Origin of the sequence: Pseudonocardia charpentierae (assembly GCF_031845345.1) — a bacterium.
GTDB classification, from domain to species: Bacteria; Actinomycetota; Actinomycetes; order Mycobacteriales; family Pseudonocardiaceae; genus Pseudonocardia; species Pseudonocardia charpentierae.
Genome location: NZ_JAVREJ010000016.1, coordinates 114,411 through 170,646 on the forward strand (window position 1 = coordinate 114,411; position 56,236 = coordinate 170,646).

Annotated in this window: 55 protein-coding genes and 1 pseudogene (2 of these 56 only partly in view); 30 read left to right on the forward strand and 26 right to left on the reverse strand. The window is 72.7% G+C overall.

Annotated elements, in window-relative coordinates; all coding sequences use genetic code 11:
* On the forward strand, positions 1-696 hold the 3' portion of the coding sequence (locus tag RM445_RS21450; RefSeq protein WP_311558603.1) for an ATP-dependent 6-phosphofructokinase. Its footprint begins 684 nt before the window's first position; only the last 696 of its 1,380 coding nucleotides appear in the window; the start codon falls outside the window, past its left edge; its stop codon occupies positions 694-696.
* Between the two features lie 108 nt (positions 697-804).
* Here RM445_RS21450 and RM445_RS21455 read toward each other — a convergent pair whose 3' ends face one another.
* Positions 805-2,307, reverse strand: a complete 1,503-nt coding sequence (locus tag RM445_RS21455) for a S1C family serine protease (RefSeq protein WP_311558604.1) — start codon at positions 2,305-2,307, stop codon at positions 805-807.
* A gap of 296 nt (positions 2,308-2,603) precedes the next feature.
* On the opposite strand from RM445_RS21455, the gene RM445_RS21460 reads away from it, so the two are divergent.
* Positions 2,604-3,866 (forward strand): TMEM165/GDT1 family protein, encoded by a 1,263-nt coding sequence (locus RM445_RS21460; protein ID WP_311558605.1) that lies wholly within the window; start codon positions 2,604-2,606, stop codon positions 3,864-3,866.
* Positions 3,867-3,876: 10 nt separating this feature from the next.
* Here RM445_RS21460 and RM445_RS21465 read toward each other — a convergent pair whose 3' ends face one another.
* From RM445_RS21465 to RM445_RS21475, 3 genes are all read right to left on the reverse strand, one after another.
* Entirely contained in the window at positions 3,877-4,089 is a 213-nt protein-coding gene (locus RM445_RS21465; RefSeq protein ID WP_311558606.1) for a hypothetical protein, read from the reverse strand.
* A 110-nt stretch (positions 4,090-4,199) separates the two neighbouring features.
* On the reverse strand, positions 4,200-4,511 hold the full coding sequence (gene mihF / locus RM445_RS21470) for an integration host factor, actinobacterial type (RefSeq protein WP_311558607.1): 312 nt from the start codon (positions 4,509-4,511) through the stop codon (positions 4,200-4,202).
* Positions 4,512-4,648: 137 nt separating this feature from the next.
* The gene (locus RM445_RS21475) at positions 4,649-6,286 is read right to left on the reverse strand and encodes an LCP family protein (protein WP_311558608.1); all 1,638 of its coding nucleotides are present in this window, start codon (positions 6,284-6,286) and stop codon (positions 4,649-4,651) included.
* An 802-nt stretch (positions 6,287-7,088) separates the two neighbouring features.
* Between RM445_RS21475 and RM445_RS21480 the strand changes: the two genes are divergently transcribed.
* The 3 genes and pseudogenes from RM445_RS21480 (at position 7,089) to RM445_RS21490 (ending at position 8,042) form a co-directional block, all read left to right on the forward strand.
* Complete coding sequence (locus tag RM445_RS21480) at positions 7,089-7,352, forward strand: hypothetical protein (RefSeq protein WP_311558609.1); 264 nt, start codon at positions 7,089-7,091, stop codon at positions 7,350-7,352.
* A pseudogene (locus RM445_RS21485) lies at positions 7,349-7,588 on the forward strand (amino acid permease); the annotation flags it as partial. The gene RM445_RS21480 and the pseudogene RM445_RS21485, both read left to right, overlap by 4 nt.
* A 73-nt stretch (positions 7,589-7,661) precedes the next feature.
* Positions 7,662-8,042 (forward strand): universal stress protein, encoded by a 381-nt coding sequence (locus tag RM445_RS21490; RefSeq protein ID WP_311558610.1) that lies wholly within the window; start codon positions 7,662-7,664, stop codon positions 8,040-8,042.
* An 86-nt stretch (positions 8,043-8,128) separates the two neighbouring features.
* On the opposite strand, the gene RM445_RS21495 is transcribed toward RM445_RS21490, so the two are convergent.
* Both RM445_RS21495 and RM445_RS21500 read right to left on the reverse strand, forming a co-directional pair.
* The gene (locus RM445_RS21495) at positions 8,129-9,703 is read right to left on the reverse strand and encodes an SGNH/GDSL hydrolase family protein (RefSeq protein ID WP_311558611.1); all 1,575 of its coding nucleotides are present in this window, start codon (positions 9,701-9,703) and stop codon (positions 8,129-8,131) included.
* Positions 9,704-9,805: 102 nt separating this feature from the next.
* Positions 9,806-10,276: a MarR family winged helix-turn-helix transcriptional regulator gene (locus RM445_RS21500; protein ID WP_311558612.1), complete on the reverse strand. Its 471-nt coding sequence runs from the start codon at positions 10,274-10,276 to the stop codon at positions 9,806-9,808.
* 101 nt (positions 10,277-10,377) lie between these two features.
* Between RM445_RS21500 and RM445_RS21505 the strand changes: the two genes are divergently transcribed.
* The gene (locus RM445_RS21505; RefSeq protein ID WP_311558613.1) at positions 10,378-11,004 is read left to right on the forward strand and encodes an FMN-dependent NADH-azoreductase; all 627 of its coding nucleotides are present in this window, start codon (positions 10,378-10,380) and stop codon (positions 11,002-11,004) included.
* Positions 11,005-11,139: 135 nt separating this feature from the next.
* On the opposite strand, the gene ilvA is transcribed toward RM445_RS21505, so the two are convergent.
* Positions 11,140-12,384 carry a threonine ammonia-lyase IlvA gene (gene ilvA, locus RM445_RS21510; RefSeq protein ID WP_311558614.1) on the reverse strand — a complete coding sequence of 415 codons (1,245 nt, stop codon included), beginning with the start codon at positions 12,382-12,384 and terminating at the stop codon, positions 11,140-11,142.
* A 145-nt stretch (positions 12,385-12,529) separates the two neighbouring features.
* Between ilvA and RM445_RS21515 the strand changes: the two genes are divergently transcribed.
* The gene (locus tag RM445_RS21515; RefSeq protein ID WP_311558615.1) at positions 12,530-13,885 is read left to right on the forward strand and encodes a lytic transglycosylase domain-containing protein; all 1,356 of its coding nucleotides are present in this window, start codon (positions 12,530-12,532) and stop codon (positions 13,883-13,885) included.
* A 141-nt stretch (positions 13,886-14,026) separates the two neighbouring features.
* Complete coding sequence (locus RM445_RS21520; protein WP_311558616.1) at positions 14,027-14,986, forward strand: glycosyltransferase family protein; 960 nt, start codon at positions 14,027-14,029, stop codon at positions 14,984-14,986.
* Here the strand turns inward: RM445_RS21520 and RM445_RS21525 are convergent.
* Positions 14,895-15,821 (reverse strand): MFS transporter, encoded by a 927-nt coding sequence (locus RM445_RS21525; RefSeq protein ID WP_311558617.1) that lies wholly within the window; start codon positions 15,819-15,821, stop codon positions 14,895-14,897. The genes RM445_RS21520 and RM445_RS21525 overlap by 92 nt on opposite strands.
* A 144-nt stretch (positions 15,822-15,965) precedes the next feature.
* On the opposite strand from RM445_RS21525, the gene RM445_RS21530 reads away from it, so the two are divergent.
* Entirely contained in the window at positions 15,966-16,592 is a 627-nt protein-coding gene (locus RM445_RS21530) for a CGNR zinc finger domain-containing protein (protein ID WP_311558618.1), read from the forward strand.
* A 10-nt stretch (positions 16,593-16,602) separates the two neighbouring features.
* On the opposite strand, the gene RM445_RS21535 is transcribed toward RM445_RS21530, so the two are convergent.
* A complete protein-coding gene (locus RM445_RS21535) occupies positions 16,603-17,448 on the reverse strand; it encodes an oxidoreductase (RefSeq protein ID WP_311558619.1) in 846 nt (281 codons plus the stop codon).
* A gap of 108 nt (positions 17,449-17,556) precedes the next feature.
* Here RM445_RS21535 and RM445_RS21540 point away from each other — a divergent pair, with 108 nt between their 5' ends.
* Positions 17,557-18,612 (forward strand): LLM class F420-dependent oxidoreductase, encoded by a 1,056-nt coding sequence (locus tag RM445_RS21540; protein WP_311558620.1) that lies wholly within the window; start codon positions 17,557-17,559, stop codon positions 18,610-18,612.
* 27 nt (positions 18,613-18,639) lie between these two features.
* Here the strand turns inward: RM445_RS21540 and RM445_RS21545 are convergent, their stop codons facing one another.
* The gene (locus RM445_RS21545; RefSeq protein ID WP_311558621.1) at positions 18,640-19,020 is read right to left on the reverse strand and encodes a nuclear transport factor 2 family protein; all 381 of its coding nucleotides are present in this window, start codon (positions 19,018-19,020) and stop codon (positions 18,640-18,642) included.
* Between the two features lie 147 nt (positions 19,021-19,167).
* Between RM445_RS21545 and RM445_RS21550 the strand changes: the two genes are divergently transcribed.
* Both RM445_RS21550 and RM445_RS21555 read left to right on the forward strand, forming a co-directional pair.
* On the forward strand, positions 19,168-20,028 hold the full coding sequence (locus RM445_RS21550; protein ID WP_311558622.1) for an MEDS domain-containing protein: 861 nt from the start codon (positions 19,168-19,170) through the stop codon (positions 20,026-20,028).
* A gap of 11 nt (positions 20,029-20,039) precedes the next feature.
* Positions 20,040-20,981 (forward strand): sensor histidine kinase, encoded by a 942-nt coding sequence (locus RM445_RS21555; RefSeq protein ID WP_311558623.1) that lies wholly within the window; start codon positions 20,040-20,042, stop codon positions 20,979-20,981.
* Positions 20,982-20,997: 16 nt separating this feature from the next.
* Here the strand turns inward: RM445_RS21555 and RM445_RS21560 are convergent, their stop codons facing one another.
* Positions 20,998-21,393: an STAS domain-containing protein gene (locus tag RM445_RS21560; protein ID WP_311558624.1), complete on the reverse strand. Its 396-nt coding sequence runs from the start codon at positions 21,391-21,393 to the stop codon at positions 20,998-21,000.
* Between the two features lie 58 nt (positions 21,394-21,451).
* Complete coding sequence (locus RM445_RS21565) at positions 21,452-21,931, reverse strand: ATP-binding protein (protein WP_311558625.1); 480 nt, start codon at positions 21,929-21,931, stop codon at positions 21,452-21,454.
* Between the two features lie 129 nt (positions 21,932-22,060).
* Between RM445_RS21565 and RM445_RS21570 the strand changes: the two genes are divergently transcribed.
* Positions 22,061-23,212, forward strand: a complete 1,152-nt coding sequence (locus tag RM445_RS21570; RefSeq protein ID WP_311558626.1) for a PP2C family protein-serine/threonine phosphatase — start codon at positions 22,061-22,063, stop codon at positions 23,210-23,212.
* A gap of 59 nt (positions 23,213-23,271) precedes the next feature.
* The gene (locus RM445_RS21575; protein ID WP_311558627.1) at positions 23,272-23,886 is read left to right on the forward strand and encodes a dihydrofolate reductase family protein; all 615 of its coding nucleotides are present in this window, start codon (positions 23,272-23,274) and stop codon (positions 23,884-23,886) included.
* 3 nt (positions 23,887-23,889) lie between these two features.
* Here the strand turns inward: RM445_RS21575 and RM445_RS21580 are convergent, their stop codons facing one another.
* The 5 genes from RM445_RS21580 to RM445_RS21600 all read right to left on the reverse strand — a co-directional run bounded on the left by RM445_RS21580 (position 23,890) and on the right by RM445_RS21600 (position 27,795).
* Positions 23,890-24,306 carry a DUF4870 domain-containing protein gene (locus RM445_RS21580; RefSeq protein WP_311558628.1) on the reverse strand — a complete coding sequence of 139 codons (417 nt, stop codon included), beginning with the start codon at positions 24,304-24,306 and terminating at the stop codon, positions 23,890-23,892.
* A 169-nt stretch (positions 24,307-24,475) separates the two neighbouring features.
* On the reverse strand, positions 24,476-25,534 hold the full coding sequence (locus RM445_RS21585; RefSeq protein ID WP_311558629.1) for a zinc-binding dehydrogenase: 1,059 nt from the start codon (positions 25,532-25,534) through the stop codon (positions 24,476-24,478).
* 37 nt (positions 25,535-25,571) lie between these two features.
* Complete coding sequence (locus RM445_RS21590; protein WP_311558630.1) at positions 25,572-25,985, reverse strand: RidA family protein; 414 nt, start codon at positions 25,983-25,985, stop codon at positions 25,572-25,574.
* Positions 25,982-26,755, reverse strand: a complete 774-nt coding sequence (locus tag RM445_RS21595) for an IclR family transcriptional regulator (protein WP_311558631.1) — start codon at positions 26,753-26,755, stop codon at positions 25,982-25,984. The genes RM445_RS21590 and RM445_RS21595 overlap by 4 nt, the downstream gene beginning before the upstream one ends.
* Positions 26,752-27,795 carry a sugar kinase gene (locus tag RM445_RS21600; protein ID WP_311558632.1) on the reverse strand — a complete coding sequence of 348 codons (1,044 nt, stop codon included), beginning with the start codon at positions 27,793-27,795 and terminating at the stop codon, positions 26,752-26,754. The genes RM445_RS21595 and RM445_RS21600 overlap by 4 nt, the downstream gene beginning before the upstream one ends.
* A 106-nt stretch (positions 27,796-27,901) precedes the next feature.
* Between RM445_RS21600 and RM445_RS21605 the strand changes: the two genes are divergently transcribed.
* From RM445_RS21605 to RM445_RS21620, 4 genes are read left to right on the forward strand one after another with little or no spacing between them, the layout of a single operon-like run.
* On the forward strand, positions 27,902-29,209 hold the full coding sequence (locus tag RM445_RS21605) for a type III PLP-dependent enzyme domain-containing protein (RefSeq protein ID WP_311558633.1): 1,308 nt from the start codon (positions 27,902-27,904) through the stop codon (positions 29,207-29,209).
* An 11-nt stretch (positions 29,210-29,220) separates the two neighbouring features.
* A complete protein-coding gene (locus RM445_RS21610) occupies positions 29,221-30,828 on the forward strand; it encodes an N-acyl-D-amino-acid deacylase family protein (protein ID WP_311558634.1) in 1,608 nt (535 codons plus the stop codon).
* Positions 30,825-31,484 carry a bifunctional 4-hydroxy-2-oxoglutarate aldolase/2-dehydro-3-deoxy-phosphogluconate aldolase gene (locus RM445_RS21615; RefSeq protein WP_311558635.1) on the forward strand — a complete coding sequence of 220 codons (660 nt, stop codon included), beginning with the start codon at positions 30,825-30,827 and terminating at the stop codon, positions 31,482-31,484. The genes RM445_RS21610 and RM445_RS21615 overlap by 4 nt, the downstream gene beginning before the upstream one ends.
* A gap of 1 nt (position 31,485) precedes the next feature.
* The gene (locus RM445_RS21620; RefSeq protein WP_311558636.1) at positions 31,486-32,949 is read left to right on the forward strand and encodes a GntP family permease; all 1,464 of its coding nucleotides are present in this window, start codon (positions 31,486-31,488) and stop codon (positions 32,947-32,949) included.
* Positions 32,950-32,952: 3 nt separating this feature from the next.
* On the opposite strand, the gene RM445_RS21625 is transcribed toward RM445_RS21620, so the two are convergent.
* Positions 32,953-34,257 (reverse strand): aspartate aminotransferase family protein, encoded by a 1,305-nt coding sequence (locus RM445_RS21625; RefSeq protein ID WP_311558637.1) that lies wholly within the window; start codon positions 34,255-34,257, stop codon positions 32,953-32,955.
* 151 nt (positions 34,258-34,408) lie between these two features.
* Here RM445_RS21625 and RM445_RS21630 point away from each other — a divergent pair, with 151 nt between their 5' ends.
* Entirely contained in the window at positions 34,409-35,359 is a 951-nt protein-coding gene (locus RM445_RS21630; protein ID WP_311558638.1) for a GntR family transcriptional regulator, read from the forward strand.
* Here the strand turns inward: RM445_RS21630 and RM445_RS21635 are convergent.
* Genes RM445_RS21635 through RM445_RS21660 form a run of 6 tightly spaced genes read right to left on the reverse strand, consistent with a single transcriptional unit; the run spans position 35,325 to position 42,104 of the window.
* Positions 35,325-36,167, reverse strand: a complete 843-nt coding sequence (locus tag RM445_RS21635) for a phosphoenolpyruvate hydrolase family protein (protein ID WP_311558639.1) — start codon at positions 36,165-36,167, stop codon at positions 35,325-35,327. The two genes, RM445_RS21630 and RM445_RS21635, sit on opposite strands and share 35 nt — an antisense overlap.
* Positions 36,164-37,363: a Tm-1-like ATP-binding domain-containing protein gene (locus RM445_RS21640; protein WP_311558640.1), complete on the reverse strand. Its 1,200-nt coding sequence runs from the start codon at positions 37,361-37,363 to the stop codon at positions 36,164-36,166. Before RM445_RS21640 ends, RM445_RS21635 begins: the two co-directional genes overlap by 4 nt.
* A gap of 38 nt (positions 37,364-37,401) precedes the next feature.
* On the reverse strand, positions 37,402-38,745 hold the full coding sequence (locus tag RM445_RS21645; protein WP_311558641.1) for a sn-glycerol-1-phosphate dehydrogenase: 1,344 nt from the start codon (positions 38,743-38,745) through the stop codon (positions 37,402-37,404).
* A 54-nt stretch (positions 38,746-38,799) separates the two neighbouring features.
* Positions 38,800-39,954 (reverse strand): alpha/beta hydrolase-fold protein, encoded by a 1,155-nt coding sequence (locus RM445_RS21650; RefSeq protein ID WP_311558642.1) that lies wholly within the window; start codon positions 39,952-39,954, stop codon positions 38,800-38,802.
* Complete coding sequence (locus RM445_RS21655; protein ID WP_311558643.1) at positions 39,951-40,856, reverse strand: hypothetical protein; 906 nt, start codon at positions 40,854-40,856, stop codon at positions 39,951-39,953. Before RM445_RS21655 ends, RM445_RS21650 begins: the two co-directional genes overlap by 4 nt.
* Positions 40,857-40,880: 24 nt before the next feature.
* Complete coding sequence (locus RM445_RS21660) at positions 40,881-42,104, reverse strand: ATP-grasp domain-containing protein (protein ID WP_311558644.1); 1,224 nt, start codon at positions 42,102-42,104, stop codon at positions 40,881-40,883.
* A gap of 23 nt (positions 42,105-42,127) precedes the next feature.
* Between RM445_RS21660 and RM445_RS21665 the strand changes: the two genes are divergently transcribed.
* Both RM445_RS21665 and RM445_RS21670 read left to right on the forward strand, forming a co-directional pair.
* The gene (locus RM445_RS21665) at positions 42,128-43,357 is read left to right on the forward strand and encodes a hypothetical protein (RefSeq protein WP_311558645.1); all 1,230 of its coding nucleotides are present in this window, start codon (positions 42,128-42,130) and stop codon (positions 43,355-43,357) included.
* Positions 43,354-44,571, forward strand: a complete 1,218-nt coding sequence (locus tag RM445_RS21670; RefSeq protein ID WP_311558646.1) for an ATP-grasp domain-containing protein — start codon at positions 43,354-43,356, stop codon at positions 44,569-44,571. The genes RM445_RS21665 and RM445_RS21670 overlap by 4 nt, the downstream gene beginning before the upstream one ends.
* On the opposite strand, the gene RM445_RS21675 is transcribed toward RM445_RS21670, so the two are convergent.
* Together RM445_RS21675 and RM445_RS21680 are read right to left on the reverse strand one after the other, a co-directional pair.
* Complete coding sequence (locus tag RM445_RS21675; protein ID WP_311558647.1) at positions 44,559-45,815, reverse strand: ATP-grasp domain-containing protein; 1,257 nt, start codon at positions 45,813-45,815, stop codon at positions 44,559-44,561. The genes RM445_RS21670 and RM445_RS21675 overlap by 13 nt on opposite strands.
* Before the next feature lie 13 nt (positions 45,816-45,828).
* A complete protein-coding gene (locus RM445_RS21680; protein WP_311558648.1) occupies positions 45,829-46,569 on the reverse strand; it encodes an esterase family protein in 741 nt (246 codons plus the stop codon).
* Between the two features lie 192 nt (positions 46,570-46,761).
* On the opposite strand from RM445_RS21680, the gene deoC (RM445_RS21685) reads away from it, so the two are divergent.
* The 9 genes from deoC (RM445_RS21685) to aspA all read left to right on the forward strand — a co-directional run.
* Positions 46,762-47,478, forward strand: a complete 717-nt coding sequence (deoC, locus tag RM445_RS21685; RefSeq protein WP_311558649.1) for a deoxyribose-phosphate aldolase — start codon at positions 46,762-46,764, stop codon at positions 47,476-47,478.
* A gap of 6 nt (positions 47,479-47,484) precedes the next feature.
* On the forward strand, positions 47,485-48,498 hold the full coding sequence (locus RM445_RS21690) for an HAD-IIA family hydrolase (protein ID WP_311558650.1): 1,014 nt from the start codon (positions 47,485-47,487) through the stop codon (positions 48,496-48,498).
* Between the two features lie 24 nt (positions 48,499-48,522).
* A complete protein-coding gene (deoC, locus tag RM445_RS21695) occupies positions 48,523-49,257 on the forward strand; it encodes a deoxyribose-phosphate aldolase (RefSeq protein ID WP_311558651.1) in 735 nt (244 codons plus the stop codon).
* Positions 49,258-49,276: 19 nt separating this feature from the next.
* A complete protein-coding gene (locus RM445_RS21700) occupies positions 49,277-50,803 on the forward strand; it encodes an FGGY-family carbohydrate kinase (RefSeq protein ID WP_311558652.1) in 1,527 nt (508 codons plus the stop codon).
* An 80-nt stretch (positions 50,804-50,883) separates the two neighbouring features.
* On the forward strand, positions 50,884-52,332 hold the full coding sequence (locus RM445_RS21705; protein WP_311558653.1) for an APC family permease: 1,449 nt from the start codon (positions 50,884-50,886) through the stop codon (positions 52,330-52,332).
* 55 nt (positions 52,333-52,387) lie between these two features.
* Entirely contained in the window at positions 52,388-53,494 is a 1,107-nt protein-coding gene (locus RM445_RS21710) for an NAD(P)-dependent alcohol dehydrogenase (protein WP_311558654.1), read from the forward strand.
* Positions 53,495-53,626: 132 nt separating this feature from the next.
* A complete protein-coding gene (locus RM445_RS21715; protein WP_311558655.1) occupies positions 53,627-54,283 on the forward strand; it encodes a FadR/GntR family transcriptional regulator in 657 nt (218 codons plus the stop codon).
* Positions 54,280-55,272: an asparaginase gene (locus RM445_RS21720; protein WP_311558656.1), complete on the forward strand. Its 993-nt coding sequence runs from the start codon at positions 54,280-54,282 to the stop codon at positions 55,270-55,272. Before RM445_RS21715 ends, RM445_RS21720 begins: the two co-directional genes overlap by 4 nt.
* Positions 55,269-56,236, forward strand: the 5' portion of a protein-coding gene (gene aspA, locus RM445_RS21725) for an aspartate ammonia-lyase (RefSeq protein ID WP_311558657.1). 427 nt of this gene lie beyond the right edge of the window; only the first 968 of its 1,395 coding nucleotides appear in the window; its start codon is at positions 55,269-55,271; its stop codon lies off the right edge, out of view. The genes RM445_RS21720 and aspA overlap by 4 nt, the downstream gene beginning before the upstream one ends.

Consider the following 56,236-nt stretch of genomic DNA (forward strand, 5'->3'; position numbering starts at 1 on the left):
ATCGACAACGACATCCCGCTGATCGACCAGAGCTTCGGCTTCCAGACGGCCTTCAGCCTGGCCAGCGACGCGATCCGAGCGGCGAGGGTGGAGGCGAAGTCGACCGCGAACGGGGTCGGGCTCGTCCGGCTCATGGGACGGCACTCCGGCTTCATCGCCTGCTACGCGGCGCTGGCCCGCAGCGACGCGGACGTCGTGCTGATCCCCGAGGTGCCCTTCGCGCTCGACGGGCCGCACGGGCTGCTGGAGCACGTCCGGCAGCGGGTCGCCGAGCGCGGCAACGCCGTGGTCGTGGTGGCCGAGGGGGCGGGGCAGGACCTGCTGGAGGAGTCGGAGGGCAGCGACGCCTCGGGGAACAAGAAGCTGCGCGACATCGGGCCGTTCCTGCGGGCCCGGCTCATGGAACACTTCGAGAAGGAGGGCATCGAGACCTCCATCCGCTACATCGACCCCAGCTACGCCATCCGCAGCGTCCCCGCGAACCCCTACGACAGCGTCTACTGCGTGCGCCTGTCGCAGGCTGCCGTGCACGCCGCGATGTCCGGCCGCACCGAGATGGTGGTCGGGCGCTGGCGGCGGCGGTTCGTCCACCTGCCGATGGCACTGGCGGTGAGCCGGCGCAACCAGGTCGACGCGCGTGGCGACCTGTGGATGGCGGTGCTGGAGTCGACGGGGCAACCGGTCCGGTTCACCTGACGCCAGCAGGCGCGACACCGCGAGGCCCGATGCACCTGGCACCGGGCCTCGCGGGCCGCAGCGGGGGGGACGCTGCGGACGGCCGCAGCCGGGGGTGGCTGCGGCGATCTAGCGGCCGAACGGGTTCTGCTGCTGGCCGAAGGGGCTCTGCTGCTGCCCGAACGGACTCTGTCCGAAGGGCGAGTTGCTGCTGCTCGGCGCGGTGCTCGTCGTCGGGGCCTCGTCCTTGGTGCTGCCCAGCGTCACGTCGACCGACTTCTCCGCGCCGCCGCTCTGGACGCTCAGCGTCACCTTGTCGCCGGGGGCGTAGGAGCCGATGCGGGCCACGAGGTCCGAGAAGTCCTCGACCCGCGCGTCGCCGACCTTGGTGACGACGTCGCCCGCCTTCAGTCCTGCCGTCGCGGCCGCAGAGCCGTCCTGGACCGCGGCGATCGTGGCCCCGCCGGCGGCCTGCTCCTGCTGGCTGCTCTGCTGGCCGCCCTGGACCCCGAGCACCGGCTTGGTGGCGCTGCCGGTGTCGAGGATCTCCTGGGCGACGCGACGGGCCTGGTCGATCGGGATCGTGAAGCCCAGGCCGATGCTGCCGCTGCTCTGCCCGGCGGTCGCGATCGCCGAGTTGATGCCGATGACCTGTCCGTCGAGGTTCACCAGCGGGCCGCCGGAGTTGCCCTGATTGATCGGGGCGTCGGTCTGCAGGCCGTTGTAGACGACCGCCGAGCCGTCTTCGCCCTGCACACCGACCGTGCGGTTGAGCGCGCTGACGATGCCCGAGGTGACCGTGCCGGTCAGGCCCTGCGGCGAGCCGATCGCCACCACCTGCTGGCCGACCTGGAGGTCCGCGCTCTTGCCGAGCGTCGCAGCCGTCAGTCCGGAGACGTTCTGCATGCGCAGCACGGCGAGGTCGTAGCTGGGGGAGGTGCCGACGACCGTCGCGGTGTGCTCGGAGCCGTCGGCGAGCGTGACGGTGATGGTGCCGCCCGAACTGGCGACGACGTGGTTGTTGGTGAGCACCGCGCCGTCCGCGGTGAGGATGACCCCGCTGCCCTCGGCGACCCCCTGCGAGGTCACCACGCGGATGTCGACGGTGCTCGGCATGGCCGCAGCGGCGGCGCCGGCCACCGTGCCGTTCGAGGCGGGCGCGGTGCCGCCGGTCGCGGGCACCGACCCGAGCGCCGGGGTGCTCGCGCTGATCCGCGCGGAGTTGTCGAGCAGCGCGTAGGCACCACCGAAGCCGGCCCCGCCGCCGACCAGTCCGGCGATCAGCGCGGCGGCGACCACCCCGGTCATCCCGCGGCTGCGCCGGGGCTTCTCGGTGGGCAGCGTGACGGTGGGGTAGGGATCGGCGGGCCGCTCGGCCGTCGCGGTGCCGCCCCACCCGGGGGCCGCGCCGTATCCGCCGTAGGCGGGGGAGCCGTAGGAGCCGTACGAGCCGGCGCCGGGATGCGCTGGGCCGGGATGTCCCGCGCTGGGGAATCCTGCGGCAGGGTGTCCGGCCCCGGGAACTGCTGCACCGGGAACTTCGGCACCGGGGGTTCCTGAACCGGCAGCGGCGCCCGGGCCGACCGGGCCCTGCTCGTCGTACCGGCCGCCGTCGCGCTGCTCGTCAGTCATGAGTCCACCCTGCGCCGGGAGCCTGGGAGGAACCTGTGACACCGCTGGGAGTTCGACGTCAGTCGACCGTGCCTCTGCTGTGAGGTGCGTCGTCCTGCCGGGACGGCCCCGTCATGGGCCCGCTATCGTGGTGGCAACGAGGGGGAGTAGCTCCCAACGCTGCGGTCGACACACTGGCGCAAGCCCGGCCGCACGGCCCGATTCCGGTCGGGCGAGCGAGACCTTCGGTCTGGTTCGCCCGCGCGTACCGGATCGGAGACTCCCGGTCCGGCCATCGGACCCGAGGAGCCCCCGACATGAACGGCTTTCTGATCGCGTTCGCGGTCAGCTTCGGCGTGGTGTTCGTCGCCGAGCTGGGCGACAAGTCCCAGCTCATGGCCCTCACCTTCGCCACCCGCTACCGGGCGCTCCCGGTGCTGATCGGCATCACGATCGCGACGGCCGTCGTGCACGCGGTGTCCGTCGCGGTCGGCTACGGCCTCGGTGCGGCGCTACCCACCGGCTGGATCGCGCTGGTGGCGGCCGTCGCGTTCCTCGGGTTCGGTGCCTGGACCATGCGCGGCGACACGCTCACCGACGACGAGCAGTCCAAGGCCGAGCGCTCGACGGGGTCGGCGGTGGTCGCGGCGTCGGTCGCGTTCTTCCTGGCCGAGCTGGGCGACAAGACGATGCTCGCGACGATCACCCTTGCGACCCAGTACGGCTGGTTCGGCACCTGGGTGGGCTCGACGCTCGGCATGGTCGCGGCGGACGCCCTGGCCATCGTCGTCGGCCGTCAGCTCGGCAGGCACCTACCGGAGCGGGCCATCAAGTACGGCGCCTCCGGTCTGTTCTTCGTCTTCGGCGTGTGGCTCCTCGTGGACGCCCTCGCCCAGCTCAACGGAGTCTCGCCGACCGAGGCGCTCGCGCGGGCGCTCGACCACCACCTCGCCGGCTGGATCGCGGTCGGCCTCGGGCTCGTCGCGATGCTGCTGGGCGTGCTCGGACGCAGTCGCATGCGGAGGGCAGGGGCCACGAGCGGCCGCCCGACGAGGCGCGCGGGCACCCCGGCCTGGTGGGCACGGGCGCTGTTCGGCGTCGCCCTGCTGCTCGGCCTCGGGGCGCCGCTGCTGGTGGCCACGGACGTCGTCCAGCCGATCGCACTGTTCGACGAACCGGGCTGGGTCGCGGGCGGGGCGGCGATCGTCCTGCTCGGTACCGCGCTGCTGCTCGCCGCGCAGCACTCGCGGGTGGCGCTGCAGGCGAGGGGCGCGGATCCGGTGACGGCGACCGACGGCCTGCACGCCCGCATCAGGAACCCGGGGTTGACCGGCATCGTCGTGGCCACCGCGGGGCTGCTGCTGATGGTGCCGACGCTGCTGGGCGTGCTGGCCGCCGTGCTCGTGGTGGTGGCGGTGCACATCCAGGTCCGTGCCGTGCGTGAGCCCGGGCTCGCCCGGCGCCACGGCGAGGCCTACGACGCGTACGCCGCGCGCACGGGCCGTTTCCTGCCCCGGACGCCGGGCCAGCGCGAGCCTGCGGCCGCGCGGGCACCTGCCCGCGACGGCGATCGCCGCTGAGCGTGCGGGGTCAGCGCTCGTCGTCGTCGTAGGGGACGGCGGCGTCCTGTTCGGCGACGTCCGCAGGGTCGGCCTCCAACGGGAGGTCGTCCCTGTCGGGCGTGGGGTCGTCGTCGAACCCCGAGTCGTCGAGCCCCGAGTCGTCCAGCTCGGCCTGCTGTTCCGCGACGTCCGCGGGGTTCGCGGAGTCCAGGATGTCCGTGCCCGGTTCGTCGATCCTCATCCGCTGACCTCTCGATCGGTGATCTTCACGGCGCCGGAGTGCCCGGGGCCGCGTCCGCGCACACGTGGACCGTGCACGGACGCGGCTCCCCGGCGAAGGCCGATGCCGTACTACGCCAGGGCGTCGAGCAGGGCCTGCTTCTGCCGGTCGCCCAGGCCCGCGGCGCGGCGCGACGCGTCGATGCCGGTCTGCTCCAGCAGCGCCGTCACCTTGGCGGGGCCGTAGCCGGGCAGGCTCTTGAGCAGGTCGGCGACCTTGGTCTTGCCGACCACCGCGTCCGTCTTCGCGCGCCCGAGCACGGCCGGGATCGTCTCGTCGCCGCGCGCGATGGCGTCGCGCAGTTCCTTCCGCGCCGTCCGAGCCGCGGCGGCCTTCTTGAGGGCCTCCTGGCGCTGTTCGGGGGTCAGCGTGGGCAGAGCCATGATTCGTCTCCCTTCCTGTGAGCGCCCCGGGTGGGCGTCACCGCAGGTCATCTTCCCCGCAGAGCCTGACAGATTCGCATCACGCCCCGCGGACAGCCCCCGGTCGGGTGTGTCGCAGACCGGTGGTCTACACCTGTTCAGCACGACTGTGCGAGCGAGGTGGCGCCCTTTGTCGGCGCCGGACGGCCCGTCGGGGCGGTGTCGTCGTCGGTCGCGCCGCGGCCCCGGGTGGACCCGGAGGCCGACTTCGGGGTGCTCGTCGGAGCGGTGGTCGGGGGTGCGGGAGCGGCCGTCGCCGCCGGGGCGGCGATGGTGTCGCGCACGACCTTCTTCATGAACGCGACGTCCGGTCGCGACGTGTCGAACCGGCCGTCCGGCTCGTTCGGGTCGGCCAGGTTCGGGTCGAAGGACACGCTCTCCAGTGCCACTGTTCCGGCACTGTCGGCCACCTTGACCAGCGCCGGGAGGACCTGCCGCGGGATGTTGGTGGACACGCTGTCCGTGGTGGCCGCGGCCACGCCCTGGAAGTTCGACAGCAGGTTCGCCGGGCTCTTCTGCTGCAGGACGTACTGCAGCAGGCAGCGTTGGCGGCCCATCCGCGTGTAGTCGTCGCTGTTGGTCCGCGACCGGGCGACCGCCAGCGTGTCCTCACCGTCGAGGTGCTGCACGCCCGCGGGGATGTAGCGGTCCGGCTTCACGCGGCGCCCCGTGGGCGTGATGCCGCCGACCGGCAGCGGTTCGGGCCCGACGTCCACGGTCAACCCGCCCAGCGCGTCGATGATCGAGGCGAAGCCGGCCATGTTCACCTCGACGTAGTAGTCGAGCTTCACCCCGAGCATGGTCTCGACGGACGAGTGCAGCAGGTTCAGCCCGGGGTCGGTGGTCGGCCCGGCCGGTGCGACCTCCGGAAAGCTGTGCGCGTAGGCGTAGACGGCGTTGAGCAGGTAGTCGCCGGACAACGGGTCGGACGGGTTGTGGAAGCCCTGGGGGAACCGCCTGGCCATCGGTGATCCCGGAGGGAACGTCACACGCTGCAGGTTGCGCGGGAGCCCGAAGAGGATCGTGCGGCCGGTGTGCGTGTCGACGCTCGCGACCATCATCGTGTCGGTCCGGGTGCCGCGCCGGTCCGGCCCGGCGTCGCTGCCGACCAGCAGCACGTTCAACCGCCCCTTGCCGATGGCCTCCGCGGCGGGGGTGCCGCCGCCGAGCGACGGGAACAGCCGCTCGAGCAGCTGCCGCTGCGAGTTGGCGAGCTCGGCGCCGAAGCCGAGGGGGGCGGCGACACCGAGGCACAGCAGGGCGACGACCCCGGCGCCGAGCACGCGCTGCCCCGTGCGGAGGCCCGTCGGCCGGGCGAGCAGGTACGTCCGCACGATGACGGCCATCCACGCCAGCGCGGCCACGAGCAGACCGATCGCGCCGCCCACGAGCGTGCCCGACGAGAGCAGCGTGCCGATGAGGTCGGACCGGTCGGCGCGCAGCGTCAGCACCACCAGCGTGACGACGCCGAGCACGAACGTCGCCATGATCGCCGCGCCGGTCCGGAACCGGCGCAGGGCGAGATGCCCCGCACCCGGGACCACCGTCGACAGCAGTGTCGTGAACAGCGCAGGGCCGAGGGTCGAGAAGCGGCGGGCCTGGGTGCGCCCCGCCGCGTCGAGCCGCAGCTCCTGGTAGCTGGGCCCGTGGTAGCGGACGGGCGGGCGCTGGACGGGGCGTCCTTCGGCGGCGGTCCGCGCGCGCTCGTCCACGACGGCGCGCTTCGTGCGCGGCATTCCCGGCGGCCGACCGGGATGCCCGCGGTGCGGGCCCGTCGGGGGAACGGGTGCGGTCGGTCGGTCGTCGACGACGGGGCGCCCGCGCGGTGGCTCCGGGCGGGAGGGGAGACGCTGTCCGGCCGAGCCGGATGGCGGTACGCCGCGTCCGGCTCGCGCGGGTGGCCCCACCGGGCCTCCGGGCGGCGCACCGTTGGCGGGGGGTCCGGCCGGGCCGGGCCGGGCACCGGGACTCATGGGAACGCTCGCCGTCTCGTCTGATCCGGCGGGCATGACCGCTGTGGCCCCCACTCCCGATCCCGTGTCCGGCGGAGCAGGAGGCCGTCCACCGGCTGCGGGGTTCCCGCCCGACGGGGTGTCGCGGCGCGGCGGATGCGGGGGCACCGGAGCACGGGGAGGGTGGGTCGCCGGCTTCGGGGGCCCCTGCTCGTCCACGCTGGTCACCCCCTGGTCCTCCTCGAGACGATACCTACGGTCCGACGACGCAGCGCGCCGCGAGACCGCTGCGCCGCAGCGGCTGCCGGGTCGTGCCGCGGCGGCGCTCCACGATGAGGCCGGATCGAGCCTACTGCGCGTGATCGTCGCGGCCGACGGGTACCCGGACGGTCGCGTCCTTCCGGGTGTCGGCGCGGTCTCCACCTGCACCGACGGCACCGGACACGGGCTTCCTGCCCGTGTACGCGTGGTGAGCCTCGGCTCGGCGCCCGGCGATCGTGATCTCCCGGAAACGCGCACGCGGGCGGGCGCCGCCGCACAATGCGGGATGCGCACGGACGTCGTGCGACGACCGGAGGGAGCCGGTATGGCCTCACTTCTCCAGCAGGCGCTGCGCCGAAAGCCCGTGTCCGAGCTGACGGCGCAGACCGGCACGGACACCGGCGGCGGCGAGCTCGAGCGCTCCATCGGCCTGTTCCAGCTCTCGACGATCGGCATCGGCGCGACGATCGGGACGGGCATCTTCTTCGTGCTCAGCCAGGCGGTGCCCATCGCCGGGCCCGCGGTGGCTGGTCGTTCGTCGTCGCCGGTGTCGTCGCGGGCCTCACCGCCGTCTGCTACGCCGAGCTGACCAGCGCGGTGCCGGTGTCCGGGTCGTCGTACTCCTACGCCTACGCGACGCTGGGGGAGGTCGTCGCGATGGGCGTCGCGGCGTGCCTGCTGCTGGAGTACGGCGTCTCGGCGGCGGCGGTCGCCGTGGGGTGGTCGGAGTACCTGAACCAGCTCCTCGGCAACGTGTTCGGCGTCCAGATCCCCGAAGCGCTGGCGAACTCCCCGGAGTCCGGCGGCGTCCTGAACCTGCCGGCCGTGGTGCTGGTCGCGCTGTGCGCGCTGCTGCTGATCCGGGGCACCAGCGAGTCGGGTCGGCGCCGTCCTACGGGTGGCCTCGTTCGCGGTCCGGCCCGCACCGCCGCGAACGATCGCGACGGGGCCGCACATCGAAGACGCGGTCGTCGACGAGTGGGTCGAGTACGTCGACAAGGTCCAGCAGCGGGTCCTGGAGCAGGTCGCGGGGCTGCCGGTGGCTCCTCGCACGGACGGCGCGGTCGTCGGGCGGGGGCACGACTGGGCGGACGCACTGGCGGACATCGAGTGGACGGCCGGGGACGTGCTGGTGGTGGGGTCGAGCACCGCGGGTCCGCTGGAACGGGTGTTCCTCGGTTCCCGCGCGTCGAAGATCGTGCGCAACGCCCCGGTGCCGGTGGTGGCGCTGCCCCGCGGTGCGGTGGCGCAGCTCGCGGACGAGGCGGAGCGCGCCTGACCCGTCGTCGTCCCTAGTGCCTGCAAGGCCACCTTCACGACACCTGGCGACATGAAGGTGGCCTTGCAGGCATCTGGGGGGCGTGCTCAGTTGCCGTCGGGGTCCGGTGTGATCAGGCGGGCGACGGCCGCCGCCGTGCGCAACGAGCCGGTGCCCGTGGGATGGAACGGGAACGGGTCGGCCAGGCCCTGCAGGTCCGGGCCGGTCGACCCGTCCGCCGCCTCCGTCGACCCCGGCGCACACAGCGGCGACAGGTGCGGGCGGGCCACGCCGAAGCCGTACTTCCGCGCGCCCGCCACGAGGATCGTGTTGAGCTGGTCGTTGCGGGCGGCGAGCAGATCCGCCTCGGCCGTGGTGAGGCCCGCGGCCGCGGCCGGGCCGCGCAGGTCGGGGCACGCGGGGTCGATGGTGGCCGGCAGCGCGTCGTAGGAGGTCACGACCACCACCTGCGGTTGTCCGGGCAGCGCGGCGAGCTCGGCGAGCAGGGTGCCGTAGTCGCGGTCGAAAGCCGCGAGGCGGTAGTCGAACTCGCCCTGGCTGAGGTTGTCCGCGCAGTTCTCCACCGCGTAGCAGTAGGTCACGAGGTCCGACCAGCCCAGGTCGTTGGGCCCGATCGCCACGGCGACGAACTCCAGTCCCTGCACCTGCTTGAGCACGCCCACCTGGGGCGGCAGCAGCAGCCCGTTGCGTTCCTGCGGCCCGAGCAGGCCCGCCGCGGTCGTCGCGCTCGGGCAGGCGAGGTTCAGGACGGGTGCCGCGAGAATCCCACCGACCTCGGCGGCCAGGGAGTCGGTGCTGCGGCCGCACGCCGCGTCCGCAGGCGACGGGTTCGGCAGCGGCGGTCCGCCGACCCGGACGGCCCGCGAGTCGCCGACGACCGCGCCGGCGAACCCGGTGACCGCCGGACCGGCCGGCTCCGGCGAGACCGACGACGACCCGACCAGGTCGGTGAGTGAACCGACCTTCTGCAGCCCGCGCACGGTGTCCGTGTACGCCAGCCCACCTGCCGCGACCCAGGCGAGCGCGGAGGTGGCGACGGCGATGGCGGTCATGCGGGCGATCGCCCCGCTGAGGTGGTGCCAGATCTCCGCGACGGCGTGCGGTCCCGCGTCCTCACCCGCCCGGCTGCGGGCGCGCAGCACCGCGAGCATGCGCAGGCAGCCCGCTCCGGCGGCCGCCGCGAGGGCGAACACGAGCAGGCCCAGCCCGCCCCAGAGGTACCAGCGCAGGAAGCCGCGGGAGACGTTGTCGATCGCCTGTGCCTGGGCCTGCGCGCTGGTCAGCGGGTCGAACACCTGCGCGGCCGCGGCGTTGCGCTGGACCGGGCCCATGGTGAGGCGAGGACGCAGCGGGCCGTGGATCCGCAGCCGGGGCATGTCGAGCTCGGTGTTGCCGATCTGCACCAGCTGGGCCGGCCCGGAGAACGTCGGGGTGGGAGTGCGGGCACCGACCGACAGGTGCTGGCCGAGCGCGACCACGTCCTGTTCGGGCGTGAGCGCGACCGTCACCGGCACCCCGACCAGCAGGCAGAAGGCCACGAGCAGCACCGTCGGCCACGCCCGCAGCTCGCGGAGCACTCCCGGCCGGCGCGGCGGCGCGTTCGTGACCGGAAGCGCGTCGGGCGACGTCTTGCGCACCGGCAGGCCCCCGTCCGTCTGCATGCTGGACCGGTTCAGTGTGCCGGGCCGTGCTCGGCCCGTCACTTGCCCGATCTCGTGATGCAGGCCTCGCCCTCAACCCCTTGCGTCGGATCCACTCGGGCGTCAGGACCGCCGGCGGCCGGCGGGGGTCGGCTGGTTCTCGGCGGCCTCGACGACCCGGAACAGCGCCGTGGCGATCGCCCGGGCCTCGCCGTCGTCGAGGTGTGCGCCGAAATGGTGCTCGATCCCGGCGAGGTAGGTCGGCGCCGCCGCCCGCAGGCGGGCCCGGCCCTCGTCGGTGACGACGGCCAGCAGCGAGCGCCCGTCGTCGGGGTTGCGCTCCCGGCGGACGAGGCCCGCCCGCTCGAGCTCGTCGACGACCCGGCTGACCCGCTCCCGGCTGAGCACGGCCTTGGCGCCGAGTTCGGTCATCCGCAGGCGGCGGTCGGGGGCGGAATTGAGCTCGAGCAGCACGTCGTACCAGGACAACGGCATTCCGATGGCGGCCAGCTCACGCTCGAGGCGGGGGACCACCGCGGCGTGCACCCGGAGTACGGACGCCCAGGCCAACACCTTCTCGTCGTCGGCAGCCATGAGACGAGGCTAACAGAAAGGTGCGTGCGCACGCACCTTGACGGGTGGGTGCCTTGCTGCTGTTATGTGCGTACGCACATAACTCTGGAAGGGATCACCCCATGAGCACCCTGCTGCACATCTCCGCCTCTCCCCGCGGCGCCGCCTCCGAGTCGCGCGCGATCGCGGCGACGTTCCTCGACGCCTACCGCGACACCCACCCGGACGACGAGATCGTCGAGTGGGACCTGTGGGACGGCACGCTGCCCGCGTTCGGTCCCCCCGCCGCGGCGGCGAAGATGGCGGTGTTCGCCGGAGCGGACCCGCAGGGCGACGAGGCGCTCGCCTGGCGGGCCGCGATCGACACGTTCCGCCGGTTCGACGCCGCCGACCGCTACCTCTTCAGCGTCCCCATGTGGAACGCCGGCGTGCCCTACATCCTCAAGCAGTTCATCGACGTCGTCTCCCAGCCCGGCCTCGTCTTCGGTTTCGACCCCGAGCGCGGGTACAGCGGCCTGCTGCAGGGCAAGAAGGCGGCGGTGGTCTACACGAGCGCCGTCTACGGCCCGGGGCGCGGCCTGCCGTTCGGCGCCGACTTCCAGCGCCCGTACTTCGACGACTGGCTGCGCTGGACCGGCATCGACGACGTCACCGGCATCGAGCTCCGCCCCGACCTCGCGACGGCGGACGCGGACACCGGCCGGCGGGCGGCGCACGCCGCGGCCCGGGACGTGGGGAAGACGTTCTGACGCCGCACGGCGTGCCGGCGCGGTACCGGGGTTCGCAGCATGGTGGCTTTGCTGCGGTCGGAGTGCAGCAAAGCCACCATGCTGCACTCCCGCCGGAGGCTGCCACCCGGGCCGGGCGGCGTGCCGAGCGTCAGCTCAGACCAGGAACCGGTACGCCGTACTCCCCGGCGCCACCAGCTGGATCTTCAGCGGGCTCGCCTTCATCCGGCCCCACAGCGGCTCGTAGCCCTCGCGGCTGCTGATCTCGATGCCGACGAGCGCCGCGCCCGTCTCCCGGTTGTCGCGCTTGACGTACTCGAACAGGACGATGTCGTCGTCCGCGCCGAGCACCTCGTCCAGGAACCGGCGCAGCGCTCCGGGTTCCTGCGGGAACTCCACGAGGAAGTAGTGCTTGAGCCCGCGGTGCACCAGTGACCGCTCCACCACCTCCGCATAGCGGCTCACATCGTTGTTCCCGCCCGAGAGCAGGCACACGACCGTCGACCCGAGCTCGACCGACACCTCGTCGCCCAGCGCGGCCGACGCCATCGCGCCCGCGGGCTCGGCGATGATCCCGTCGACCTGGTAGAGGTCGAGCATCTCGGTGCACACCCGCCCCTCCGGCACGGTGACGAGCTCTGCGCCGCTGTCGTGCACCATCGGCAGGCTGATCTCGCCCACCCGCCGCACGGCGGCGCCGTCGACGAACGAGTCGAGCTCCGGCAGCGTCACCGGCGCCCCTGCGCGCAGGGCGGCGGTCATGCTCGCCGCGCCCGCCGGCTCGACCCCCACCACCCGGATCCCGGGGTGCTGCTCCCGCATCAGGGTCGCGACGCCGGCGAGCAGTCCGCCGCCGCCGACGGGCACCACGACGACGTCGGGCGCCCGCCCGAGCTGGTCCAGGATCTCGATGCCGACGGTGGCCTGGCCGGCGATCGTGCGCCGGTCGTCGAACGCCGGCACCACCGTCGCGCCCGTGCGGGCGGCGTACTCGGCGGCGGCCGCGGCCGCGTCGTCGTACGTGTCGCCGTCGACGACGAGCTCGACGTCGTCGCCGCCCAACGCGACGATCCGCTCGCGCTTCTGCCGCGGGGTGGTGCGGGGGACGTGGACGCGCCCGCGCATCCCGAGCATCCGGCAGGCGTAGGCCATGCCCTGCCCGTGATTGCCGGCACTGGCGCACACCGCACCGGCCGCCCGCTCGGCGGGCCCGAGCTGCGCGAGCAGGTTGTAGGCGCCGCGCAGCTTGTACGAGCGCCCCACCTGCAGGTCTTCCCGCTTGAACCACACCTGGGCCCCCGCGGCATCGGAGAGCCGGGGGCTGGCTTCGAGGGGGGTGACACGCGCGACCCCGTCGAGGCGGGCCGCCGCTGCAGTGCACTCGTCGGCGAAGGAAGGCACGGGCCGATCCTGCCCCGGCCGGGCCCGACCCCCCGCATTGGGGAGTGTGACCGCACGCCGATTGGGGTCGACGGTCACCGTCCGCAACCTGAATGCTGTCCGCGTGAGTCGCGGCAGGGCCTCCCGGGTGATGCATCGTCGTGCCGTGCGGGCGGCCGGCGCACTGTCCGCGATCGCCCTCGCGGCCTTCGGTCACACGGGTGCCGCGCTCGCCGTCGGCACGGTCGCCGAGAGCCAGCCGATCGTGTCGCTGTCCGACACCCCGCTCGGCCCGTACGCGCCTGCCGAGGTCGCCGGGCCCGTCGCCGTGGCCGTTCCCACCGCGGTCGCCGCCGCTCCTGCCACCGCCCTCGCCCCGGCCACCGCGACGGCGACCGCGCGGGTCTCCCCGACGTCCCCCGACGGCACCGGCATCCCGAGCACGGTGCTGGCCGCCTACAAAGCCGCCGAGGCGGCCCTCGCCGCCTCGAACCCGTCGTGTCACCTGCCCTGGACGCTCGTCGCCGGCATCGGCCGAGTTGAGTCCGGGCACGCCTCCGGCGGCCGGGTCGACGCCGCGGGCACCACGAACGGCCGCATCCTCGGCCCCCGCCTCGACGGCGGCACCGTCGGCACGGCCACGATCCGCGACAGCGACGCCGGTGCGCTCGACGGCGACACCGGCTTCGACCGGGCGGTCGGCCCCATGCAGTTCATCCCCGGCACCTGGAAGTCGTTCGCCAAGGACGGCAACAACGACGGCGTGGTGTCGCCACACAACGTCTTCGACGCCGCGGTCGCCTCCGGCACCTACCTCTGCTCGAGCGGCGGCGACCTGTCCCAGCCGGCCGCGCAGCGTGCCGCCCTGCTGCGCTACAACCGCTCCGACGCCTACGGGGCGCTCGTCCTGCGCTGGGCCGCGGCCTACGGCGCCGGCGTCGCCGTGCTGCCCAACGGCGCCGGCCCGGTACCCAGCACGGCACCGACCCCGCCCGTGCAGGTCCCGGCCCCGGCGAACGGGACGCTCGACCCCGCGGCGGCTGCAGCGCTCGCGGCGCCTGCGCCTGTAGTCACCGGGCCGGCGGCGTCCGAGTCTGATGCCGGTGCCGTCACGACGACGGTCACCGCGACCTCGACGCCGACGAGCACCCCGACGACCCCGGCGACGGTGACGATCACGGTCACGGCCACGCCGTCGACCCCGGCGACCAGCACGAAGCCGACAACCGCCACCAAGCCGACGGCCACGTCGAGTCCGGCCCCCTCGACCCCGACGACTCCGAGGACGACCCCGCCGGCCACTCCTGCGTCCTCCGAGGTCGTGGTCACGTCGTCGAAGGCCGCCGAGGAGACCACCTCGGAGGAGTCCAGCACAGAGGAGCCCACCCCCGAGGAGCCCAGCACAGAGGAGTCCAGCACCGCGGAGCTGAGGGCTGTCGCGGACGACGACGAGGACTCCGCCCCGGCCGAGAGCGAGGACACGGACTCGACCGCCGATGACACCTCGGACGACGACAGCTGACCGAGCCCGCGGTGCGCGGCCTACGAGACGACCGGCCCGCTCGTCGCACAGGTTCCGACGAGCGGGCCGGTCGTCCGAAACCAGGCCCAGGGGGCACGGTCCTCCGGGGTTGGCCGCGGCCCGGCCGGGGAACGCGGCTACGTGTCGATCTCCGCCGCCCCCGCCCTCGGCCGTGCCCCGCTGTCCGTGCCGACGATGTGGACCCCGTCGGTCGGGACGCGCTGCGGGGTCGCGCAGTACGCCGACGCGCTGGTCGCCGCGCTGCACCGGATCGGGCGCCCGGTGGCGCACACCGCGGAACCCGGCGACGACGCCACCGTGGTGCACCTCCAGCACGAGCACTCGCTCGTCGCCCCGGAGCGGGTCGCCGAGGTCGCCCGCCAGGCCCGGGACCGCGACGTGCCGTTCGTCGTCACCGAACACAGCGTGCGCGGGCAGGTCGACGACTGGGAGGGCGAGGTCGACGCGCTGGTCGCGCACTCCGCCGAGGGTGTGGCGCTGCTGCAGGAGCGGTGGCCCGGCCGGCTGGTCGAGCTGATCCCGCACGGCTGCCCGGCCTGGTTCCCGCCGCGGAAGACCCGCCGTGGCCGGATGGTCGCGACCTTCGGCTTCCTCGAGCCGCACAAGGGCCTCCCTGCGCTCCTCGATGCGGCCGCCGCCGTTGGGGACGTGGAGCTCCTGTTGATCGGGTCCACCCGCGAGGCGTGGGCGGAGGAGTGGCTCGCGGGGCTCGACCTGCCCGTGACGGTGCGACGGGTCGCGGAGTTCCTCGAGGAGGAGGAGATCGCCCGCCGGCTCGCCGCCGAGGCCGACGTCCTCGTGTTCCCGTACGCGCCGCCGCGGTTCGCCGCGGTGAGCGGGGCGGTGCGGGTCGGGCTCGCCAGCGGGGTGCCGGTACTCACCACGCCGACGACCTGGTTCGCCGACCTGCGCGACGTCACCCTGCAGACCGACGACCTCGCCGCGGGGATCGCCCGCCTGCTCGACGACACGGCATCGCGTGACGCCCTCAGCGACGGCGCTCGGCGGCACTGCGCGGAGCACAGCTGGGAGCGGACGGCGCACCGGCACGCGGATCTCTACGACGCGCTGCGTCACTGACCTCTCCGACGCGCTTGCCGGGCGCGATCAGGCTCGCTGCGACTCCCGCAACGGCCATGACCGTGGCGGCCAGGAAGCCGAGCCTGTAGCCGCCGGTCGCGGCCCCGGCCACAAGAGGCGTGACGACGGCGACGCCGACCGCGGTGCCGAGCTGCGCGCTCGACGCCAGCAGCCCGGCGGCCACCCCCTGGTCGTCGGCGGCGACGTCGGCCGTTCCGGCTGCGGTCGAGGCGAGCGAGGCGACCCCCAGACCTCCGCCCATCAGTGCGAACGACCCGAGCAGGGTGGCGAGTCGCAGCCCCCGGTCCGGGAGCGTCAGCAGCAGGACGGTTTCGGCGGTGACGGCGGCAAAGCCCATCAGGAGCAGCGTCCGGGTGCCCAGCCTCGGGAGCAGGCGCGGGCCGGCCAGTGCTCCGGCCACCACTGCCACGTTGAACGCGGGGAACAGCAGCGAGGCCCGGGCCGGCGGCAACCGGAGCTGCTCCTGGACGTACCGGACGACGGTCAGCATCGCCGGCGACGTGCACGCGGTCAGGGCGACCGCGGTGAGGTTGCCGCCCCGCACGCCGCGCTGCGCGACGAGGTGACCGGGCAGCAGCGGCCGCGCGGTGCGCCGCTCGTGCCGGGCGAAGACGACCAGCAGGAGCGCGGCGCCGACGAGCATCGCCCAGCCCGCCCATCCGGTGGGCCGCTCGGCGACCACGGACAACCCCAGCACGGCGGCGGCGATGGCGGCGGTCACGAGCGCTGCGCCCGGCGCATCCAGGGCCTGTCCCGCGGCCCGCGGTGACCGACCGGACGGCAGCACCCGTGCCGCCACCAGTACGGCGAGCACGCCGATCGTCGCGACGGCGCTGCCCGCGATCGAACTGCGCCACGCACGGCACCGCGATCCCCAGCCGTGAACTGTTACCAGTGTCAGGCTTCATGCCGGGAACATAAGCACGGCTCGGATGGGTCGCAACCGGTAAACTGGCCGATGATGGAAACTCCGGAAGTCCTCGCCGAACCGATGCGCCCGCCGGGGATCCGGCCGCTCCCGGTCCTCGGCGGTCATCTGGCACTGGACTTCGCCAACACGGTCGACGACCCGCTCGGTCCCGAGCGGTGGGACCACGTCGCCGACTACGGGGCGCTGCTGTACTGGTCCGTCCAGCGCGGGCTCGCCTCCCCGGCACTCCAGGGGCTCGCCGAGGCACGACCGGGCGAGGCGGACGCCGTGGTGCACCGCGCCGCGGAGCTGCGCGACGCGCTCAACGCCACGTTCGGGGCCGTCGTCGACGGCGCACCGGTCGACGAGGCGTGGGAGCTGCTGCGGCCGTTCTGCGTCGAGGCGCTCGCCCGGATGCGCCTCGCGGCGGACGTGCACCCCGAGTGGGACCCCACGATGCTCGACGCCCCGCTGTGGCCGGTGGCCGACGCCGCGCACCAGCTGCTGCGCAGCGCCGACGACCTGCACCGGCTCAAGCGCTGCGCGGGCTGTCCGTGGCTGTTCCTCGACCGCTCCCGCAACGGCAGCCGTCGCTGGTGCGCCATGGGCGACTGCGGCACCCACGAGAAGATCCGCCGCTACGTCACCAAGCGGGCGCAGCGGCGCACGGGATGACCGGACCGGGTCAGGTCACGTCGTCGAAGTCCGTCCCCCGCGAGACCTTCTCCCACGCCGCGACCTCGGCGCGGACGGAGTCGAGGTGGGCGATGATCCCGTCGACGGCGTCGCCGCCGAGCGGCAGGCGGATCGGCGTCGTCTCGGCGGCGAGCGCCGTGCGGATCGCCGCGGCGGCCTTCGCCGGGTCGCCCGGCTGGGTCCCGTCGCCGTTCTCGACGAAGCGCCGCGTCGCGCCTGCGGTCTCGGCGTAGGCCGGGTTCTCCGCGCTCATCACCGCCGCACCCGGACCGAACAGGTTGGTGCGGAACGCGCCCGGCTCGACCGCCATGACCTTGATCCCGAACGGCGCCACCTCTGCGGCGAGTGTCTCGGCGACGGCCTCGAGCGCGAACTTCGTCGCGCAGTAGACGCCGAACCCGGGCATGACGACCTGGCCGCCCACACTGCTGATCATCACGATCGCCCCGCTGCCGCGCTCGCGCATGTGCGGCAGCACGGCGCGGGTGAGGCCGAACGGGCCGAACACGTGCAGGTCGAACAGATTGCGCAGCTCGTCGTCGGTGGTCTCCTCGACGGCTCCGACCTGGGTGCGGCCGGCGTTGTTGACCAGCACGTCGATCCGGCCGTGCCGCTCCAGCGCGCCGGCCACGGCCGCGTCGACGGCCGGACCGTCGGTGACGTCGAGCGCGACGGGATCGACGAGGCGCGGGTGTGCGGCGACCAGGTCGTCGAGTGCTGCGGGCCTGCGGACGGCGGCCACGACGGTGTCACCCGCCTCGACGGCGGCCTCGGTGATCGCCCGGCCGAAACCGCTGCTCGCGCCGGTCACGAACCAGATCTGACGCTCGTTCATGGGTACCCCTCTTACGGATGAGACGCGCCGACCGGTAGCGACAGCGGTACCCATGGTGTTCGACGCCCGGGCGACGCTACCGGCGATCCGGCTCTATCGTCACTCCTCGTGCGCGTGGGAATGATGCTGAGCTACAGCGGCGGCTTCGCGGAGACCGTCGCCGAGCTCGCGGACCACGAGCGGGCGGGCCTGGGCATCGTGTGGGTGCCGGAGGCCTACAGCTTCGACGCCGTCAGCCAGCTCGGGTATCTCGCCGCCCGGACGTCGCGGCTGGAGATCGCCGCGGGCGTCCTGCAGATCTACACGCGCACCCCGACCCTGACGGCGATGACGGCCGCCGGGCTCGACTTCGTCTCCGACGGTCGGTTCACCCTCGGACTCGGCGCGTCGAACCCGCAGGTCGTCGAGGGATTCCACGGCGTCCGCTACGACGCGCCGGTCGCCCGGACGCGCGAGATCGTCGAGATCTGCCGCGCGGTGTGGCGCCGCGAGCGGCTCGAGCACGAGGGCCGTCACTACCGCGTGCCGCTGCCCGTGGAGGAGGGCACCGGGCTGGGCAAGCCGCTCCGGTTGATCAACCACCCGGTACGCGAGCGGATCCCGATCGTGCTGGCCGCGCTCGGCCCGCGCAACGTCGCGCTCGCCGCGGAGATCGCCGAGGGCTGGCTGCCGATCCTCTACGTGCCGGAGCGAGCCGGTGCGCTGTGGGGGTCGGCGCTCGACGAGGGCCGGGCCCGTCGGGACCCCGCTCTCGGGCCCCTGGACGTCGTCGCCTCGGCGACGCTGTGCATCACCGACGACACCGACGTCGCCCGTCGCGTCCTCGACGACCTCCGCCCGTTCGTGGCGCTGTACGCGGGGGGAATGGGCGCGCGCGGCCGCAACTTCTACAACGACGTGGTCCACGGCTACGGCTGGGAGGCGCAGGCGCGGGAGATCCAGGATCTCTACCTCGACGGGCACAAGGACGCGGCGGCCGCCGCGGTACCGGAGGAGATGTTGCGGCAGATGGCATTGGTCGGGCCGCGCGGGCACGTCGCCGAGCGCCTGGCCGCCTTCGCTACTGCGGGCGTGACGACCATCAACGTGACCCCGCTCGGCGGGTCGGCCGCCGAACGGGTCGCCCAGGTCGAGGCGACCGTCGAACTCGCCGCCGGCGTATGAGCACCGAGGTGTGAGAACCGACGTCGGTCACGGCCGCGGAGTGGGCTGGTAGCCGATCAGCTTCCAGGTCTCGCCGTCGCGCACCCAGACGGCCAGCGCGTTGTTCCGCAGCTGCTTGCGGACACCGTCGGCCGTCAGGTCGGCGTTCATCTCGCCGAGCACGAGCGCGGTGTCACCGGCGACGACGATCCGGTGCACCGGGTGGTCGACGCGGTGGTAGACGTAGTACCCCGACCGGCACTTCTCCAGGTACGACTCCAGCGTGTCGGTGACGGCAGTGGAGTGGGTGTAGAGCAGCTCCGGATGGCAGACGGCCGCGAAGTCGGCGAAGTCGCCCGCGACGATCGCGGCGTACCGCCGGTCTTCGAGTTCCCGGAGCGCCTGCTCGTCCTTCTCCGCGCCGCTCATGCTGTCTCCCTCGCCTCGGAACCGATCTCCGAGCGTCGCAGGAGCGCTGCGGCAGGGGAACCACCATCTCGCCAGCGCTGGCGCGCGAGCCTCGTCAGGAGGACTGTGAAGCCTCTGCGGACCGAGAGGACCAGGGCAGGGACAGTGATGCGCGGCAGGTTCAGGTCCGCCGTTGGGGGCAGGCCGTGGAGAGTGTCGTCCCCGATACCCCGAACGCCGGGGGACCATCTGTGCTGGCCGTTCCGCCGCCCGGACGAGCTGTCGGCAGCGGCACGGCAGTACGTGGCCGAGGGCCTGTCCCGGCAGGAGCGCGTGGCGTACGTGAGCGAAGGGGATTGCACCGATGTGTACCCCGGCCTGGTCGGGATCCCTGATCTTGACGAGCACGTGCACCAGGGCCGACTCCAGTTCGTGCCGTCCGACATGGTCCACCGCTCCGACACCCACGCGGCCGAGCTGCCGGTGCTCGAAGCGCTCACGGGACGTGCGCTCGAGGCGGGCTACCGCGGCCTGCGGATGTTCGCCGACGGCACTGCCCGGGCGCACGATCCGACGCGTCGCGCGCAAGAGGTCCAGTACGAACATCAGCTGGACCAGTTCTGCTGCACGCACCCCGTCACGGCGTTCTGTGCGTACGACGCCGCCGCGCTCGGCAACAGTGCCGTGGCCGAGCTCGTCTGCGTCCATCCGCTGGCCAACGGTGATCTGTCGCCGTTCCAGGTCTGCGCCGCGGGGGATGCGGAGGTGGCCCTCGCCGGCTGTGTCGACGTGTTCTGCGTCGACCAGTTCGAGCAGGCGTTGCAGCGGACAGGAGTGGCCACGACAGGAGGAACGGTGATCATCGATGCGACCGACCTGGAGTTCATTGACGTCCGCGGCATGCTCACACTCGATCGGTACGCCATGGCCGGCGGTGCGACGATCGTCCTGCGTTCCGCCCCGTCCGTCGTGACCCGGGTGACGGAGCTGGTGGATCTGGTCGCCGTGCGAGTCGACGGCAGATCGTGAGGCCCGGCGCCGTGGCTCGGCTCGGGTTCCGGCACGAGTTGGTTCTGCACAGCTCGACGGAGGAGATGCTCGATTTCGTCGTGCCCTTCGCCGAGGAGGGGATTGCGGCGGGAGAGCCGACGATGCTGCTCGTCCGTCGTGAGGTCGCGGCGGCCGTGCTCAGCCGGGTGGAACGCCCTTCCCACGACCTCGTGATCCTGCCCGTTCTCGGGCAGCCGGGGCGCGGACCCTCGGACCTGCGCGCCACCGTGGCCCTCCTCGACGGCCATGTCGGACGGTCCCGGGTGCGCATCCTCAACCAGGAGCCGACCGTGCCGGAGGCGCACTGGCACGAGTGGCGCCGGCTCGAGGCGGGCGTCAACCTGGCCCTGAGCCGGTACGACGCCTGGGTGGTGTGTCTCTACGACCGGGGCATGCTCGACGACGAGATGGTCGACGACCTGCTCGCCACCCATCCGATCGTGGCGCGTGCCGGCGAGCACCGGGACAACGGCCACTTCCAGGACCCGGTCGACTTCGTCAGCACGCACATGGACGCGCCGCCGGACGAGATCGAAGCGACTCCTCCGGCCGCGGAACTGCTCGACCCGTCACCACCCACCGCCCGGGCGGCGGTCGCCGCGTTCGCCATCCACAGCAAGCTCCCGCCGCAGGAGGTCGAGAACATGGTGCTCGCCACGCACGAAGCGGTGAGCAACGCGCGGCGGCACGGCCGGCCTCCCGTGATCCTCCGCCTATGGGTGCAGCCCGGCCGGTTCACCGTCACCGTAACCGACTCCGGCACCGGCCCGACCAACCCCTTCGTCGGGCTCCTTCCACCCGACCACCGGAACGGGGCCGGTCTCGGTCTCTGGATCAGCCACCAGCTCGTCGACGTGACCCACCGCCGCCACCGCGACGGCTACACCGTCCGCATGACTGCCACCGACACGTGCGCTCCCGACCTCCACTGACAAGGGCAGGTGCTCGTCACCGTCGTGGTCGCACCGGGATCGCGGCGGCGACGCCTGCGGTCTCGACCATCCGCCAGACCGGTCCGTCGGCGGGGACGACGACCTCCCCGGCGATCTTCGCCGCCGCCAGATGTCTGCCCAGGCGGAACAGGATCCAGAGGCCTGCGCTGTCGATGTAGCGCAGACCGGTGAGGTCGAGCGTGACAGCGGTGGGTCCGCCACCGACGCCCCGGAGAATCTGCTGCTCGACGGCTTTCGCGTTCGCGAGGTCGAGCTCGCCGGAGACGGCGATGTGAGCGGTGCCGTCCCTGCGGTCGACGACGACGGTGGCCTGAGTCGCTGCCGGGCCGTCGTCCCGCCCGGGTGCTACCCATCCGTCGCCGCCCGCAGGCAGGACAGGACGGTCATTCACGCGTAAAGCAAACACCGCGCCCGTACCCGAGTACAGGCCGGGTCGGTGGGCGGGAAGATCATGCCCGGTGGGCCCCGGCGGGTCGACCCGCAGCCCCGGGAACCACGTCGGGCCGGCTGTCGGGAGCGGGGCTGTGCACGGGGTGGCGCAGCAGCACGGTGGTGCCGCGGTGGTCGTGGTGGATCAGGACGCAGTCGATGAGACGGCGCATTAGCACGACCCCCAGGCCGTGCCCCACCGACTGTGGCCCGGACGACGGCTCACGCCACCTGCCGTGATCGCGGATCTGTACGCAGAGGGCGTCGCCCTCGGTCCAGAACGTCACGTCGATGACGCCGGGCTCCTGGTCGCGGTAGGCGTGCTCGACGGCGTTCGCCGCAGCCTCGCCGACGGCCAGCACGATCTCGTCCTGCCGATCGGGACAGAGGGGAAGCGCGCCCAGGAATCCGTACATGGCGTGCCGCAACCGACACAGGTGCGCGGCGTCGGCCGGCAGGGTGAAGTGGACGAACTCGGTGCGGTCGGAGGGCGGTGGCATCGCCGACTCTCTCCCGGTTGTGCGACAGATCTGCAGGCATCGTACAACGCAGGGTGACGGCTTCACACCGGTGTGCGACACGACCGCTCGCGGTCACACCCTCTGCGCAGCGGATTACTGTGCGGCGTCGTGGGCGCCGTGCCGGAAGGTCCCGGGGAGCTCTACGACGATGCTCCCTGCGGTCTCCTGTCCGTCCGTCCCGACGGCACCGTCGAGACGGTCAACCGGACGCTGCTGCGCTGGACCGGCCACGATCGTGCCGCGCTGATCGGCACGCAGTTCCGCGAGCTGCTCGCGGTCGGCGACCGGATCTTCTACGAGACCCACTACGCCCCGCTGCTGCAGATGCAGGACGAGGTGCGCGAGATCGCGGTGACGCTGGTCTGCCCCCGCGGCAGGCTGCCCGTGCTGATGAACTCGGCGCTGGTCCGCGCCGCGGACGGCGCACCCCGATCCGTCCGTGTCGCGGTCTTCCTCGCGCGCGACCGCCGCTCGTACGAGACCGAACTCTTGAGGGCGCGCCGCCGGGCGGAGGAGTCGGAGGCGCGGGCGAGACTGCTCGCACGCACGCTGCAGGACAGCCTCCTGCCACCCGACCTGCCGCATGTGCCCGGGCTGGACCTGGGGGCCGTCTACCGGCCGGCGGGTCGCGGGGACGAGGTCGGCGGCGACTTCTACGACGTCTTCTCCACCGGACCGGGCGACTGGATGGTGGTCATCGGCGACGTCGTGGGCAAGGGCGTGGCGGCGGCCACCCTGACCAGCCTCGTGCACTACACGGTGCGCGCCGTCGCGATGCACGTCCGGCGCCCGCGGGCAGTGCTCGCCGCGCTGAACGACGCACTGCTCCGGCAGAACGCGGAGCGGGTGTGCACGGTGGCCGTCGCCCGCATCCGGCTCGTCGCGGGCGACCCCGCCCACGTCACGATCTGCCTGGGCGGGCACCCCCGCCCGCTGGCACTGCGACGGGACGGCGATCCGGTGCCGGTCGGACGGTTCGGCACCGTCCTCGGTGCGCTGCCGTCGCCGGCGCTGCACGAGACGACCACCACCCTGGAACCCGGGGACGCACTCCTGCTCTACACCGACGGCGTGGTCGAGGGTCGGCGCGGCGGCGACTTCTTCGGCGAGGAACGGCTGTCGGCACTCCTCGGCACGCTCCGCGACCGGGGTGCGCCCACCATCGCCGGAGAGATCGCGGCCGCGGCCATCGACCATCAGGGCGGGACACCCGCCGACGACATCGCCGTCGTCGTGGTCCGCCGTTCCGGCTTCCGATGAGATTCGGCGGCCCACCGCGTCTGCCTGCCGACACCCCGCGACTGGAAGGGATCACCACGATGGCCAAGGTCGTCTCGACTCTGTTCATCTCGGCCGACGGTGTGGCCGAGATCGACCCCGCATGGCACTTCCCGTACTTCGACGAGAACATGGGCCGCGCCGTGGGCGAGGACTACGACACCGCCGACGTGCTGCTCATCGGTCGCGAGACCTACGACAGCTTCGCCGGGGCATGGCCCGAGCGCGAGGCCGCGGGCGGCGACGACGCCCCGTTCGCCAAGCAGATCGGCGACATGCGCAAGGTCGTCGTCTCGCGTCAGCCGCTCGAGTTCTCTTGGCGGAACTGCGAGCTGGTCGAGGGTGACCTCGTCGAGGCGGTCGGCGCACTCAAGGCCGATCCGGGCGTCACGGGCATCCTGATCCCCGGATCGCTCTCCGTGGTGCAGCAGCTGCTCGCCGCCGGGTTGGTCGACGAGCTGCGCCTGTTGGTGCACCCCGTGGCAGCGCGCAAGGGACGCAGGCTCTTCGACGACGGCGAGACGCCCTACCACCTGACGGTGACGGCGACGGAGGCGTTCCCGACGGGCGTGATCCGCGTGATCTACGTGCCGACCGAGGCTCCCGCCCCGGTCGGCTACGACGACGTCACGGACCAGGTGCCCGACGGGAAGTAGTGCTCAGGACAGCACGCGGATCTGAAACGGATAGTCGTACGGCCGGTCGTCGGCTGCGCGGACGGCGCCCTTGATGTGGCACCACGCGGACACCAGGAACAGCACGACGATCAGCGGGATGCCGACGACCGCCCCGATGACCGTGAAGATCAGCACCCAGCTGAGCAGGTAGAGCAGCCAGAACGTCAGGTTGAAGTTGAACGCCCCGGCGGCGGCCTTGCGGGCGTACGGGTCGTTCTTCATCACCAGCCACACCAGCAGCGGCCCGAGCAGGCTCAGCGACCCGGCGCTCAGCAGCGCGGCGATCGGCGCCGACAGGTGGGCGAAGATCGCTGCGAGGCGGCTGCTCGCGGGCGGGGCGGCGTCGATGCGGGGCTGGGAGGGGTCATAGGGCTGGTGGGGCTGGTAGGACGATGACATCGGGTCCTCTCCTTCAACGGCTCGGTCGTCCGGCTCAACGACCAGGCCTGGCAGCTTGTGCCCGGGCCGGCGCAGATTCAGGGGTGACCACGACGAAATCGAGGGTCGACCCTGAGGCCGATCGGGTCAAGGCGTCCGTCGGGGCTCGCCACGGACGGGTGAGGACAGCTCAGGGACGCAACACCGTGACGCCCGCCGCCGTCGCGGTCCCCACCTCGGCGAGCGCGTCGGGCCCTGCGTCGAGGGGGAGCGTCCGCCCGACCAGCCGGGCCAGCGGGAGGCTCCCGGCCGAGACGAGCGCGAGCAGGCGCGGGTAGTCGTGCGCCGCCATCCCGTGGCTGCCCAGTACCTGCAGCTCGCGGGCGACGACGACGTCCATCGGCACGACCGGCCTGCCCGCCGCGGCCGGCAGCAGCCCGATCTGCACGTGCCGGCCCCGACGGCGCAGGCAGCGGATCGACGCCTCGCACACGGCCGGGAGGCCGACGGCGTCGAACGATGCGGCGGCGCCGCCCCCAGTGCGGTCGGTGATCGCGGCGACGGGGTCGTCACGGGTGGGGTCGACGACGTCCTCGGCACCGAACTCGCGCGCCAGTGCCCGTGCCGAGGGAGAGGGATCGGTGGCGACGACCCGGGCTCCGGCCGCGACGGCGACACCGATCGCCGCCAGCCCGACCCCGCCGCAGCCGTGCACGGCCACCCATTCGCCGGCACGCACCTCGGCGACGTCGGTGACGGCCCGGAACGCCGTCGCGACCCGGCAGCCCAGCGCGGCTGCGAGAACAGCGGGCTCGTCACCCAGGGCGCCACCGTCGGCGAGGGCACCGAGGTCGACGAGATTGACGTCGGCGTGGTCGAGGGCCACGAACTCGGCGAAGGAGCCCCATCCGGTGAAGCCGGGCTGGGTCTGGTCCCGGCAGACCTGCTGGTGGCCCGCGCTGCACTCGGGGCAGATGCCGCACGCGGTGACGAACGGCGTGGTGACGAGGTCACCCACCCGTCGATGTCGTACGTCGGCGCCGGCAGCGACCACGGTGCCGGCGAGCTCGTGCCCGGGAACGTGCGGCAGCGTGACGTCCGCGTCGTGCCCCTGCCACGCGTGCCAGTCGCTGCGGCACACCCCCGTGGCCGCGACGGCGACCACGACGCCGTGTGCCGGCGGCTGCGGATCGGGAACGGCGACGAGCCGCGGCGGGTCCCGGAACGCCTCGATCACCACGGCACGCATCGCCGTTGAGGCTAGGCGACGCCGGTACGCCGCTCCCTCAGCCCGCCACGGCGAGCGCGTCGATCTCGACGAGCATCACCTCGTGGGGTAGGTCGACGAACACGGTGGTGCGGGCGGGGAGGGCGCCGCTGGGCACGTGCTCGACGAGGAACTCGCCGTACACCTCGTTCATCGCTGCGAAGTCGTCACGGCTGGTGAGGTAGACGCGGAACATCAGCACGTCCTCGACACCGGCGCCACCGGCCTCCAGCACGGCCCGGACGTTGTCCAGCGTGCGCCGGGTCTGCACCCGGACGTCGCCCGCCCCGATGTACTCGCCCGTGGCGGGATCGACGGCGCCCTGGCCGGACACCTGGAGCAGGCCGCCCTTGCGCACCCCCTGGCTGAAGGTGTGGGCCGGAGCCGGGGCGGCATCGGTCCGGACGACGGTCTTGGTGGTCGGGTCGGTCATGCGGGGTGTCCTCTCGACGTGTCGGGACCGGGCCGGTATCCGCAGTCCCAGGAGATCTTCCCGGTGACGGCGCGCAGCGCGGGCAGCAGCTCCAGGAGCTGGTCGTAGGTGAGCACGATGTCGGGCACCGACACCGACACCGCGGCGACGGCGCGGCCCGAGGCGTCGCGGACCGGTGCGCCGATGCAGTTGATGGAGTTCTCGTTCTCCTCGCGGTCGTGGGCCCAGCCCTGCTCGCGCACCTGCGCCAGCTCGGACAGGAACTCCTCCCGTGAGGTCAGGGTGTTCGCGGTCATGCGGTCGAACGTCACGCCGGCGAGGACGCCCTCCAGCTCGGCCGGCGGCAGGTCGGCCGCCAGCACCTTTCCGGCGGCGGTGGAGTGCACGGGTGCGCGCAGCCCGATGCGCGAGGCCATGCGCAGGTGGTCGTGCGACTCGAGCTTGTCGATGTAGACGATCTCGCTGCCCGACAGCTCGGAGAGGTGGGTCGTGCGGCCGTGCTCGCGGTTGAACGCGGTGAGGTGCGGCGCGGCGATGCCGCGGACCTCCCGCTGCTCCAGCCCGCGGCTGGACAGCTCGAAGACCTGCGAGCCGAGGTGGTAGCGGTGGTTCCCGTCGCGGAACACGAAGTGCTCGTCGGCGAGAGTGCGCAGCAGCCGCAGCACCGTCGTCTTGTGCACCCCGAGCTTGGCTGCGAGCTGGTCGAGCGAGGCCGGCCCGGCACCCAGGTGCTTCAGGATCTGCAGCGCCTTGTCCAGGCTCTGGCTCACCGTATTCCTCCCCCCGGCGCGGCGAGGCCCGCCGCCGTCACCTCGATCTTCGCCCAGTCGCCGGGAGGGGCGCCCAGCAACGGGTCGAGGACGTCGCCGGGCGGCATCGGCGCCGAGTCGCCGGTGACGGTGAGCACCGCCGCGGCGTGCAGGTGTCCGCGGCGCAGGCAGCGGGCGAGCGGTTCGCCGCGGACGAGGCCGGTCAGGAGGCCGGCGGCGAAGGCGTCGCCCGCCCCCACGGGCTCCACCACCTCCACGCGCAGTGCGGGCTGGTCGATCGCGGCGCCCGTGCGGTCGACCGCCAGCGCGCGTCGCGCGCCGTCCTTGACGACCAGCCACCGCGGATGCGGCAGCAGGCGACGCAGATGCACCGGGTCGTCGGTCCCGAACACCCGCTCGGCCTCGTCACCGCCGACCAGCACCAGATCGGCCCGGCCGGCCAGTGCGGCGACCACGCCCGGGTCGCCGCCGGGCCACATCTGCTCCCGCCAGTTCACGTCGAAGCTCAGCAGCCCCGGGCGGGGGCGCCCCGTCAGCTCGTGCACGAGCGCGGCGCAGGAGTCCGAGAGGGCGGCGGTGATGCCGCTGGTGTGGATCACCTGCGCGGTCGACAGCCGGTCGCGGAGGGCGGGCCTGTCGAGGAACGCCGGGGTCATGGCCGAGGCGGCAGATCCGGCGCGCCGGTAGCTCATGCGGCTGCGGGGCTCCCCGTCGGCGTCCGCCTCGGTGACCTTCGCGTAGCAGCCCGTCGGTCGCTCGGCGTCGATCTCCACGGCGGCCACGTCGACACCGCGACGCTGCAGCTCGGCGTGCAGGAACGCGCCGAGCTCGTCGCGGCCGAAGCGGCCGGCCCACGCGGCGGCGACGCCCGCGCCGGCCAGGCCGGCGGCGACGTTCGCCTCGGCTCCGGCGAGTAGTGCGGGGCCGGGCACGGGCGTTCCCGGCCCGGGCAGGGCGGGCACCAGGGCGAGAGCCTCGCCGAGGCACACGACGTCGGCGCTCCTCCTGCGCTGCTCCTGACCGTCCGTCGACCACTCCATGCGTTCGTTCCCTCCTGCTGGTTGACGGGCTTGTAACCGCGATGTTACAACTCTTCGTGCAGCAGACGCAATCAGCGTTGCAAGGTACGCAACCGGAGGAGGCAAGATGGCCGCGACCGTCGTCGGCCCGCAGCGGCTGGACCCGAACACACTCGCCGCGCTGGCGCAGCGACGGCTCGACCCGCTCGAGAAGGCGCTGCCGCCGGGGAGCGCCGGTCTGACGGCCGCGGAGTTCCTGGCCACCGACCCTCGGCTCTCGGCCTTCGCGACCCCGCTGCTCGTGCTGGAGGCCTCTGCGATCAACGCGAATGTGGCCCGCATGGCCGAGTGGTGCGCCCGGCGCGGTGTCGGGCTGGCTCCGCACGGCAAGACGACGATGGCCCCGGTTCTGTGGGAGCAGCAACTCGCCGCAGGCGCCTGGGGGATCACGCTGGCGACGCCCTCGCAGGTGCGCGTCGCCCTGGCGTTCGGCCTCCGGCGGGTGCAGCTGGCGAACGCGCTCGTCGATCCCGTCGGCATCACCGCGGTGAGCCGGGCCCTCGACGCCGATCCCGGGCTGCAGGTGCTGTCGTGGGTCGACTCGGTGCGGTCCGTGGCCGCCATGGACGCGGTCCTCACCGAGCTCCGTCCTGCGCGCCCGCTGACCGTGCTCGTCGAGCTCGGTGCGCCCGGCGGCCGCACCGGCGCCCGCGACCTGTCCACGGCGCGCGACGTCGCGGCGGCCGTGGTCGCCAGCCCGCACCTGCACCTGGGCGGGGTGGCCGGCTACGAGGGAGCGCTGGCCCACGACGCCTCGCCCGCCGGGCTCGACGTCGTCCGCCGCTACCTGCGCGACCTCGCCGCCCTGCACGCCGACCTCGCCGGCACCTACGAGGTCGACGAGGTGGTCGTCACGGCGGGCGGCAGCGCCTTCTTCGACGACGTCGCGGACGTCCTCGGGCCGCTGGCCGGGCCGGGGACGTGCGTGCTGCTGCGCTCCGGGGCCTACGTCATCCACGACGACGGCTTCTACCGGGGCATCTCGCCCCTCTCCCGGCACGGCGACACCCCGCTGATCTCCGCGATGCACGCCTGGACCCGCGTCGTCTCCCGGCCGGAGCCCGGGCTCGTCCTGCTCGACGCGGGCAAGCGCGACATCCCGTTCGACGAGGGGCTGCCCGAGCCGCAGCTGGCTGCCGACGCGCTCGGGGCCCCGGCACGCCCGCTGTCCGGCGAGATCACCGCGGTCAACGACCAGCACGCGTTCCTGCGGCTCGACCCCGGCACGACCCTGGACGTGGGCCACGTCGTGCGGCTGGGCCTCTCCCACCCCTGCACGGCATTCGACAAGTGGCGCGAGATCCCGGTGATCGACGGAACCGCCGGGTCGGCAACCGATCCCGTGGTCGTCGACCTCGTCCGCACCTACTTCTAGAGAGGGGACCCGTGTCCACGCTCATTCGCGCCGCCACCGTCGTCGACGGGACGGAGCGCCCCCGCTACCGCGCCGACGTGCTCGTCGAGGCGGGCGCGATAGCCGCGATCCTGCCTCCGGGCGGCCCGCCGTCGGCTGCCGACCGGGTGGTCGACGCCGACGGGCTCGTCCTCTCGCCCGGGTTCATCGACATGCACGCGCACTCGGACCTGCAGATCCTGCTGAATCCCGACCACCTCGCCAAGATCAGTCAGGGCGTGACGACCGAGCTGCTGGGCCAGGACGGCCTGTCGTACGCACCGGTCGACGACGACGCGCTGGCGATGCTCCGCAAGAAGATCGCCGGCTGGAACTCCGACCCGGCGGACTTCGACTTCTCCTGGCGCACGGTGGGGGAGTACCTCGACCGCCTCGACCGGGGCATCGCCGGCAATGCGGCCTACCTGGTCCCGCACGGCGTCGTGCGGGCGTTGGTCTGCGGCTGGGACGACGTGCCGGCCCGTGCCGACGACATCGCGGCGATGCAGGAGATCGTGCGGACGGCGATGGCCGAAGGGGCCGTCGGCCTGTCGGCCGGTCTCACCTACACGCCCGGCATGTACGCCGACAACGCCGAGCTCCTCGCCCTGTGCACGACCGTCGGCGAGCTCGGCGGCTTCTTCGCCCCGCACCACCGCTCGTACGGCAAGGGTGCGCTCGACGCCTACGCCGAGATGATCGACCTCACCACCCGCGCCGGCTGCCCGCTGCACCTGTCGCACGCGACGATGAACTTCGCCCCGAACAAGGGCCGCGCCGGCGAGCTGCTCGCCATGCTCGACGCGGCGATCGCGGACGGCGCCGACATCACCCTCGACACCTACCCCTACCTACCCGGCGCCACCACGCTCTCGGCCGTACTGCCGAGCTGGTCGTCGGCGGGCGGCCAGGACCCGACGCTGCACCGCCTGCGCGACCCGTCGGCGCTCGCCCGGATCCGCGACGACCTGGAGGTCCACGGGTCCGACGGCTGCCACGGCGTCGTCGCCGAGTGGGACACCATCGAGATCAGCGGGGTGACCCACCCCGAGCTCGACGGGCTGGTCGGGCGCACCATCGCGCAGGTCGCCGCGGACACGGGGCGTGAGCCGTTCGCCGTGTTCGTCGACGTCCTGCTCCGCGACGAGCTGGGCACCGGGATCCTGCAGCACGTCGGGCACGAGGAGAACGTGCAGGCGATCATGCGCCACCCCCGGCACACGGGCGGGAGCGACGGTCTGCTGGTCGGCGCCAAGCCGCACCCGCGGGCCTGGGGCACCTTCCCGCGCTATCTCGGGCACTACTGCCGCGACCTGGGCGTCTTCTCGCTGGAGGAGTGCGTCGGGCACCTCACCGGGCGGGCCGCCGCGCGGCTGAAACTGCGTGACCGCGGCCTGGTCAAGGCGGGGTACGCCGCCGACCTGGTGCTGTTCGACCCCGCCACGGTCGCCGCCTCCGCCACCTACGCCGACCCGCGGCAACCCGCCGCCGGCATCCCCTACGTGTTCGTCAACGGCGAGCTCGCGATGGACGACGGGCGGCGCACCGACGCCCTCGCCGGTCGCGCGCTGCGCCGCCTCCCGGACGGAGCCGTCGCATGACCTCGCTCACCCGAACCTCCTCGTACGAGGTGCTGGAGGCGCTGCGCACCGACCGCGCCCTGACGGTCGTGCGCGCCGACCACATCCCGGACGCCGCGCAACTCTGCCGGGCCCTGGCCGAGGGCGGGATCCGCACCGTCGAGCTGACCTTCACCACGCCCGACGTGCTGGACCATCTCGCCGCAGCGGCCGACGTCCCCGGTGTGCTGCTCGGCGCAGGCACCGTCCTCACCGCGGACCAGGCTCGCGCCGCCATCGACGCCGGTGCGCGGTTCCTCGTGACCCCGGGCCTGCGGCCCGCGGTGGCCGAGGTCGCCGTCGCCGCCGGCGTCCCGGTGATGCTCGGCGCCTTCACCCCGACGGAGGTGGCCGTCGCCGTCGACCTGGGCTCGGCCGCCGTCAAGGTCTTCCCGGCCGGTCGGCTGGGCCCGAAGTACCTGTCCGACCTGCGCGGACCGTATCCGCAGGTGGAGCTGCTGCCCTCGGGCGGCATCTCGGCCGACAACGCCGCGGCGTTCCTCGCCGCCGGTGCCACGGCCGTCTGCGCCGGCACGAGCGTCGTGCCCCCGGCCGCCGTCATGCGCGGCGACTGGACCGAGATCACCGAGCGGGCCCGCACGTTCGCGGCCGCCCTCACCCCGTCACCGGAGTCCTGAGATGACCGCGTTCGTCACCTGGCTGCAGCACGACACCGCCGGCCTGCTCACCCTCGCCGCCGTCAGCGTCGCCGTGCTGCTGCTCATGATCATCAAATTCAAGCTCGAGCCGTTCATCGCGCTGATCGTCGTCGCCCTGCTCGTCGCCCTGGCCGCAGGGCTGCCGATCTCCCAGCTGGTCGGCACGCCGCTCAAGGCGTCGGACTCCATCCTGGAGAAGGGCTTCGGCGGGATCCTCGGCCACATCGCCCCGATCATCGGTCTCGGCACCGTCCTCGGCGCGATCATGGAACGGTCGGGCGGCGCCGACGCGCTCACGTCGCGCCTGCTGCGGCTGTTCGGCCCGAAGGGAGCGCCGCTCGCGATGGGCCTGACGGGCCTCATCCTCGGCATCCCCGTGTTCTTCGACATCGGCATCTTCGTGCTCGCGCCGCTCGTGTACGTCGCCGCGAAGCGGGGTGGGCGGTCGCTCGTGCTCTACGCGATGCCGATGCTCGCCGGGCTGTCGATGACCCACGCGTTCCTGCCGCCGCACCCCGGTCCGGTCGCCGCCGCGGGGCTGCTGGGCGTGAGCCTGGGCTGGATCATCCTCATGGGCCTGATCTGCGGGATCCCGGCCTGGCTGGTCAGCGGGGTCTGGTGGGGCTCGTTCATCGGCAACCGGATCCACGTCGACGTGCCGGACGAGTTCATCGCCGCCGAGCTGGAGGCGTCGCGGGCCGACTCGGTCGACCCGGACGGTCCCGACGGCCCGGCCGGGTCCGGCGGCACCGCGACCGCCGTGCGCACCCAGCCCCCGTCCGTCGCGCTGATCGCCACGGTCATCGCCGTCCCGATGCTGCTGATCCTCAGCGCGACGTTCGGCAGCATCGTCCTGGCCCCGGGCTCGCGGCTGCAGTCGGTGGTGTTCTTCCTCGGCACACCGGCGATCGCCCTGACCGTGGCGGTGCTGCTCGCCATGTACCTGCTCGGCGTCCGGCGCGGCATGACCGTCGCCGAGCTGGGGCGGATCACCGGTGAGTCGCTCAAGCCGATCGGCATGATCCTGCTCGTCGTCGGCGCGGGCGCCTTCTTCGGCGCGGTGCTGCAGGCGACCGGCGTCGGCAAGGCGCTGGCGGGCTCGATGTCGGCGATCGGGCTGCCCGTGATCGTCTCGGCGTACCTCATCAGTGCCGCGTTGCGCCTGGCCCAGGGCTCGGCGACCGTCGCCATCGTCACCACCGCGGGCATTGTCCAGCCCCTCGTCGCCGTCGGCGGCTACACCCAGGCGCAGACCGCGCTCATCGTCATCGCCGTGTCGGCGGGCTCGATCGTCGCGAGCCACGTGAACGACGGCGGCTTCTGGATCGTCGCCAAGTACTTCAACATGTCGGTCAAGGACACCCTCAAGACCTGGACCGTGCTCGAGACGATCCTCTCGGTGGTGGGCTTCGCGATGGCGGGCCTGGTCTGGCTCGTCGTCTGACGGTCAGCCCGAGCCGACCACGGTGCGGACGGAGTCGTCGAGAATGTCGAGACCGGTGTCGAGGTCGGCCTCGCTGATCGTGAGCGGCGGGGCGATCCGGAAGATCCCGCCCATCCCCGGCAACTGCACGATGTTCATGTGCAGGCCCCGCTCCAGGCAGGCCGACGTGATGGCGGCGCCCAGGGCGTCGGCCGGAGCCCTGGTCGCCTTGTCGGTGACCAGCTCGATGCCCTGGAGCAGCCCGCGTCCGCGCACGTCGCCCACCACGTCGTACCGGCCCTGCAGGTCGACGAGCCGGTCCCGGAGCCGGTCGCCGAGCTTCGCGGCGCGCTCGACCAGACCGTCGCGTTCGATGACGTCGAGAACGGTGAGCGCGACCGCGGCGGCCAAGGGGTCCGACGCGTGGGTGGTGTAGAAGAGGAATCCGCGTTCGGCGCAGACCCGCTCGATGTCGTCGCCGGTCATGACGGCCGCGACCGGCAGGCCCGCGCCGAGCGTCTTGGACAGCGTGAGGATGTCCGGGGCGACGCTGTCGCGCTCGAAGGCGTACATGGTGCCCGTGCGCCCCAGCCCCGTCCGCGCCTCGTCGACGATCAGCAGCATCCCGCGGGCCGCGCACATCTCCTTGAGCCGTGCGAGATAGCCGAGCGGGAGTTCGACGACGCCGCCCGACGAGAGGATGGGCTCGACGAGGCACGCGGCCAGCGAGCCGGTCGACTGGGCGTCGACCGCGGCGAACCCGTAGTCCAGCTCCGACTCCCAGTCGTAGGAACCGTCGGCGTTCCGGAAGGGGGAGCGGTAGGCGTTGGGCGTCGGCAGGGTGAGGTTGCCGGGCAGCACCGGGCCGTAGCCACGGCGGCCCGCCGAGAACGTCGCCGCGGCGGCGCCCGAGGTCATCCCGTGCCAGGAGCGGTCGAACGAGACGATCTCGTACTTCCCGGTGTACATCTTGGCCATCTTGATCGCGGCTTCGTTGGACTCCGCCCCGGTCGTCACCAGGAGCATCCTGGTGAGGTTGTCCGGCAGCGAGTCCGCGAGCCTCGTCGCCAGCGTCACGACCGGCCGGGACACCATGCCGCTGAACAGGTGGGCCAACGACGAGATCGAGTCGGTCACCGTCTTCACGATGTCCGGGTGGGAGTGCCCGAGAACGGCGCTCATCTGCCCCGACGTGAAGTCGAGGATCGCGTTGCCGTCGCTGTCGTAGACGTACGAGCCCGCGGCGCGCTCGATGATCCGCGGGGTGAACGCGGGGATGTACCGGACGAGATGCCGGTCGACGTCATCCCAGAAGGGGTCCGTGGCCACGTTGTCTCCCTGATTTCGGGCGGACCCGGCGGACCGCTGTGGCCCAGTGAACTAAGCCATTGCTCGTCCAGCAAGCCTGTCGGCGCGGGACATCCGCGATTTGTCCTAGTATTCGGCGTACTAGCCTGGGACGAACGACGAGAACGAGGTCATGTCCGCCACCATCCGGGTCAGTCAGAAGTCCGACATCCCGATCTACCGCCAGATCGTCATGCAGTTGACGTTCATGATCGAGATGGGGCAGCTGGTCGACGGCGAACGCCTGCCCGGCTCACGCATGCTCGGCGACAACCTCGGGATCAACCGGAACACCGTCGCCCACGCCTACGGCGAGTTGCGGCGACTCGGCCTCGTCGAGGCCCGCGGGCGCAACGGCATGGTGGTCGTCGGCGGTGCCCAGGCACGCACGACGTCGGCGGCCCGGGATCGCGCGCGCGACCTCCTGGCGGCGGCCGCGCGCGAGTGCGTCGAACTGGGGCTGACACCGTCCGAGATCCAGGAGCTCGTGACGAACCTCGCCGTCCTGACGGCCGGCACGGGTCCGACGGTCGCCTTCGTCGAATGCAACGCCGACCGCGCGACCTCCTTCGCCCGCGAGATCGAACGAGAGGTCGGCGTCCCCGTGAGGCCCCTCGTACTGGGCGAGTTCGAGGCGGCGCAGGTGCAGGCCGAACTCGTACTGACCACGTTTTTCCATCTCGCCGAGGTCCGTGGGCTGCTCCGTGGCCCCTCAACCGACGTCGTCGCCCTTGTCGTGGGGCCACACATTCAGACCCTCGTCGAGATAGCGAGCGTGCCGAAGGGTCAGCGGGTCGGCATCCGGTATCACACGGAGGAGCAGGCCGCGAGCGTCCGCGACTCGCTGGCGCAGGCCGGCGTGACGAACGTCGAGGTCCTGGACGGCACGGGGCCCGAGCACCTGAGCGGGATCGAGGTCGTCGTCATCCCGAGCGGGATGCCCGAGCTGAAGCAGCTCCTCCAGGACCGGGTCCGGGTCATCGAGTTCGGCAACGTCCTGGACGCCGCCTCACTGCGCATGGTCCGTGACGTCGTCAGCGAGCTCCGGGTCAGCGCGGGTCAGGCCGGGCGAGGCGGCTCTTGAAGGCGCGCGTCTGCTCGATGAGCGCGGTCTCGGTGGGCAGCCGCTCCATCGACGACGCCCCGTAGAAGCCGTGGCAGTCCTTCGTGCGCTCCAGCACGTACGCGGCGTCGTCCGGCATCGCGATCGGGCCGCCGTGGCAGAGCACCAGCACGTCGTCGCGCACCTCGCGGGCCGCCGCGGCCCACTCGTCGACCAGCCGGACGCAGTCGTCGAGCGACTTCGCGGTCTCCGCGCCGATCGATCCGCCGGTGGTCAGCCCCATGTGGCAGACGACGATGTCGGCGCCGGCGGCGGTCATCGCCCGGGCGTCGTCGGCGGAGAAGACGTACGGCGTGGTGAGCAGGTCGGCGGCACGGGCGGCGCCGACGAGGTCGACCTCCAGTCCGTAGCCCATGCCGGTCTCCTCGAGGTTGGCGCGAAAGACCCCGTCGATCAGCCCGACGGTCGGGAAGTTCTGGATCCCGGCGAAGCCCAGGTCGGTCAGCTCGCGCAGGAACCGGTCGGTGATCATGAAGGGGTCGGTCCCGTTGACGCCCGCGAGGACCGGGGTGCGGGTGACCACCGGCAGCACCTCCGCGGCCATCTCGACCACGATCTCGTTCGCGTTGCCGTAGGCGAGCAGGCCGGCGAGCGACCCCCGTCCCGCCATGCGGTACCGGCCCGAGTTGTAGATCACGATGAGGTCGATCCCGCCGGCCTCCTCACACTTGGCCGACAGGCCCGTGCCCGCACCGCCGCCGACGATCGGTTGCCCACGGCGCGCCATGTCCTGGAAACGCTCCACCAGCTCCGCACGCCGGAACCTCATGCCGGGACCTCCGCTCCGGTGACCTCGCGCCAGGCCGCGACGAGCGCGTCGGCGAACTCCGGGTCGTTGACGTGGTACGGCACCCGGGTCACCACGCCCGGCCGGCCGACGCCGTGCTCGATGGTGGTGAAGAGCGCCTCGTCGGCGTCCGGGTCGTGGAAGGGCATGCCGGGCGCGTCGAGCGCCGACACGCCGCCGGTCGGCAGCAGTATCCGCACCGGACCGGTCATCGCCGTGATCTTGCGGGCCAGGAACTCGCCGATCGCCACGCACTCTTCCTTCGTGGTGCGCATGAGGGTGATCTGCGGGTTGTGCTCGTAGAACAGGCGGCCGACGTAGCGCTGCGGCACGGTGTCCGGCGCGGCGAAGTTGACCATGTCGGTCGCGCCGACCGAGCCCACGTAGGGCACGCCGGTCCGCACGATCGCGTCGAGCCGGTCGTCGCCGGCCGCCATGATCCCGCCCGCCACCAGGTCGGCCACCTCGGTGGTCGACACGTCCACCACCGAGGCGACGAGCCCGTCGTCGACGAGCTTCTCCATGGCGCGACCCCCGGTGCCCGTCGCGTGGAACACGAGCGGGTCGACCTGCTCGCCCAGGCGCTCGACCACCGCCGTCACGCACGGCGTCGTGACCCCGAACATGGTGAGCCCCACCGCCGGCCGGTCCTGAGCATCGGGCACCGCGTGGGTGACGATGCCGGCCAGGGCGTGCGCGGCGTTGCCCAGCACCAGCCGGGAGATCCGGTTGAGCCCCGCGACGTCGGTCACCGAGTAGAGCATCGCGATGTCGCTCGCCCCGACGTAGGGAGCGACGTTCCCGGACGCCACCGTCGACACCATGATCTTGCCGACGCCGACGGGCAGCGCGCGCATGGCCGGCGTGACCAGCGCGGTGCCGCCGGAGCCGCCCAGGCCGAGCACGGCGCCGACGTCGTCGCGCCCGGTCAGGTACCGCTCCAGCGCCACGGCCATGGCGGTGACGGCGCTGCCGCGGTCGCCGGTGAACACCGCGTCGGCGCCGTTCGGATGGTGTGCAGCGACCTCGGCCGCGGTCACGTCGGCCGCTGCGGCAGAGCCCGACGTGGACACGTCGACCGTCACCACCCGGGCGCCGGCGGCTCGCGCGAGCTCGGCCACGTAGGCGAGCTCGCGGCCCTTGGTGTCGAAGGTCCCGACGACGCAGGCGAGATCCATTGGACCTTCCTAGCGCATCGGGGCGCGCTGCACGACCGTCACGCCCAGAAGCCGCCCGGGGCGAAGAGCTCGTCGACGCACGGCTCCAGCAATCCGGTCTCCGCGGCGAGGTCGAGGACCGTGTAGCGGCGGCGGATCGTCCGGCAGCGGTAGTAGGTGTCGCGCAGCGTCTCCGCGGAGACGCCGATGTCCGCCGGCAGGGAGGGGGCCCCGGCGGCGCGCAGCATCTCGGCCAGTTCCGCGGCCGGGAGCAGTTGCCCGACGAGGCGTTCGCGCAGCTCCGGCCAGCGGGTGCGCACCAGCTCCAGCCGCTCGGCGAGCTGCTCCGGGCCGACGTGCTTCGCGAGGCTCTCCGCGACCGCCGCCGTGCGCACGCCGTCGATCGAGTGGACCGCCTCGACGTCGCGGGCGACCTGGTCCGCGGTGGGCCACGCGGCGGCCAGCGCGTCGACGTCGATGTCGCCGAGGTCGCGGTCGAGCAGCCGCTCGTAGAGGGCGGCGACGGCGATCGAGCCGATGCCGACCTTGAACCCGTGCGAAAGGGGAGGTCGCTGGTCTGCGCCCAGGCCCTCCATCTCCCAGAGGTGGCTGAACTGGTGCTCGGCGCCGGAGGCGGGGCGCGAGGAGGCGTGCGCCTGCATGGCCAGCCCGGACATCACCAGGCCCTCGACGAGCCCGCCCAGCGCGGCGGGGTCGCCCGCGGCCAGCTCGGCCGGTCGACCGACCGCGTCGCGCAGCGGGCCCTGGACGAGCGACCAGACCGTCGCGTCGATCGGCTCGACGCCGAGCGCGTCGGCGAGCAGCCAGTCGGCGCCCGCGGTCACCTTGCCCAGCAGGTCGCCGTAGCCCGACGCCGTCATCCCCGTCGGTGCGGCGGCGAGGACGTCGAGGTCGGCGACGAGCGCCAGTGGCGCGGGGCAGGTCATCGTCTGCTTGTAGCCGTCGCGGGTCAGGGCCGCCCCGAACGCGGTGTAGCCGTCCATCGAGGCCGCCGTCGCCACCACCACGTACCGGCGGTCGAGCTCGTGCGCGGCCCGCTTCACCAGGTCGTTGAGGCTTCCGGAGCCGACGGCGACCGGGATCGTGTCGCGCGCCGCGAGCGCGTCGCGCACCTTCTCGACGTTGGCGTAGTCCGCGCGGACGAAGGTCCCCGCGGGGAACAGGAACGCCTCGCCCGCCGCAGCGCCGGAGGCGTCGAGCTGCTCCTGCACCTGCTTCCCGGCGACCCGCCAGGTGACCTCGTCGGCCACGACCGTCACCGGCCGGTCGCCCACCACCCGCCGGACGACCTCGCCCACCGAAGCCAGCGCACCCGGGCCGATGAGCACGTCGTCGGTGTCCGGGGCACGCTCCAGCGCCGTGCTGATCAGGTCGTCGGCCATTGGTCCTCCCTCGCCGGACTGCGGTTTTCGGACTGTTCGCAGGGTAGGCCGGGACTACTCGTAGACCAGCTTCTGCGGCCCGGGATACACCCACGACAGCGCCTCCCGGAGGCTGTCGCGCCAGTTCTCCCAGCAGTGGCCGTCGCGGGTCTCCAGGAACCGGACCGCCATGCCCGCGGACTCGAACACGGGCACCATCGAACGGTTCGGCGTGATGAGCGGTTCATACATGCCACAACTGACGAACATCCGGTCGGCGACCCGGCGCGGACGCTCCCGGTACCGGTTGACGAACCGGACGACCGGGTCGAAGACGGGGCCGCCGCCGTGGTCGGCGCCGGCGATGTCGGTGAACACGAACGACCCCGACATCAGCACGAGGTTGCCGTAGACGTCGGGTGCGCGGTAGGCGGCGCTCAGCGCGGCGACGGCGCCGAAGCTGGAGCCGAGCAGGCAGCGCCCCGCTCGACTGCCGATCAGCGGCAGCTCGGCCTCGAGCCGGGGGACCAGTTCGCGGGTGACGAACCGGGCGTACACGGCCGAGTTCGCGTACTCGACGAGCCGGTCGCCCGGGTTGACGAACGCGACGACGACCTCGGCGACGTCGAGGCGGTGGATCAGGTTGTCCAGCACCGTCTTCGCCGCTGCGTACTGCAGGAAGTCGCCGCCGTCGTACACCACCAGCAGCGGGTAGCTCGCCGTGCGACGGAACCGGGCGGGGAGGTACACCGTCACCGGCCAGTCGCGGCGCAGCGCGCGGCTGCGCACCACCAGCTCGGTCAGCTCGCCCGGCCGGGCGTCGGGATCGGGGAACGTCCACTCGGGTGTGTGGTACCCGTGCGCGAAGCACGCCGACGAGCTGCCGACCGGGCTGTAGGAGATCTTGGGGTTGAGCGGGTCGTTGGTGCACTCGACGTGGTCGCCGTGCCGGACGTCGAACTGGTAGTTGATCCGCGATCCCTCCGGCAGCTCCAGGACCGCGTACCAGAGATCGGTGTCCGGCAGCCGCCGTAGCGGGATGCGGTCGGGCAGCCCGACGATCCGCTGCACGAGGTGCACCGCATCGGCCTCGCCGCGCCACAGGAACGTGCACCGCTCACCCTCGACGATCGGCACCTCGTGGCGGGCGGTGAATCGGGCCACGAACCTGTCGACCGCGGCGGCGTCCGGCTTCGCCGCGCGCAGCCGGTTGATCGCGGAGCGCGTCATGCCACCTCCCCGATGTGTCCGTCGCCCGCGACGACACGCGCGTCCGGCGGGAGCTCCCCGTGCGATCCGAGGTCGAGCCGGACGCCGTCGTCGAGGACCACGCAGCGCGCCGGGGCCGCCCGCGCGGCCAGCTCGGCCATCCGCACCGGGTCGTCGGTCCGCAGCCGCCTGCGCGCGTGCGGCAGCAGGACGCAACCGCGCAGCCACCCGACGCCGCTGTCGAGGAACTCCGCGTCCGACGGGCTGTACGGGGTGCGGTCGTGGAACAACAGCACGCGCTCGGTGAGCGCCATCGCCCCCGCGGACCAGGCGATGACCGCGGGAGGCGCGGGTACTGCGAACAGCCGCAGCACGTGGAGCAGCACCTCCACGTTCCCGCCGGTCACCACCAGCGCCGACGCGCTGCCCGCCAGGTGCGACACGGCGGATCGGTGCTCGGCGACCGCGTCCCGCTCGCCCGGCCGCCAGGTGTCCTCGAAGGACGCACGGGCCTCCCGCACGCGGGCCAGGTGCTGTTCGTCGACGAGCCGGACGACGGCCTCCGCGTCGGTCCGCGCCGCGCTGCGCACGGCGTCGTCGCCGTCGTACCGGGTCACCTCGCGCAGCCCGCGCAGCGCGGCGTCGAGCCGAAGCTGGTACAGCGCGCGGTGCTCGCGCAGCGCCGCCCGGTACTGCCGTTCGGCGTCGGCGTAGGCCGGGTCGCGGGCCAGGACGTCCTGCCAGCGCGCATGCAGCCGGAGGTTCCTGCTGCGGCCGCCGAGCAGCGCGTCGAGCTCGGTGTCGTCGGGTTCGCGCTCCTCCCAGCCGGCCGTCACCGTCGAGACCGGCGCCGCCAGGTCGAGCGCCCCGACGACGGGGCCCAGGGTGGGACGGCGCTGCGGGCCGAGAACGAACGCCCTCACTGCGTACACATCACTGGGTGCACGTCACCGGGCGTACACATGCACGCTGCGGCCCACGTCGTCGAGCATGCCGCGCAGCGCGTCGTAGTCGGGGTGGCGCATCCGTACGTAGGCGTTCGCCCAGTAGCCGGCCTCGACCGGCTGGGTGGGGGTGCCGGACGGCGGCAGGTTGGCGTCGATCACCCACTCCCCGAGACGCGCCTGCGCCTCGTCGACGCCGGAATAGCCGGTGATCTGCCCGTCGTGATCGGGTCGCAGGGCGACGATCCCGGTGGCCAGCCGCCGCGACGGGTGAGCACCGACGTGGCCGTGCACCACGACGTTCGCCCATTCCCGGTAGAGATCGATGTCGTTGCCTGCGGAGTAGAGGTCCCATGCCCCGACCCCCGGCGGGCGGCAGCCGATCTCGGAGAACCGCAGGCCCTTGGGTCCGAAGAACCACTCCATGTGCGTGGCGCTGGTGCCGATGCCGAGCACCTCGTTCACCCGGGCGCCCAGGTCGCGCAGCTCTCGGTAGTCGGCTGCCGAGTCGACCCTGTTCGTGGAGACGAACTGGGGGGAGATCCACCGCGTCCGCATCGCCTCGAGCACGTTCGGGTAGTAGTGCGACACGAAGTCGATCGCGATGTTCCCGTCGACCGACACCGTGTCGTAGAAGCCCTCGTGGCCCTCGACGAACTCCTCCACCGCGATCGACTCGACGCCCTGCCCGCCGAACCGGCCCAGGGCCTGCTCGAGCTGGCCGTTGTCGTCGACGCGGGTCGTGTCCAGGGCGCCGGCACCGGTACGGGGCTTGAGGACGATCGGGAAGCCGGTCGCCTCGACGAAGGCGTGCACCTCCGCCGCACTCGTGACGGCCGCCGACGCGGCGGTCGGGATCCCGGCGCCCCGCAGCGCGTCCTTCATCGAGGGCTTGTCGCGGCAGAGCCACGCCGTGCGCACGGACGTGCCCGGGATCGTGCAGTTCTCCCGCGCCTGGGCGGCCGCCAGCGTGTGCGCCTCGATCGGCGCCTCGAGCCGGTCCACCCAGAGGTAACTCTGGATGTGGCGCACCGTGTCGGTGAGCACGCCGGCGTCGACGACCGTCGACACCTGGTGGTAGTGCGGCATCCAGCTCCGCAGCTCGTCGTCGAGCCATTCGGCGGGGCGCTCGCCGACGCCGACGACCGTCGCACCCGCCTCCGCCAGGGCACGGACGAAATGCCGCTGCGTGGGTGGGAAGGCGGGCTCGACGAAGACCACGTTCACGGCCAGCAGGGTAGCTTCCGTCCATGGTCGTCGCCGTGTTCGTCGCGCCGTTCCTGGCGCCGGCGACGGTCCGGTTCGTCAGTACGGCCGCGCAGCTTCCCGGCGTCCGTCTCGCGGTCGTGACCACCGCCCCCGCCGAGCAGGTGCCGCCCGAGCCGGCCCGGCACCTCGCCGGGCACTGGCGGGTGGACGACGCGCTGGACCCGCGGCAGATCGCGGACGCCGTGCGGGGCCTGGCGCGGCAGCTCGGGCCGGTGCAGCGGCTGGTCGGGGCCCTGGAGCAGCTGCAGGTGCCGCTCGCGGAGGTCCGGCAGACGCTCGGCATCCCCGGGCTCGACGTCGCCACCGCGCGCAACGTGCGCGACAAGGCGCGGATGAAGACGGTGCTGTCCGCAGCGGGTGTCCCGTGCGCCCGCCACCGGCTGGTGACCTCGCCGGACGATGCGTTCGCGTTCGCCGCGGCCGTCGGCTTCCCGCTCGTCGCGAAGCCGCCTGCCGGAGCCGGCGCGCAGGCGACCTACCGGCTCGACGACGCCGACGCCCTGCGGAGCTGGGTCGCCGCCGTTCCGCCGCGGCCCGAGGCGCCCGGCCTGCTGGAGGAGTTCCTCGTCGGCGAGGAACACACGTTCGACAGCGTCCAGGTGGGCGGGACCACGGTCTGGGCCTCGGTGTCGGACTACCTGCCCCCGCCGCTGGACGTGCTGCGCAACCCGTGGATCCAGTGGACGGTGCTGCTGCCGCGCGAGCTCGACGACCCGCGCTACGCCGCGATCCGGGATGTCGGACCGGCCGCCGTCGCGGCGCTGGGGGTGCGCGACGGGTTGACGCACATGGAGTGGTTCCGGCGCCCGGACGGGACCGTGGCGGTGTCCGAGGTCGGGGCCCGGCCGCCGGGTGCCCAGCTCTCGTCGATGCTGGGCTACGTGCACGACGTCGACTTCTACCGGATGTGGTGCGAGCTGGTGCTGCTCGACAGGATCGACCCACCGGAACGGAAGTTCGCGGCCGGCTGCGTCTACCTGCGCGGGCAGGGCCGGGGCCAGGTGCGGGCCGTGCACGGCGTCGAGGAGCTGCAGCGCCGCCTCGGGCACCTCGTGGTGGAGGCCCGGTTGCCCGTGCCCGGCCAGCCGGCGTCGTCGGACTACACCGGCGAGGGCTACGTGATCGTGCGCCATCCGGAGACCGCCGTGGTGCGCGACGCGGTGGCGCAGATCGCCGACGGGATCCGCGTCGAGCTGGTGGAGGTGCCGTGAGCGCGGTGGTGATGCTGTCGCCGGGATTCCCGACGGAGATGTCGTACTTCACCCGGGCCCTCGCGGGCGCCGGTGCCACGGTGATCGGGGTCGGCGACCAGCCGCCGCACGACCTGCCCGACGCCGCACGCCATGCGATGGCGCACTACGAGCACGTCTCGCTCGCCGACGAGGGCGCCGTGTTCGGCGCGCTGCACGGGCTGGCCCGGCACTTCCGGTTCGACCAGGTCGAGTGCCTGTGGGAGCCCTACATGCTCCTGGCGGCGCGCATCCGGGAGTCGTTCGGGCTGCCGGGCATGACCGTGGAGCAGACCGTGCCGTTCCGCGACAAGGAGCGCATGAAGCGGGTGCTCGACGCCGCGGGCATCCGGACGCCGCACCACTTCGCCGCGACCACGGTCGCCGGGGTGTGGGAGGCGGCCGAGCGGATCGGCTACCCGGTCATCGTCAAGCCGATCTCGGGCGCCGGCTCGGCCGACACGTACCGGGCCGACTCCGCCGCGCAGCTCGCCGAGGTGCTGTCGATGCTCGGGCACGTGCCGGAGGTCAGCGTCGAGGAGTTCGTCGACGGCGAGGAGCTCACCTTCGACACCGTCTGCGCGAACGGAGAGATCCTCTTCGAGAACGTGATGTGGTACCGCCCGCGGCCGCTGCAGAACCGGCTCCACGAGTGGATCAGCCCGGTGTCGATCGTGCTGCGTGACCTGTCGGTGCCCGAGCTCCAGGCCGGGCGGGCGATGGGCGAACAGGTGCTGGCCGCGCTGGGGTTCCGCGCCGGGTTCACGCACATGGAGTGGTACCGCACCGCGTCGGGCGAGGCGGTGTTCGGCGAGATCGCCGCGCGGCCGCCCGGCGCCCGGGTGGTCGACCTCATGAACTACGCCTGCGACGCCGACCTCTACGCCGGCTGGGCCGAGGCCGTGCTCCACGGGCGGATCGGGCACACCCCGACGCGGAAGTACAACGCCGGCAGCATCTTCAAGCGGGCCCACGGCGACGGCCGGATCAGCCACGTCGACGGCCTCGACGCCTTGCGCGCCGCGTACGGCGGTGACGTCGTGCACGTCGACCTGCTGCCCGTCGGCGCGCCACGGCGCGACTGGCGGGCGACGGTCATGGGTGACGGCTGGATCGTCGTCCGGCACCACGACCTGCAGCGGGTGATCGAGATGACCGAGCGGTTCGCCGCCGACCTGCACCTCTACGCGGGCTGACCCGGCTGCAGCGCCGCCTTCGTGTCCGTCACCCACAGCCGGACCAGTCCGCGGAAGTGGGCCACGAACCGGTCGTGCTCGGCCGCCGGGTAGGTCGCGCGCACCGTCTCCACCAGCAGCGTGTCGAAGTCCGCGCTGTCGACCCACTCGAGCACGACCTCGTCGAGGTGGCTCAGCCGGCTCGCGCAGAAGTCGAGGTAGCGCTCGGTCTCGAAATAGTCGTCGGCGAGCCGGCGATAGCCCGCAAGCTTGTCGCCGTAGGACAGGTCGTCGCGGTCGGCGATCGCGAAGTAGGCGGCCATGTCGAGGTCCAGGCGCGGCGTGCGGCCGGCGACCATGGTGAACATCGTCCAGCGCACCAGCGCCGTCATCGCCCAGGGGAAGTAGTAGTGCAGGGACGTCAGCGCGACGTCCGGGCAGGCGTTGGCGTAGTCGATCGGATGCACCTCGCCGCCCGCGACGAGGTTCTCGCACGAGTTGAACTCCCACCGGAAGAACGCGTTCACCAGGCGGGAGATCGTGACGACCTCCTCGCCGACGTCCGGGGTGAGGAACCCGTGGGCGACCTCGTAGCGGTCGTGCATGGGCAGCTCGGGCCGGAACTTCATCACCATCGTCTCCGGCCCGATCGAGAGCGACCGCGCGAAGACGTCGTAGCCGTCGACCGCCTTCTGCAGGTGCATCAACCGCTGGCCCGAGGCGTCGTAGGCTGCGTGCAGGTCGTCGCGGTCGTTGATGCGGGTGACACCGACCCAGGCGCCGCCGTCGTAGGGCTTCATGAACAGCGGGTAGCCGATCCGCTCGGCGACGGCCTCGAGGTCGAACGGCTGGTTGTACCGCGACGCGGTGTAGGCCCACTTGGCGTTGTCCGGCGGGTTCTTGAACGGCACGAGCACGGTGTCGGGCACCTTGAGCCCGAGGCGCATCATCGCGCAGTAGGCGGCGTGCTTCTCCATCGACTGGAAGGTGAACGGGCTGTTGAGCAGGTACACGTCGTCCATGAGCGCGATCTTCTTGAGCCATTCGCGGGGGACGTAGTACCAGTACGCGAGCCGGTCGATGACCAGGTCGTAGCGGGGCCGGTCGCGCAGGTCGAACGGCTCGATGGTGATCCGTTCGACGTCGAAGGCGTGCTCCTCGCCTCCGCCCGCGCGGACCGGGCCCGTCCGCCGCAGGATCGTCTCGAAGGCGCGGGGCCAGTCCTCCTCGGTGCCGAGCAGCAGCCCGACCAGGTGTCGGTTCATCCTCGCCTCCCTCTCACGTCATCCGGTGCAGGTGGTGGGGGAGCTGGCGCCGCCACCACGGCCAGTCGTGCGCCACGTCGTGCCCCCACACGTCGAGCTCGTGGGGGATGCCCTTCCCGGCCAGGAGCCCGGCCAGCGTGCGAGTGCTGTTCAGGGCTCCGGTGGTGTCCTCCCACATGCCCTGCCCGCAGACGAGCGTCAGACGGACCTGGTGGCGGAGCCACTCCAGGTGGTCGCCGTGCAGGCCGGGGACGTAGGCCGTCGGGTTCTGGAAGTAGAGCGCCTCGCCCTGCTCGCCCCAGCCGTGCCAGGTGCTCGGGTCGTAGTTGCCCGACAGGCACAGCGCCCGCGGGAACAGGTCTGCGCGGCGCAGGGCGAAGTTCGCGGCGTGGAACGCCCCCATGCTGACGCCCGTGGTCAGCACGCCGGTCGGCCCGCCGCAGTCGCCGTGCACGAACGGCACGACCTGGTCCAGGATCCACGACTCGAAAGCGCCGTGCCGGCGCGCCCGCTCCTCCAGCGGGATGCCGCGGTCCGACCACGACGCGGCGTCGTAGCTGTCGACGCAGTAGAGCTTGATCCGCCCCTGGTCGAGGAGGTCCGCCACGGCGTCCACCATGCCGTTGGCCTCGAAGTCGCCCGCCCTTCCGGCTTCCGACGGGAACACCAGCACGGGCAGGCCCCAGTGGCCGTAGGCGATCACCGCACCCGCGGCCCCGATCGCCGGCGACCAGATGTCGACGACCCGTCCCATCCCGCCTCCACGATCTCCGTACGTCGCGTCGACCGTAGCGGTGGTCCGGCCCTCGTGAGTGGTCCGTTCTCCAGTCGGCGGCGGAAACGGGGATCGCTTCTCCGCTCTGGACTTCGCAGGCTAGACATGTCTAGGGTTGGCCGATCAAGTTGCTCCCCAGAGACGAGCGGACGGCAACTCAAGGAGCGGTACATGCTCAGCGTCAGCGAGTACGCCAAGAAGTTCGACATGGCGGTCCTGGCTCAGGACACCACCGAAAGCGTGATCCGGACGGGGTGCGAGCGTGCCCGCGACTACCGGGTCGCGGCGTACTACACCACCCCGACCTGGACGCCGCTGGTTGCCGAGGTCCTGCGCGGATCCGACGTCCACGTCGGCGTCGCGCTCGCGTTCCCCTACGGCACGCAGACCACGCGTACCAAGGAGGCCGAGATCCACGAGGCCCTCGAGGTCGGCGGCACCGCCCTGGACATGGTCATCAACATCGGCGCCCTGAAGAGCGGCGACCTCGCCCTGGTCGAGCGCGAGATCGCGATGCTGGCCGATCGCGCGCGCGACGGGGGCGCGTTGTCCAAGGTGATCATCGAGGTCGGCTTCCTGACCGACGAGGAGATCCGCACCGCCACCCGGATGGGCGTCGACCACGGCGTCGACCACGTGAAGACGGCGACGGGGAGCGCGGTGTTGCCCGACGTCCGGCACCTCGAGGTCATGACGTCAGCCCTGGGTGGGCGGACCAGGCTCAAGCTGAGTGGCGTCCCCCGCACGTTCGCGCTCGCGGCGACCCTGTGGATGCTCGACATGGGCGTCGACCTGATCGGCACCCGGTCCGCTCCGGACCTCGTGGACCAGTACCGCGCCCACGTGGAGAAATCCCAGGCGGCCGAGAAGATCCCGGCCCGGGTGTAGCCGGACGTGTCGGGTCTGCGCGGTTCTGACGCTCCTCTGGTCGCCGGCCACCGGCACGTGCTCCTCGATCTGGACGGCGTGGTCTACCGCGGTGGGTCGATCGTGCCCGGTGCCGACAAGGCCATCGAGGCGGTGCGGCGCGACGGTGTCCGCATCACCTTCATCACCAATAACGCGTCGCGGACCCCGGCGGCGGTCGTCGACCACCTCCGCGGATTCGGGGTGACGGCGGAGGCCGGCGACGTCGTGACCTCGGCCGTCGCGGCCGCGCGGTTCGTCGCCGAGGAGTTCCCCGGCCGGAACGTGCTGGCCGTCGGTGGCGACGGCGTGCTCGCCGCCCTGGGCGAGGTCGGGGCGACGACGGTCGCCTCCGCGGACGACGCTCCCGCCGTGGTGCTGATCGGCTTCGGTCCCCGGGTGGGGTGGCGCGACCTCGCCGAGGCATGCATCGCCGTCCAGCGCGGGGCGCGGCTGGTCGCCACGAACCTCGACATCTCCGTGCCGACCGACCGGGGGCTGGTTCCGGCGAACGGTGCGCTCGTCGACGTGGTCACCGCCGTGACCGGCGCCGTCCCGACGGCGGTCGGCAAGCCCGAGCCGATCATGTACCGGGAGGCGACCGACGAGCCGCCCGAGAGCGTCGTCGTGGTCGGCGACCGGATCGACACGGACATGCGCGGGGCCACCGAGCTGGGCATGGACACGCTGCACGTGCTCAGCGGGGCACACGGGGTGCGCGACGTGCTCCGGGCGCCTCCCGGCGACCGGCCGCGGTACGTCGGCCACGACCTGGGCGCCCTCCTGGAGCCCCACCCGGCGCCGACGGCCTGGCCCGACGGCACCTGGGTGTGCGGGGCCGCCTCTGCGCGCATCGACGACGACGCCCTGCACCTGTCCGGCGCACCCGGACTGGACCAGTTCCGCGCGGCCTGCGGCGCCGTGTGGACGCACCGCGACGCGGGACGTGAGGTCGACGTCAGCGCCGCAGATCCGCTCGACCAGCTTCTCCGGCAGGTATAGGGGTCCGACGAATAGGAGAGCCACGTGCTCGATCTCGCCACCATCGACCCGAGGTCGCTCGGCAAGTACTTCGACCATTCGGTCCTGTTCAAATGGGCCACCGAATCGGACATCCGGTCGGGCTGCAAGCAGGCGGTCGCCTACAACTGCGCGGCGTTCTACGCCTCGTCGCCGCACTGGCTTCCCGTCATCATCGAGGAGGTCGCCGGGTCCGGTGTGCACGCCGCCGCCGCGATCTCCTTCCCCGGCGGCACCGCCGACTGGCGCACCAAGGCGGCGGAGACCCGCCACGCGGTGGAGGCCGGGGCCGAGGAGCTCGACATCGTCATGAACATCGGTGCGCTGCTCAGCGGCGACGTCCGCACGGTGCAGCAGGAGCTCAAGGCTTTCGTCGAGGAGGCAGGCAGCTGCGTCACCAAGGTCATCCTCGAGGTGGCCTACCTGGAGGACGACGACATCAGGCGGGCCGCGGACGCCGTGGTGGAGGCCGGGGCGGTGTACATCAAGACGTCCACCGGGTCCTACGACGGGTGCGACCTGCACAAGTTCACCGTGATGCGCGACGCGGTCGCCGGCACCGGGGTCAAGTCGAAGGTGGCGGGCGTGCAACCCCCGCGGCCGCAGAACGCGTACGGGTTCCTGCTCGCCGGGGCCGACCTCATCGGCACCCGCGCGGTGCCCGAGATCATCGACGCCCTCGACGAGATGCGCCGCACGGGCGTCATTCCGGGCGCGAGAACACCAGCGGCCCAGGCCTGAGCGGGAAAGGACTTCGACGATGAAGTACGTGGTCGGTATCGACGAGGGCACGACCGGATGCAAGACCTGCGTCTTCGACGAAGACGGCAAGGTGATCGGCACGGACTACCGCGAGTATCCCTGCTACTACCCGCGTCCGGGCTGGGTGGAGCAGACGCCCGAGGACATCCTGCCGGCGCTGTTCGAGTCGTGCCGGAGCGCGGTGTCGCGGTCGGGCGTGGCCAAGGAGGACATCGCCGCCGTGGCGCTGTCGACGCAGGGCTCGGTCACCACCCTGATGGACGAGAACGGGGAGCTGGTCCGGCCGTTCATCGGCTGGCAGGACATCCGTGGCATCGAGCAGATCGAGGGGATCTCCCAGCGGATCGACGTCGCCGACTTCTACCGCATCGGGGGCAACCAGCTCGGGTCGGTCTTCACTGCCAGCAAGATCGACTGGGTACGCGAGCACGAGCCGGAGAACTTCGCGCGGGTCGCGGTCATCTCGGACCACCAGGACTACTTCCTGCGGGCGTTCGGGGCCGAGGGCGGGTTCACCGACACCTGCTCGGCCAGCCGCTACGGCACGCTGGACGTCGACACCAGCGAGTGGTCCGAGCGGCTGAACACCGCGGTCGGCGTGCCGCTCGACAAGCTGCCCACGGTCGTCACCGAGGCGGGCAAGGTCGTCGGGGAGATCTCCGCCCGGGTGGCCGCGCTGACCGGGCTGGCCGAGGGCACTCCGCTGTGCCTGGGGGCGATGGACCAGAACTGCTCGACCCTCGGCGGCGGCGGGCTGCGCGCGGGGACGGCCGTGATGGTGCTCGGCACCTTCGGGTCCTGCTACGTGGTCTCCGACAAGCCGCTGCGCGACCCGCTGTCGACGCTCACGGTCAAGCCCAACCACGGCGTCGGCAACTGGACCATCGAGGGCTTCTCCAACACGGCCGCGGCGAGCTTCCGCTGGTACCGCGACGTGTTCGGGGACCTCGAGATCGCCGCCGGCCGTGCCCTGAAGCGCGACCCCTACGACCTGATCACCCAGGCCGTCAGCGACGTGCCGCCGGCGTCGAACGGCGTCACCTTCCTGCCGCACCTGCAGGGGGCCGCCGGTGCGAGCCCGAACCCCAGCGCGAAGGGCACCTTCGTCGGCATGACCCTGGCGACGACCAAGTCGGACATGGCCCGTGCCGTGCTCGAGGGCATCGCGTTCGAGATGCGGGACGTGCTCGAGGCGCAGGCCAAGGCCGGTGTCGAGGTGCGCAGCGTGCGGCTGGTCGGGGGAGCGGCGAAGTCGCCGATCTGGTGCCAGTTGCTGGCCGACGTGTTCGAGCGCCCCGTCGAGCTCCTGCAGACCTCGGAGACCGGCTGCCTCGGCGCCGCGCTCTACGCCGGCACCGCGGTCGGGGTGTACCCGGACGTCGCCGCCGCGGTCGACCACGCGGTGACCGTCACCGAGACCTACCAGCCGGACGAGACGGCGGCGCCGCAGTACGAGAAGGCGTTCCGTCGCTACCAGGCCGTGTTCGACGCGCTGACCGATACCGTGTTCACGTCCGACTTCTGACGGGTCTGCCGGCCCGCGGCCGCTGTGCGCCGCGGGCCGGCCGATCACCCCCACGTCCGGTCGTCCGCCCGGAGGCCCGCATGGCCGTCCCCACCCGAAGCCCCGGCACCGGTCTGCGCCGCAACCTGTCGGTCTGGCAGGCCGTCGGCATCTCGGTCGCCCTGATGGCGCCGAGCATGGCCGCCAACATCAACCCGCAGGGCACGGCCGGCCTGGTCGGGCGGGCCACGCCGCTGGCCTTCCTGCTCGCCGCCGTCGCGGTGCTGCTCATCGCCTACGTCTTCGTGCGCCTGTGCCAGTACTACCGCCACGCCGGGTCGGTCTACGTCTTCGCGGGCGCGACGCTCGGCTCGCGGGTCGGCTTCGTCGCCGGCGTGGGGCTGATGGGCACCTACGTCTTCTACGCGCTGGTCACCGCGTCGGCGTCGGGGGTGTTCGGCGCGGCGTTCCTCGACGCGGTCGGCGTGTGGCAGGACCAGCCCACGTGGGCCGGCTTCGTCATCGGCGGCCTCGCGCTGGCGCTGGCGCTGCTGCTCACCGTCGTGCCGGCGCGGCGCGCCACGGGGATCCTCCTCGGCGTCGAGGGCATCACCGTCGCGCTCATCCTGCTCATCGCGGTGGTGGTCGTCGTGCGGATGGTCGGCGGCAACGCACCCGGCAACGCCCACGTCGACTTCTCGGTCTTCACCGTGCCCGCGGGCACCGACGCCTCGACGCTGTTCCTCGGCATCATCTTCGGGCTGCTGTCGTTCGCGGGGTTCGAGGCCGCGGCGACTCTCGGCGAGGAGGCCCGCGATCCGCGGCGCGACATCCCCCGCGCCATCCTCGGCACGGCAATCTTCGGTGGCGTCTACTTCACCGTCGTCACCGCCGTCGAGATGATGGCCTTCGGGGCGAACGACGAGGGCGTCAAGGCCTTCGTGGCGTCGCCCGCCCTCATGGGCGACCTCGGCACGTCCTACGTCGGGGCGTGGCTGGGCGACGTCGTGACCCTCGGTGCGGCGGTCAGCGCCTTCGCCTGCTGCCTGGCCTGCATCGTCGGTGCCTCGCGACTGCTGTTCGCGCTGGCCCGCGACCTGGCGCCGGGGCACGTGCTCGCCCGCACCGGTGCCGCCGACACCCCGGTCGGTGCGGCGGTCGTCATCGCCGTGCTGGTGGCGGTGATCGCGCTGTTCTGCGCGGTGTTCTTCGGCGCCGTCCCGTTCGACACGTTCCTCTGGAGCGGCACGATCGGCACGCTCATCCTGCTGGTCGCCTACGTGCTCGCCACCGCCGGCTGCATCAAGCTCGTCTTCGTCGACCGCAAGCTCGACGTGCCGCGCTGGCAGGTCGTCGTGCCGGTGCTGGCGCTGGTCGTGCTCGGCTACACGTTGTGGCGCAACGTCGTGCCCTACCCGACCGAGGGTGCGGCACGGTGGTTCCCGGTGGTGGCGTTCGGCTGGCTGCTGGTCGCCACCGTGATCGCGGTGGCCTTCCCCGGGCTGGCCCGCCGGCTGTCGCGGAGCTTGGCGTCGGCGGACGCGGACTGACCGACCCCGGGTCGGGGTACGGCACGCTCGCCGTCGTCCCGAGGAGGTTCTCCTGATGCGTACCACCGCTGCCGTCACCGAAGAGCGCGGAGCCCCGTTCACGATCCAGGACGTGGACATCGACGATCCCCGGTCCGGCGAGGTCCGCGTGGAGATCGTGGCCTGCGGGGTCTGCCACACGGATGCGATCGCCCGCGACGGCGACCTCCCGTTCCCGTTCCCGGGCGTGCTCGGCCACGAGGGCGTCGGCCGGGTGGAGGCCGTCGGCGACGGGGTCACCTCGGTGGCGGTCGGCGACCCGGTCCTGTTGGGCTGGCCGTGGTGCGGCCGGTGTCGCAACTGCCTGGCCGGCCAACCACGGTTCTGCCTCCAGTTGGGACCGCTCGTGGGGCGCGGTGGCCGGGAGGACGGCAGCACGGCGCTCGCACGGCCTTCGGGAGAACCGTTGCACAGCCACTTCTTCGGGCAGTCGTCCTTCGCCCGGCACGCGGTGACCGCCGAGCGGTCGCTGCTGCCGCTGCAGACGTCGGCACCGCTCGCGGCCGTGGGCGTGCTCGCCTGCGGCATCGCCACCGGGGCCGGTGCCGTCCTCAACACGCTGCGCCTGCAGGCCGGCAGCAGCCTGGTGGTCTACGGGGCCGGTGCGGTCGGGCTCGCGGCGATCATGGCTGCGCGGCTCACGCCGGCCACCGTCGTCGTCGCGGTCGAGCCGAACGCGGCGCGCCGTGATCTCGCGGTGAAGTACGGGGCCACCGAGGTGATCGATCCGCGGGCCGTGGACGACGTCGTCGCCACCGTGCACGAGGTCTGCGGGGGCCCGGCGGACGCCGCGCTCGACTGCACCGGGATCCTGCCGGTCCTCCGGCAGGCCATCGACAGCGTCGGCATGCTGGGCACGGCGGTCCTGATCGGCGGTGCACCCGCCGGCGCGGAGTTCAGCGCGGACCACCTCACGACGCTGTGGGGCAAGCGGATCGTCGGCACGCTCGGCGGGGAGAGCCAGACCAGCCGGTTCGTGCCGGCCCTGCTCGCGTTGCACGACCAGGGGCGCTTCCCGTTCACCGATCTCATCGAGTACTTCCCGCCGGACCAGGTGAACGAGGCCGTCGCGGCGTCCCACCGCGGCGAGGTGGTGAAGCCCGTGCTCCGGTTGGATCAGTAGCTCGGTACGGCACGGGGCCGGCGAGCCCTGTCCACGTCACACCGCCTTGACGACGGGCGGTGTCGGCCCCATGCTGAGAAAGTGAACCTGTCAGACAGCCGGACAGCCGTACAGCTTCATCGCGTCACCGCGATGGACGCCGTCCTCGCGCACCTGCGCGACGCCATCGAACGCGGGGAGTACGTCGTCGGCGGCAAGCTTCCCTCGGAGGCCGTCCTGAGCCGCGACTTCGCGGTCAGCAGGTCCGTGGTGCGCGAGGCGCTGCGCGGGCTGCAGGCCCTCGGGCTGACGGTGTCCCGGACCGGCAAGGGCACCTTCGTCGTCTCCGACCGGCCGGCCGACAACCCGAGGTTCGGGACCTACTCCGCGCGTGACCTCGTCGAGGTCCGCCGGCACGTGGAGGTCCCCGCAGCGGGATACGCCGCCACCCGGCACAGCCCCGACGACCTCGACGCGCTCACCGCGCTGCTCGAGCGGATGGAACGCGAGACCGACGGCACCGTCTGGGTCGCGCTCGACTCGCTGTTCCACATCGGCATCGCCCGGGCATCCGGCAACCCGGTCTTCGCCAAGGTCATCGAGGAGATCCGGGACGCGCTGGCCCGCCAGTCCGCGTTCCTGAACCAGTTCGGCGGCCGCAGGGAGGGATCGAACGCGGAGCACCGGCGCATCGTCGAGGCGATCGTCGCCGGCTCCCGCCCGGCGGCGATCGAGGCGATGACCGTCCACCTCGACCACGTCGAGACCGCGGTCACCGACATCGTCGGGACCGAGACGGCCGCACCGTGAAGCCTGCCCCGGTCGGTGTCCCGGCCCACGTCCCGCTCGTCCACCTGATCCGCGACGGCTTCGTCGAAGGTGTGCACCACGGCTCGGTCGTCGTGCTCGCCCCCGACGGCTCGGCCGTGTTCCGCGCGGGCGATACCGGCACCGCGTTCTTCCCGCGCTCCACCGCCAAGCTCATGCAGGCCGTCGCGATGACCCGTCTCGGCCTGTCGCTGCCGCCGGACCTGCTCGCGCTCTCCGCAGCCAGCCATTCCGGCGAGCCGTTCCACCTCGACGCGGCGCAGCGCATCCTCGACGGATCCGGCTGCACCGAGGACGACCTGGGCAACCCGGCCGACCGCCCCTTCGACCCGGTCGAGGCCGCAGGCTGGATCGCCGCGGGTCGCCCCGCGCGCCGGCTCGCGCACAACTGCTCCGGCAAGCACGCCGCGATGCTGGCGACAGCCCGGCACCACGGCTGGGCGACCGCCGGGTACCTCGACCGTGGGCATCCCCTGCAACGCGGCATCCGAGCCACGGTCGAGGACCTGACCGGTGAGCAGGTCGCGTACACGGCCGTCGACGGCTGCGGGTCACCGCTCTTCGCCGTCTCTCTCGCGGCCCTGACCCGGGCCGCAGGGCGGATCGCCGCAGCGGCAGAGGAGACCGCAGAGGGACGGGTGGCCCGGGCGATCAGGGCCCACCCCGAGATGGTCGCCGGGAGCCGGCGCGACGTCACCGCACTGATGCGGGCGGTGCCCGGCCTGATCGCCAAGGACGGGTTCGAGGCGGTCCAGATCGCCGCCCTGCCCGACGGCACCGCGATCGGAGTCAAGATCGCCGACGGTTCGGACCGGGCCCGTCTCCCGGTCACCGTCGCCGCGCTCGCGCTGGCCGGTGTCGACCCCGACCTGCTCGCCCCGTTCCGGAATGCCGGAACCGCGCGTGGCCTCGCCGTCGCCGGCGAGCTCCGCGACATCCTGTCCACCACGACCGACGAGGAACAACTGTGACCACCCGCACCGAACACGACCTGCTCGGCGACAAGGACGTCCCGGCCGACGCCTACTGGGGCGTCCACACCGCCCGCGCCCGCGAGAACTTCCCGATCACCGGCGTGCCGATCGCGGTCTACCCGCACCTCGTCGTGGCCCTCGCCGCGGTGAAGGCCGCCGCCGCGCGGGCCAACGCCGAGCTCGGACTGCTCCCGCCGCAGATCGCGAAGGCGATCGACGAGGCCTGCGCCGAGATCCGGGCCGGGGCGCTGCGCGACCAGTTCGTCGTCGACGTCATCCAGGGCGGCGCCGGCACCTCGACGAACATGAACGCCAACGAGGTGATCGCCAACCGGGCGCTGGAGCTGCTCGGGCACGCCAAGGGCGACTACGCGCACCTGCACCCGAACGAGCACGTCAACCTGAGCCAGTCCACCAACGACGCCTACCCCACCGCCGTCAACATCGCGACGATCACGGCAGTGCGGGAACTCGCGGAGGCGATGACCGGGCTGCAACAGGCCTTCGCCGACAAGGCGGACGAGTTCTCTGGCGTGCTCAAGATGGGTCGTACCCAGCTCCAGGACGCCGTTCCCATGACGCTGGGCCAGGAGTTCGGGACCTACGCCGTGATGCTCGGCGAGGACCGCCTGCGGCTGGAGGAGGCCGTCACGCTGCTGCACGAGGTCAACCTCGGGGCCACCGCGATCGGCACCGGTCTCAACACCGCGCCCGGGTACGCCGCGGCCGCCTGCCGCCACCTCGTCGAGGTCACCGGCCTGCCCCTGCAGACCTCGCCCGACCTCGTCGAGGCGACCCAGGACTGCGGCGCGTTCGTCCACCTGTCCGGGGTGCTCAAGCGCATCGCCGTGAAGCTGTCGAAGATCTGCAACGACCTGCGGCTCCTGTCGTCCGGGCCGCGGGCGGGCTTCAACGAGATCAACCTGCCGCCCGTGCAGGCCGGGTCGTCCATCATGCCCGG

Coding starts and splice junctions, on each gene's coding strand:
- RM445_RS21565 (WP_311558625.1), bottom strand. CDS start 21,931: ATGCCACCGCCCTCCGACCGCACCGAGTTCGTCCACTTCACCCTGCCG.
- RM445_RS21645 (WP_311558641.1), bottom strand. CDS start 38,745: ATGGCCGACGACCTGATCAGCACGGCGCTGGAGCGTGCCCCGGACACC.
- RM445_RS21545 (WP_311558621.1), bottom strand. CDS start 19,020: ATGAGCGGCGCGGAGAAGGACGAGCAGGCGCTCCGGGAACTCGAAGAC.
- RM445_RS21635 (WP_311558639.1), bottom strand. CDS start 36,167: ATGAGGTTCCGGCGTGCGGAGCTGGTGGAGCGTTTCCAGGACATGGCG.
- RM445_RS21480 (WP_311558609.1), top strand. CDS start 7,089: ATGGCCTCACTTCTCCAGCAGGCGCTGCGCCGAAAGCCCGTGTCCGAG.
- RM445_RS21585 (WP_311558629.1), bottom strand. CDS start 25,534: ATGCGTGCCGTGGTGATCGAGGCGTTCCGGGACCCGCCGCGGCTCGTC.
- RM445_RS21550 (WP_311558622.1), top strand. CDS start 19,168: ATGCGCGGCAGGTTCAGGTCCGCCGTTGGGGGCAGGCCGTGGAGAGTG.
- RM445_RS21455 (WP_311558604.1), bottom strand. CDS start 2,307: ATGACTGACGAGCAGCGCGACGGCGGCCGGTACGACGAGCAGGGCCCG.
- RM445_RS21620 (WP_311558636.1), top strand. CDS start 31,486: ATGACCGCGTTCGTCACCTGGCTGCAGCACGACACCGCCGGCCTGCTC.
- RM445_RS21600 (WP_311558632.1), bottom strand. CDS start 27,795: ATGGAGTGGTCGACGGACGGTCAGGAGCAGCGCAGGAGGAGCGCCGAC.
- RM445_RS21465 (WP_311558606.1), bottom strand. CDS start 4,089: ATGAGGATCGACGAACCGGGCACGGACATCCTGGACTCCGCGAACCCC.
- RM445_RS21505 (WP_311558613.1), top strand. CDS start 10,378: ATGAGCACCCTGCTGCACATCTCCGCCTCTCCCCGCGGCGCCGCCTCC.
- deoC (WP_311558649.1), top strand. CDS start 46,762: ATGCTCAGCGTCAGCGAGTACGCCAAGAAGTTCGACATGGCGGTCCTG.
- RM445_RS21605 (WP_311558633.1), top strand. CDS start 27,902: ATGGCCGCGACCGTCGTCGGCCCGCAGCGGCTGGACCCGAACACACTC.
- RM445_RS21495 (WP_311558611.1), bottom strand. CDS start 9,703: ATGCAGACGGACGGGGGCCTGCCGGTGCGCAAGACGTCGCCCGACGCG.
- RM445_RS21650 (WP_311558642.1), bottom strand. CDS start 39,954: ATGACGCGCTCCGCGATCAACCGGCTGCGCGCGGCGAAGCCGGACGCC.
- RM445_RS21705 (WP_311558653.1), top strand. CDS start 50,884: ATGGCCGTCCCCACCCGAAGCCCCGGCACCGGTCTGCGCCGCAACCTG.
- RM445_RS21640 (WP_311558640.1), bottom strand. CDS start 37,363: ATGGATCTCGCCTGCGTCGTCGGGACCTTCGACACCAAGGGCCGCGAG.
- RM445_RS21590 (WP_311558630.1), bottom strand. CDS start 25,985: ATGACCGACCCGACCACCAAGACCGTCGTCCGGACCGATGCCGCCCCG.
- RM445_RS21575 (WP_311558627.1), top strand. CDS start 23,272: ATGGCCAAGGTCGTCTCGACTCTGTTCATCTCGGCCGACGGTGTGGCC.
- RM445_RS21615 (WP_311558635.1), top strand. CDS start 30,825: ATGACCTCGCTCACCCGAACCTCCTCGTACGAGGTGCTGGAGGCGCTG.
- RM445_RS21475 (WP_311558608.1), bottom strand. CDS start 6,286: ATGCCGCGCACGAAGCGCGCCGTCGTGGACGAGCGCGCGCGGACCGCC.
- RM445_RS21460 (WP_311558605.1), top strand. CDS start 2,604: ATGAACGGCTTTCTGATCGCGTTCGCGGTCAGCTTCGGCGTGGTGTTC.
- RM445_RS21680 (WP_311558648.1), bottom strand. CDS start 46,569: ATGGGACGGGTCGTCGACATCTGGTCGCCGGCGATCGGGGCCGCGGGT.
- RM445_RS21710 (WP_311558654.1), top strand. CDS start 52,388: ATGCGTACCACCGCTGCCGTCACCGAAGAGCGCGGAGCCCCGTTCACG.
- mihF (WP_311558607.1), bottom strand. CDS start 4,511: ATGGCTCTGCCCACGCTGACCCCCGAACAGCGCCAGGAGGCCCTCAAG.
- RM445_RS21675 (WP_311558647.1), bottom strand. CDS start 45,815: ATGAACCGACACCTGGTCGGGCTGCTGCTCGGCACCGAGGAGGACTGG.
- RM445_RS21700 (WP_311558652.1), top strand. CDS start 49,277: ATGAAGTACGTGGTCGGTATCGACGAGGGCACGACCGGATGCAAGACC.
- RM445_RS21530 (WP_311558618.1), top strand. CDS start 15,966: ATGATGGAAACTCCGGAAGTCCTCGCCGAACCGATGCGCCCGCCGGGG.
- RM445_RS21580 (WP_311558628.1), bottom strand. CDS start 24,306: ATGTCATCGTCCTACCAGCCCCACCAGCCCTATGACCCCTCCCAGCCC.
- RM445_RS21715 (WP_311558655.1), top strand. CDS start 53,627: ATGGACGCCGTCCTCGCGCACCTGCGCGACGCCATCGAACGCGGGGAG.
- RM445_RS21665 (WP_311558645.1), top strand. CDS start 42,128: ATGGTCGTCGCCGTGTTCGTCGCGCCGTTCCTGGCGCCGGCGACGGTC.
- RM445_RS21500 (WP_311558612.1), bottom strand. CDS start 10,276: ATGGCTGCCGACGACGAGAAGGTGTTGGCCTGGGCGTCCGTACTCCGG.
- RM445_RS21535 (WP_311558619.1), bottom strand. CDS start 17,448: ATGAACGAGCGTCAGATCTGGTTCGTGACCGGCGCGAGCAGCGGTTTC.
- RM445_RS21630 (WP_311558638.1), top strand. CDS start 34,409: ATGTCCGCCACCATCCGGGTCAGTCAGAAGTCCGACATCCCGATCTAC.